This is a genomic window from Maritimimonas rapanae (genome assembly GCF_057837205.1).
Window position 1 is genome coordinate 230,687 of record NZ_JBYQFI010000002.1, and the last position, 57,671, is coordinate 288,357.

Here is a 57,671-nt window from a genome sequence, read left to right on the forward strand (position 1 = left end):
TTTTATCAATTATTCGATGATAAAGAAGTAACTATGAGCATACCTGTAAAATTAGAAGGTAATGCTCCTGGTGTTATTGCTGGTGGTGTGTTGCGTTTCCCAAACAGACATTTAAGAGTTCGTGCATTACCTGCTAACTTACCTGATTTTATTAATGTAGATATTTCTACTTTAAAAATCGGAGATAAGAAATATGTGTCTGATGTTATGAATGACGAATTTTCTATATTACATCCAGATAATATGGTTGTTTGTCAAGTAAGAATGGCACGTGCTGCTGTGGTTGAGGAAGAAGAAGAAGAGGAAGGTGAAAGTGAAGAAGGAACGGAAAGTGCGGAAGTTACTGCTGAAGGAGCTACCCCAGAAGCTACCGCTCCTCAAGAATAGATTCAAATCATATAAAACATTAAAAAAGCTTCGCTAATGCGGAGCTTTTTCATTTTTAGGAAATTGTATATTTGCGAAATGTGGATTATTTCTTTTTTTAAATCCCTTTTTGGGAAGAAAGTTGTTCAAGAAGATTACATGAAAAAATATTTAATTGTTGGTTTAGGAAATATTGGCGAAAAATACAATGAAACGCGCCATAACATAGGTTTTAAAATTTTAGATGAATTGGCTAAGGCTAAAGATGTAACATTTGAAACTCAAAAACTAGGTGATATTTCTTATTTTAAATTTAAAGGAAGAACTTTTATCTTATTGAAACCTTCTACATATATGAATTTGAGTGGCAAAGCAATTAAATACTGGTTAACAAAAGAAAAAATTCCATTGGAAAACCTTCTTATAATTTGTGATGATCTCAATATTTCTTTTGGTACTATTCGTTTAAAAACTAAAGGAAGTGCCGGAGGACATAATGGCCTTCAAAATATTCAAGACGTTTTAAATACCTCACAATATGCCCGTTTTCGCTTTGGAATAAGTGATGAGTTTTCTAAAGGAAGGCAAGTCGATTATGTACTTGGTAAATGGAATGATGATGAGCAAAAAAAATTACCTGAACGAATAGAAAAATCAATTCAGGTAATAAAATCTTTTGGCACTGCAGGTATTAAAAATACCATGAATGAATTTAACGGTAAGTAATTTTATTCTACAGTGACAGACTTTGCCAAATTTCTAGGTTGATCAACATTACAATTACGCATCACTGCGATATAATAAGACAATAATTGTAACGGTATAGTGGTCAATAATGGTGAAAATGCTTCCTCTGTATCGGGTACTTCTATTACATGATCCGCAATTTCTTTTACAGTAGTATCACCTTCTGTTACAACCGCGATAATTTTACCTTTTCTTGATTTGATTTCTTGAATATTACTTACTACTTTTTCATAATATCCTTTACTCGTTGCAATAACAATTACAGGCATCCTATCATCTATCAAAGCAATTGGTCCATGCTTCATTTCAGCAGCAGGGTAGCCTTCAGCATGTATGTATGAAATTTCCTTCAGCTTTAATGCTCCTTCTAAAGCTACTGGAAAATTATACCCTCGCCCTAAATACAAACAATTGGTTGATAATAGATACTCTTTAGCAATCTCTTTTACATGCTCATCTATCTGCAATAATTGTTCAACTTTATTAGGAATTAATTCGAGCTCTTGCAAATACATTCTATAATCTGAACTAGACATTGTGCCTTTTGCTCTGGCTAAACGCAAAGCAATTAATGATAAGACAGTTATTTGAGTTGTAAAGGCTTTTGTAGAAGCTACACCTATTTCTGGTCCTGCATGCGTATAAGCACCAGCATCTGTTTCTCTTGCAATTGAAGATCCAACCACATTACACACTCCAAATACAAAAGCCCCTTTAGATTTTGCCAATTTAATGGCTGCTAATGTATCAGCCGTCTCACCAGATTGCGAAATAGCAATTACAACATCATTTTCAGTAATTATTGGATTTCTATATCTAAATTCTGAAGCATATTCTACCTCAACTGGGATACGAGAAAATTCTTCAAATATATATTCAGCTACTAATCCAGCATGCCAAGAAGTTCCACATGCAACAATGATAATTCGATCTGCATTTAGGAATTTTTTCATATTATCTTCAACACCAGCCATCTTTATCAAACCTTCTTTTCTTAACAAGCGCCCTCTATAAGTATCAGTAATGGCTCTAGGTTGTTCATGAATTTCCTTTAACATGAAATGGTCATATCCTCCTTTTTCAATTTGTTCAAGATTCATTTGTAGTTCTTGAATATCTGGAGTTACTAAAGAATCATCCTTTATTTTTCGAATCTTTACATCTTTCCCTACACGTATAACAGCCATTTCTTCATCCTCTAGATAAATAGCATCTTTAGTATATTCTATAAAAGGTGAAGCATCTGAGGCTACAAAATATTCTTTTTTATCCTTACCAATTCCAATAGCTATAGGACTTCCTAATCGGGCTACTACAATTTCATTAGGTTTTGTTTTATCAAAAACAGCAATTGCATAAGCTCCTATTACCTGATTAAGAGCAATTTGAACAGCCTTGCCTAGCTTAACATCATTTTGTTTTTTAACCTCCTCTATAAGGTTAACCAAAACTTCTGTATCTGTATCACTTTTAAATGTATAACCTCTTTTTATCAGCTCCTTTTTAATAGTATCATAATTTTCTATGATACCATTATGTATAATTACAATTTCACCTGATTGAGACACATGTGGATGGGCATTAACATCATTAGGCACTCCATGCGTAGCCCAACGTGTATGTCCTATACCCAAATTGCCTTCGGTAGTAATTTCTTTTTCAACTCTTTCTAAAAGATCACTAACTTTTCCTTTGGTTTTAGAAAGTTTTACCTCTTTCCCATCGTATAAGGCAACCCCAGCACTATCATAACCTCTGTATTCTAATCGTTGTAACCCATTTATAATAATCGGATAAGCATCTCTATAACCTACATAACAAGTAATTCCACACATAGCAATGTTTTAGTTATTATTTTGTTCAGTATAAAATATTCTTAGTTTTAATCGAGTACTTTCTGTATTCTGAACAGATTGTTTATTACCATATAGTACCACGCCCTTTGGGTTCCAACTAAAATTATTTACAATAGTGTCATTAATATTAGCTATATTTTCAAAATCATCACTAACGTGGTAAGTTTTTATTGCTAACTTATTCAACCCTTTGGGGTTTTCTGATTTTAAAACATCAGATATGTAATCAGTAATAGAAAAACTATATTTAGTAGGGGTTCCTTGATCATCCCTGTCAATAAATCCATCTATTCCAATCACTTGATTCTCTGTAATAACATCTTGAATTATACTATTATTATCTAAATTATATAAATATAGTCTATCTGGAATATTATTAGAAGAATTTTCTCGATCAATATAAACGTCTAAAAAAGCTCCATTTATAAGCCAATTTTTCGCCCTTATTTCATTAATATCAACTTCAGGATCAGAAAATAACTCTACTACAGCTATTGTTCCTGAGGCTCCTTGAACATATAAAACATCTTCTCCTAAAATAGTTTCAGGATTGTTGATTCTATTAACAATACTCTTACCACTAATTAATGTCGATGCTCTAGTATAATCTCTACTATATGTAGCTGCTCTTACACCAAATAATGAATACGTTTTTTCTAAAGCTTGACGTTCATCTTCAGCTGACGTATTTGTATAATAAATCGTGATTGAGGCATCAGCCATAGCTAAAGTAATTAATGATCCATCATTCCCGCTTGATTCAATTAAGACGCCTCTAAAATATTCTCTAAAATTATCTAAAGAAGTAAAAGCCGCTGAATTTTGTTGATCAATAAAATTTGATTTAAAAAAACCTTCATTTAAAGGAATTTTTATTGAGGGAACTAGATTTGTTTTTTTAATAGTATCTACATCATCAACTGTATTCGTATTAGAATCTAAAGACCATCTCTTTATATATAACACCGTGTCATTCGGATTAGGTTTAAATAATCCTGAAAAGAGGTTTGTTTTACTATTATATTTTTCATTAGAAAAATATAATTTATTTCTTGCCGGATTAACTGGGTCAAGTGTATTCAAAAATTCTTTAAGTTCATGTACATTTAAATTAAACTCTACATTAGTATTTCCTATTATTGAATCTAATCTAAAATTAGGTACTGTAATTGAGTCATTAATATCAGAGTTTTCTGGGTTCTTTATCCTTTGTTTACCAAGGCTAGTTGCATAATATGGAATGTCTAGTATCACACTATCTATTGTTGCGTTGCTGCCAAAATCTGAGCTTGTAGATAAGCTCAATTGACTAACAAAAGAAGTTTCCAAAAGTCCAAAATTTGGATCTTTATGAACTCCGATTAAGTATTGTGGGAGTCGATCAACCCTTGAAGAGTCTACATTACTAGAGTATGCAACAACTTCAAAGTCTTCAAAATCAGTCTTGAATACATTATTATCCACCAAATTTACTCCAATATCTTCAAAATCTTTTTCGCAAGCAATAACACTAAGCAATGCAAAACCAAAAATAAAAACAGTCTTAATACTGTTTATAATTTTACTTGTCATAAACAAATTTTAATCTTTAATAATTTTTTATAAAACTTTGGTTAGGTAAAAATTAGAATAGGCTTCTGTGAAATCATCAAAAGGTTGATAATCTAATGCCGGTGTTCCAGATGTCAGAATATGTTCTAAAACATCTTTAGGAAGTTCTTCACTTCCTTTTATTACCGCATCAGAATTTTCTATAGCAATTTTTATAAGGTTGGTATGATTTGCTTTATTTAATGATTGTAACTTTTCTTCTGAAATTGAATCAAACTTGATCTTTTCTATCATCTCTTCTCCTAGCGAACCTTTAAAATCATTGTTATAAACAGATGTTACTATTTTACTTTCAGAAAAAAGAGGGTCGTTCTTATAATACTCTCTCAAATATAGAGGCAATAACGAAGCCATCCACCCATGCACATGAATAATGTCTGGAGCCCAATTCAACTTTTTAACTGTTTCAACAACACCTTTAGCAAAGAATATTGCTCTTTCATCATTGTCTGGAAATAGATTCCCATCCTCATCAGTATACAATGCTTTTCGCTTAAAATATTCATCATTATCTATAAAGTATACCTGCATTCTTTCTTTGGGAATTGAAGCAACTTTAATAATCAATGGCATATCCATGTCGTTGATAATCAGGTTCATTCCTGATAATCGTATTACTTCATGCAATTGATGTCTACGCTCATTTATCACACCAAATCTTGGCATAAAAATTCTAATTTGCGCACCATTATTATGCATTTTTCTCGCTACCTCAAATGACATGCTTGCTGTTTCATTCTCTGGCAAGTAGGGTATTACTTCTGATGAAACATACAGTATTCTCTTATCTTTCATAAATCCATCTATGGTTAAGGATATGCAAAATTACGAAAATTTATGTAGATTTAGACTTAAAGTGGTAAGTTTGGGCTCTTTTAACTTGTAATTAACACATCCTTGATACACGTTTTTCACTCCGTAGATGATATTCAAACATTTTTAAACAAAAAAAGAATAAATAATTCTATTGGTTTTGTTCCAACCATGGGCGCACTACACGAAGGGCATCTTTCGTTGATAAAAGAAGCTCAAAAAGAGAATGACTTGGTCGTTGTAAGTATTTTCGTAAATCCAACTCAATTTGATAAAAGTGAAGACCTCGAAAAATATCCTCGTACACTTGATGTAGATATTGATTTATTAAAAACTATTAATTGTGATGTGGTTTTTGCTCCTTCAGTTAAAGAAATGTATCACAACAATGTAAAAGCAAAAAAATTCTATTTTGATGGATTGGAGTACGAAATGGAAGGCAAACATCGTCAGGGTCATTTCGATGGTGTAGGCACTATTGTAAAACGTCTTTTTGAAATAGTGCAACCACACAATGCTTATTTTGGCGAAAAAGATTTTCAGCAACTACAGATCATTAAAAAAATGGTAGAAAAGCATAAAATCCCCGTTAAGGTTATAGGCTGTAAAATACATCGAGAAGATGATGGATTAGCTATGAGCTCACGTAATACACGTCTTACCAAAAAGCATAGAGAAGCCGCTCCTTTTATTTACAAGATGTTAAATGAAGTAAAAAAAAGATTCAATAAAGATTCTATTTCAACCATAGAAAAATGGATTCACGATCAGTATAAGAATAATCCTCATCTCAAACTAGAATACTTCGAAATTGCTAATGCAAAAAATCTAAAATCTGCTCATCGAAAAATGAAGAAAAATAAGTATCGTGCTTTTGTTGCTGCTTATGCAGGAAAGATTCGCTTAATAGATAATATCGCTTTAAATTAACTACTTTTGCTGGCGAAATTCGCATGTATTGAATCTAAATTTTAAAAAAACTTTTTTTACGTTAATTCCTATAGCCTTAGGAGTGGGAATTATATGGTATTTTTTAGCTCAACTTACGCCAAATGATAAATCTGATATACTAAATTCCTTTAAGTCTGCGAATTATTGGTGGGTTGGATTGTCACTAATCTGTGGAATTCTGAGTCATTTTTCTAGAGCCTATCGTTGGCAGTTTTTATTTGAACCTTTAGGGTACAAGCCAAAATTTGCCAATAGTTTTATGACTGTTTTATTGGCTTATCTAGTGAATTTAGCCATGCCAAGGGCAGGTGATATTGCAAGGGGAACTGCAATTTCTAAATATGAAAATATCCCATTTGAAAAAGCCATTGGAACCATTGTGGCTGAACGTATCGCAGATGTAATTTTATTATTTTTCATTATTGGAATAGCTTTTATTTCTCAAGCTGAGCTAATTAAAAGTTATTTATTTAAAGATGGAACTTCAAGCGCCATTGTTGGAATTATTCTTTTATTAATAATGGCGATATTGGCCTTAACTGGTTTTAAACTAATACAAAAAGCTAAAAGTGGTTTTTTATTAAAAGTAAAAACTTTTGTTAATGGTTTATTTGAAGGCGCCATTAGCATCATTAAAATGAAAAATAAATGGGCTTTTATTTTTCATACTTTTTTTATCTGGATAATGTATGTGCTTATGTTTTACGTAGTAACTTTTGCTTTGCCAGAAACTACTCATTTACCTTTTGAGGCAATTATTGTTAGTTTTGTAGTTGGTGGATTAAGCATGGCTCTTACTAATGGCGGTTTAGGTACCTATCCTGTTTTTGTTGCTGGAGCATTAGCTTTGTATGGAGTTGCAGAAAATCCTGCAAATGCTTTTGGTTGGATTATGTGGACAGCTCAAACCCTTATGGTGGTCGTTTTTGGTGGATTATCAATGATTCTTTTACCTATTTATAATAGAAATAAAAACTAATGTCAACTTTTTATAGCAACGGTAAATTACTACTCACCGGTGAATATTTAGTGCTTGATGGTGCTAAATCTTTGGCTTTACCTACTAAAAAAGGACAATCATTAAACGTCAAACCAATTAAAGAATCAAAATTGATTTGGGAAAGTTTTGACGAAAACAATAAGAAATGGTTACAAGTCGAATTTGATTTACCTAAGCTAAGGATAATTTCAGAAACATTTGATTCGACAATAGAAAATGGTAGTGATTCACTTGCTTTAAAACTTCAGGAAGTTTTATTAGAAGCAAGAAAAATGAATCCTCAATTTCTAAATTCAGAATCTGGGTTTTATATAAAATCAAAGCTTGATTTTCCAAGAAATTGGGGGCTAGGCTCATCATCAACACTAGTAAATAATATTGCCCAATGGGCAAATATTAATGCTTTTAAATTACAGTTTAGCACTTTTGGTGGTAGTGCTTATGATATCGCTTGTGCTCAAAATAGTACTTCTATAGTCTATCAATTGAAAGATGAGAAACCAATAGTAGAATCAATTAATTTCGATCCGTCTTTTAAAGAGGAATTATATTTTGTTCACTTAAACAAAAAACAAAATAGCAGAGAAGGCATTGCTAAGTATCAAAACTTTAAAGGAAACATTAGTGCTTATATAGAAGAAATTTCAGTTTTAACTAATGAGATTTTAAAAACAAATTCTTTAAATGATTTTGAAATAATTCTAAGGAAACACGAACGAATCATTTCTTCTATTATTGATCAAAAACCTATACAGCAAATACTGTTTTCTGATTATTTTGGACAAACAAAAAGTCTTGGTGCTTGGGGAGGCGACTTTATTTTAGCAACAGGTAATAACGGCACTCCTAATTACTTTAGAAATAAAGGATTTCATACTATAATACCATATCAACAAATGGTATTATGAGCCAACAAGTTATCATAATTGGAGGTGGTGCAGCTGGCTATTTTGCTGCCGTTACTATTGCCGAAACTAACCCTAAGCTGCAGGTTACCATCCTTGAAAAAGGAAATAAAGTTTTACAAAAAGTAAAAGTTTCGGGTGGCGGTAGATGCAATGTTACACATGCATGTTTTGATCCAAAAGAATTAGTAGAATTTTACCCAAGAGGGAAAAAAGAATTATTGGGGCCTTTTCATCAGTTTATGACTGGCGATACGATACAATGGTTTGAAGATCGTGGGGTTATTCTAAAAATTGAAGAAGACAAACGTGTGTTTCCAGTTTCTAACTCGTCGCAAACAATTGTAGATTGTTTAACTGAAAGTGTTACAAACGCTGGTGTTGAACTTCAACTTAACCAAAATGTTAAAAGTATTTCAAAAAAAGATGAGCAGTTTATCATTGAAACTGATTCGCAAGAAATAATTGCTGACAAACTTCTTGTCGCAACTGGCAGCAGTCCGAAATTTTGGAAGCTGTTAGCAGATCTAGGTCATACAATAATCCCTCCAGTGCCATCCTTGTTTACTTTTAAGATTAATGATTCACGTATTAAGGAAATACCTGGTGTATCTGTACCTAGTGCTACTGTAAAATTAGCAAATTCTTCCTTTGAAGCCAGCGGACCTTTATTAATCACTCATTGGGGTATTAGTGGACCAGCAGTTTTAAAACTCTCTGCTTTTGGAGCTTTATTTCTTGCCGAGAAAAAATATCAATACAATGTACTCGTCAATTGGGTTTCTAAATCGAAAAACGAAGCTCTAGGTATTTTAAAATCTACCAAGACGAAACAACCAAAAAAAATGGTAATACAAAGATCTATTTTTGAAGAAGTCCCAAGGCGTTTGTGGGAAAAATTGGTGTTAGCTTCAAATGTAAACCAAAATCAAAAGTGGGCCGAACTTAGTAATAAACAACTCGAAACTTTAGTCGAACAATTGACTGGTACTTTATTTAACGCTAACGGAAAAACAACGTTTAAAGAAGAATTTGTTACTTCTGGTGGTGTAGATTTAAAAGAGGTGAATTTTAAACGTTTTGAAAGTAAACTACATGAAAACCTCTTCTTTGCTGGAGAAGTGTTAAATATAGACGCTGTTACGGGCGGATTTAACTTTCAAAACGCTTGGACTGGCGGTTATATTGCTGGTAATACAATAGCCAAACAATTATTATCAGGAAATTTATTAACTTAGTACAGAGTAACTATTATTAAATTGCTAAACATGAAAAAAGCACTTTTTTTTCTCATACTAGTTATCATTTATTCTTGTAGTCAAGATGATTCTATTGATAATCTTGGGAAAGAATATACATTAATACCCGATGAAAAATTTGAACAAATTTTAATTGACCAAAATTTAGACAGTGATCAAATTATAAATGGGCAAATGTTATTCACCGATGCTAAAAAAATTACTGATTTGACATTAATCCTTGGAATAGATGAAGAATTTGATTTAAAAGGAATTGAAGACTTTATCAATTTAACATCTCTTTCTATTTGGCGTGGAAAAATCAATAATCTTGGTTTAAGCTTAAATACTCTACTTATAGATTTGAGTTTAAATAGAACTTCTATAGAAGATCGTCTAATACTTCCATTGAAATCTAAATTAAGAAATGTCAATATAGAAAACACTAGATTAGACTTTTTAGATTTACGCGAAAATGAAGAATTAGACAGTCTAATAATCATTAGTCCTAGCCTACAAAGTTTAAATATTAGTAAAAATATAAAGTTAAGGTCTTTAAAACTTGATGTATCTTTTTCAAATAATTTTTTAGAATTAGATATAAGTAATAATGTAAATTTAAAAGCTATTGACTTAAATTTTAAAGATCTTTCGACACTAGATATTAGTAATAATATAAACTTAGAATCTGTTAAATTGCAATCTGAGGAAATAACTTCGATAGACATTAGCAGTTTAACTAAATTAAATAACCTAGACATTATTGATAATCCTAAACTTGAGTGTACTAAAATTTTTGAAAATCAAGATATTTCTAATTTCAAGTATGGTTATCATACAATATTTACAACTAATTGTAGCATTTTGCCCGAAAAAGAATATACCTCAATACCTAATGAGTTTTTTGAACAAATTTTAATTAATCAAAATATTGATACTGAAGACGAATTGAATGGTAAGGTGCTTACAAAATCTTTAGAAAATGCAAAATCTTTATACATATATTTTGGAGCAAGAGATAGTGATGATAAAGGGACTTTAGATGGTTTAGAAAAATTAGTAAATCTTGAGTGGATTTTTTTTAACTATATTGAAAATCTAAAAATAGAAGAGTATGATTTTAGCCAAAATGAAAAACTTAAATATTTTAGAATCGTAGGATACAGTGGTGCAGGACCGGGTCGTCGCACCTTTGATGTAGACTTATCTCAATTAAAAAAATTAGAAACTCTTGATCTATCGTACGCCAATTTTAACACGTTAGATTTTAGTCAATGCTCAGATTTAAAGCTTGCAAGCTTCGAAGGTGTTAATTCATTGGATTACGATTTTACAAAAAATCTTAAATTAGAATTTATTAGAGCTGATAATGCAAACACTATTAATATATCACAAAATTTAGATTTAAAAAAGTTAGAAATAACTTCCCCTTCTATTTCTAGTTTAGATATAAGTAACAATCTAAATATAGAGTCTATTTCTTTAAATGAATTACCAATTACTTCTTTAGAAATTAACAACAAGATTAAGTTAAATAATCTTGTTTTAAAAGGGTTAAATAACTTAACCACTCCTGATATACAGAATAATGTTAACTTAAAAACCTATCATATTGAGAACTGTAATTTAATTCAAGAAGTAGATGTTAGTTCAAATAGCAGTTTAGAGCGATTGATAATTAAAAACAATCAAAATATAAATTCTCTTAATATTAAACAAAACCTCAATTTGACTGAACTGGCTATTTGGAATACTCGAGTTAGTGGTCTTGACTTGAAAAATAATAATCTCCTAGAGTATCTGTCAATTAGACATAATCCGATTACTGATATTGATATTTCCAATAATCTATTACTATCAGTTCTTTCGGTTCAATATTCAGACATTTCTAGTTTAGACATATCTGACCATAATAAACTAAGAAGTTTATATGTTAAAGGCACAAATATTAGTGTCCTAGATTTAGCTGACAAATCTAGTATGGAGCTCCTTATTCTTAGTGATAATAAATTATCATCGATTGATTTAATTAATATGAACAGCTTAAAAGAACTATATATAAATACTAATGATCTTTTACAATTAGATGTTAGTAATAATTTAAAGTTAAGTGAATTATGGGTTCTAGATAATCCAAAGTTACAATGCATAAAAATTGCTGAAATTCAAAAAATAACACTAGTCTCTCGAATTAGTAAAGATAATTATCAAACTGTTTCTACTAATTGTTTCTAAATTAATAGAAAAAGCAATCCATTTAATCTCTTTTAGCAATAATTACTTTATTTAGACACGAAGCTAGAACTCCCCCGATAACAGGAGATAAGATATACACTGTAAAAAAACTAAAATTTATTGCTGGAAAAGCAGCAGATTCCCACCCTCCAAAATAAGCAATAATTCTAGGTGAAAAATCACGAGCTGGATTGAATCCTCCTTGGGTAAAAGGCGCTATCAAACAAATTAAAATAGTCACTGTTAATCCTATTAAAATTGGTGTAGCATTATTAATCTGTTCAGGTTTTTCAGTCAATCTAAAGATAACAAATACCAGAATAAACGTTCCTAAACCTTCCATAATACAAGCAAGCATATGTAAAACTGAGAATTTATCCTCAAAATTAGGGTTTGGAAAATATTCACCAAACATCATAGCCGATCGATATGAATCATCAGAACCTCTCACAATTCCATTAACCTCCTCGTAACTGGAAATTGCATTATTAAAAATCAGAAATAATAAAAAAGCTCCCGCTAAAGCTCCTAAAAACTGAGCAACTAAATAAAATGGAAGTTTATTTAACGATAGTTTTTTTGAAAAAAACATACTAATACTTACAGCTGGATTTAAATGTGCCGGACAGATATTTCGAACTGCAAAAATGGCCATACTCACCCCTAATCCGAAAACAATAGCAACCCCTAATAAGTTCAGAGCATCAAATAATACAGATACTGCAACGGCTCCACAACCAAAAAAAACGAGCAAAAGCGTCCCTAAGAACTCGCCAAAATATTCTTTAAAACCATTCATTATTGAATCATCGAAAATACATAATACATTTCAGATGCTATTTGCAAGCTTCGCTCTCTGTATTTTTCTACTTGTTGAGATGTATTGTCAAATGCTTTGGGGTCTTCATAAGTAACTGAAAGACGCTTTTCTGCACTACTAATAAATGGGCAATTTTCTTCAGCTTCAGAACACACCATTACCGCTGCAAATTTCGATTTTGGATTAAATTCGTGATCATACGTTTTAGAGAAACCAACAATTGGATGCGAATTATCACTATACTTTATATTATATACCGAATTTTCTGTAGTAGAAAGTTTAGAAATATAAAATCCGCTGTTTTTTAATGTCTCTGCGACCATAGGAAACATGGCGGTAGCTTCTGTTCCTCCTGAATAACAAGTCACATTTTTAACACCAAAATATGCAGACATAGTTTGTGCCCAGATCTGTGATAAATGACTTCTACGAGAATTATGTATACAAATAAAATTTAATAAAACTGATGAATTTTGATTTGCTTTATCTTGAATAAAATCAATTAGAGATTGCAATACCTTTTTCCTTTCCTTAGATATTTTAGAAATATTTAAATCTAATATTACATTCTCTAATTGATTAAAAAGTTTATTTTTCATGTACTCATTAAATTAACAACAATTTGAATCAGAACAGCATGCAGCTTCTTCTACTTCAGCAACGACTAATTCTTTTTTAGGTGCTTCGCAAGTACTTTTAGCTTTACAGTCTGTTTGCGATACAAATAACTTAATTAGTAATTTATCTGAAGTTAACTCAACGTTATGTATTTCGAGATTAGCCTTATGGAAATCATCATTACTGTATTCAAAAAATACTTGAGACTCTCTATCAATAGCATGAATTTTATCTACTTTTTCTATAATCGATAATGCTTTACCAGCTTCCATAAAATTGCGTTTACCGATTTCTTTAGGGCTCTCCCATAATTGGATGATCGTTTCGTTCCAAGCATCGGATCTCCCGCCACAATCAACTGATTTGATTACTGTATTTTTTACTTCCGTAATGTGGTAATTTGCGCCAACAAATTCACCTTCTTTGTATTCAAAAACCAATTCTTTGCTTTGATTTTCTTTTAATAAATCTAATAAATTTTGCGTTTTCATATTTATATAATTTAATTTATTCCTATTGTTTTACTTCTTCTTTCTAGTATAATATTGTCTCGCCAAACGTCATCCATCTTCCCTATTTTTTCTCTATATCCTATTTCTCTAAATCCTAATTTCTTGTGAATTTTTATGCTGGCTTTGTTTTCAGGGAAGATACCAGATTGTAGCGTCCAAAAGCCTTCTTTTTCACTTTCATGGATTAAGTTTTCTAGTAGTTTTGAACCAATTCCTTTCCCGCCTTGAGTGATGTCTATATAAACGCTCACCTCTGCAATACCACCATAAACACATCGACTAGAAACAGGAGACAGCGCAGCCCAACCAACTATAGTATTATCTATGGTTGCAATTAGTCTACAGGATTGCACATGTGCAGCATCCCAATGTTGCCAAGTAGGCACATCGGTTTCAAAAGTAGCATTACCTGTGTCTATACCCATTTTATATATGTTTGAAACAGTCAGCCAATCTTGAGTGTTCATATTTCGTATTTTTATATTCATATCGTAATTTTACGATGGTTGTCTTCAAAAAAATAGCTTAGCAACATTGTATTGACTTAAAATCTTCTTTAAATAGTGTTTCAAATAACATGTTTGCCTTTTGCCAATTCTCTTGATTGATACAGTAACGAATCTTTGGTGGGCTTACCTCTCCATCTATTAAGCCTGCATCTTTTAATTCTTTGAGGTGCTGAGAAATTGTTGACTGTGCCAACGGCAAAACATCTACCAGATCACCGGTATAACAACAACTTTGACTACTTAAATGCTTTAATATCACTAAACGCACAGGGTGTCCCAACGATTTAGCATAGCGAGCTAATTCTTTAGACTCTTCTGAATATTCTATATGTTGCAATGTTTTACTCATAGTTCATCGCAAATATACGATAAATATTTAAACGACCAAAATTTTAGTAAATTGCTTACATAAATTCGCTAAAAATATCTTCAATAAGATATTGTATAGCATAAATCAATAACCAATGTTTACAAACGCTAACAAAAAAATCTTATTTCTTTTTTGTTTTACTTTTCTAATTACCATTCCGTTTTCAAACGCTCAAAAAAAATGGAAAAAAAAGAAAATTGAAGCCTTAAAAAAAGAAGTTTCTCAAATTGTAGAAACAAACCATAAACAATCTCAAGTAATGGTAGATAAAATATTCAGTTTTTCTGAATTGGGGTTTCAAGAATTTGAATCATCAAAATATCTGACCGGAATACTTGAAGAAAATGGATTTAGAATTACCAAATCTGTTTCTGGTATTCCAACTGCATGGTTTGCCACTTGGAAGAATGGTGATGGACCTGTAATTGCTTTAGGCAGTGACGTAGATTGTATTCCGAAAGCGTCACAATATCCAGGTGTTGCATATCATAAACCAATAATTGAAGGAGCGCCAGGACATGGAGAAGGTCACAACTCAGGAATTCCACTAAACATTACTGCTGTATTAGCAGTAAAAAAAATTATGGAGCGCGAGAATATAGGAGGAACTCTTATTCTTTGGCCTGGTATTGCTGAAGAACTAGTGGCTGCAAAAGCATGGTATACAAGAGATGGTCTTTTTGACAATATAGACATGTGTATTTTTACTCATGTTAGCAGTAATCTTGCAGTGTCATACGGAGCAACTCGAGGCACCGGATTAATCTCTGTAGAGTACACTTTTGAAGGTGAAGCGGCTCATTCTGCTGGCTCTCCTTGGCGAGGAAGAAGTGCCCTCGATGCTGCTGAATTAATGAACGTAGCATGGAATTATAAACGTGAGCATTTACATCCATTAAAACGATCGCATTCTATTTTTACTGATGCTGGTGATCAGCCTAATGTAGTACCGTCTAAAGCATCTATTTGGTATTATTTTAGAGATATAACCTATGAGGGAATTATGGAAATGTATCAAGAAGCAAATGATATTGCAAAAGGCGCTGCATTAATGACTAAAACCAAAGTTAGTTCTAAAATTTTAGGTACTGCGTGGCCAAGACATTTTAACAAAACCATAGCTGAAACCATGTACGAAAATATAAAAACTGTTGGACTACCAAATTGGTCTGAAGATGATCAAATATTAGCAAAAGCAGTACAAAAAGAGGTCAATTCTAAAAAAATAGAAGGGTTAAGCAAAGAGCTCAGTAAATTAGGTCTTCCAATAAAAATACCCGTAAGTGGAGGTTCTGATGATATTGGTGATATTTCTTGGAAAGTACCTACGGTAACACTAAGGTATCCTTCAAATATTCCCGGGCTTCAAGGACATCATTGGAGCAATGCGATAGCTATGGCAACGCCAATAGCTCATAAAGGTGTAACTGCAGGTGCCAAAGTAGAGGCTATGACTATTATTGACTTTTTAACCAAACCCGACTTAATAAAACAAGCATGGGATTACTTTAACAACGTACAAAGTAAAGAAACAAAATATGAACCAATGCTTAGCGCAGACGATTTACCTCCAATCTACCTTAATGAAGATAAACAAAAATTATTCAGAAAACAGCTGGAAAAGTTTTATTATAACGAAAATGAGTTTGATACGTACTTAGAACAGTTAGGTATTACTTACCCAACACTAAAAAAAATTAAAGAATAAATTGATTCGTTTTTTAATAATTTAACTTAAAATATTCTATGTAATTTGATCGAAACGTGAAATTAAGACATTACTTCATTATATCTTATTTGCTTGCTTCATGCTCTGTCTCACCAGAGCAAACCGAAGGGGATATACCTGTAGCCGATCAATTATCTCTTGCAAAATCGTCCAATGGAGAGTATATCTCTTGGAAAGAACATATTATAGATGACACAACTAGTAGTGGAGTTGATATTAGCGGGAGTGATGGATTGTCGATTGGTGATCTTGATAATGATGGGTTTGCAGATATTGTTTCAGTACATGAATCAGACACAGAATACGATGGTGCTCTTGAAGGTAAAATTAGGATAGCTTTCGGGTCGAAGAATCCAAATAAATGGGAATCTATAACACTAGCAAAAGGCAAAGAAGCTGCAGCTGCTGAAGATGTAGCAATCGATGATATAAATGGCGACGGACATTTAGATATTGTGGCTGCTTGTGAATTAGGTCATCTTATCTATTTTCAAAATCCAGGTAATAAAATTAGATCTTCTCTATGGAAGAGAATTATTCCTAATGTAACTTTAAACCGCGGTTCTTTTATTCGTGTTTTTACTGCAGATTTAAATAAAGATGGTAATCCTGAAATCATTGCCGCAAATAAAGGTGGGCAACTTGGCGCCGGTAATGAAGACAATATCGTTAATCAACTCAATGCAATTTCCTATTTTGAAATAAATGGTGATCCTCTGGATTCTAATTCGTGGATAGAACATGTGTTGGTTGAGGTTAAAATTCCTATCAACTCACAACCTGTAGATATTGATAATGATGGAGATTTAGATGTAATTGCAGGGTCTAGGGGTGAAAATAGAATAATTCTTTTGGAAAATATAAGTGACAATGAGATTAAATTTAGAGAACATGCAATCGATATTGTAAGATCAAACCCTAAGAAAAGTGATTCATCAAAATTCGAAAAAAAATTACCCAATGTAAATGGATTTAATATGGATTTTCTAGATATAAATAATGATAATAGACTTGACATTGTGTTGACTGAAGTCTTTGATGATTTTCCGCTAGGTCATAATATCTCTTGGTTAGAACAACCTTCTAAATGGTCTGAAAAATGGGTTTTTCACCATATTGGATCTATCAAACCAGATAGATTAGTAGGCTTAACTTTATCGGATATTAATAATAATGGTAGAAGTGATATAATGATTGGTGGTTATAGCCGTGGAAATAGAAGAAGTGATAAAGATATAACTGTTGACCATTCTTTGGGTCGATTAGCTTGGTTTGAACAAACCAAAGACCCAAATCTTCCATGGATAAGGCATGACATTTCTAGACGAAAAAGAGGTATGTTTGACAAATTTATATCTATAGATCTAGATAAAGATGGAGATGTTGATTTTCTCTCAACTCGTGGCAATAGTGTTCCTTATGATGGAGTGTTTTGGTTAGAACAAATTAGAACGGAAAAACCAATAAAATCATTTGAAAGGGCTAGAAAAAATGATAGTGAAGAAATGTCATTATCAATTGATAATTAACTTAACTTCTACTCTGCAATCACTGTAAAATCTTTAATTGCTTGGTTGGGTTCCATAATATTATAGCCTTTCCAAAATTCTGGGTTGTATTTAGGCATATAGGTCGGCAACATTTTATTATTTTCTTTAAAAGCATCAAATACTGAAGTGTTTACATTTTCAACATCAAAAACCACAACTTCGTTTTTCTCTGAACTAGTTACCGCCATATCTAATTTTACATACAGTTCATTTTGTTTACGCCTACCTCTAACATGCTTATTTTTTTCTATGATCTTTAAAGGGCGTCTAATACCAAATCTGCTAGCACTTTCCTTCTCTAGATATTGTAAGTTATAACGATTGTTTTCTCCTTTATTAAAGATTATTTTTCCTTTAGATTGGTAAATTCTAAAAGAGATTCCTAATAATTTAAAATTTTTAACTGCTTTTACATTTTCATAATCAGTACGTATAATGGCAAAGTCTTCGGTGTTTATGTAGAGTTTACCTTTATAATCTTCAGATCGTTTCGGTTTAAATTCTAGTACATAAACAGCATCATTTCCTAAAAAAGTTAAATCGAGTAAGTTGAACTCATATCTGTTAGATTTATTGATAAAGTTGAGTTTCGATTTCTCATTAAAAAATAATCCATTCATCATATTTGCTAAACTTCTTCTTCTATTCTTAGCAAAATTCTTTTTTCGGTCTTCTTTTCTCTTCTTTTCTTCTTCTAATTGTTTGTTTAAAGCATCAGTATCTGTAGAATCTACTTTTTTATCTCCTTTAAACTCATCCATATCCACTTTATCTCCAAAAATGCCTGACTTAATCTTAAAATAAGAGTTTGGCTTTACATTTTTTTCTAAGATTTTATTAAACTTATCTTCTAAGGCTGTTAAACCTACTTCATTATTTTTATCATACAATTCAGAAGCTTTAATAAGATCAATCTTTTGCTTTTCTTTAGTAAAATTACCATATAGATCTGCCAAAATTTCAGTGTAATAAGAGTTCTGCTTGGGCACACTATTTAACACACTATCTAAAAAAAATTTATTTAATTCTTTAATGGTAGATTTTTTAAGTGTATAATCCGATTTTACAAAGTTCTGATGTTGAGATTCTCTAAAAAACAAACGCTTTTTGGTATAATCGAAATTGTAATTTTTGATAATATTCTCTTTAACTTTCTCTAGAATCTCTTCGGCAGTATACTTTTTGTCCGTTAAAACCACTTCTTTTAATTCAATGGTCTTGGGCGACATATAAATCAAACTATCTTTAAATTGATTCAATGGTTTTGCAATTGTTTTATAACCAATACAAGAAATGGTTAGTGTGTCTGTAGGCTGCGCGCCATTTTTATATAAAAAACTAAACCTACCTTCTTCATTACTTATCATTCCTTTTTTCTTAAAAAGAATCGTCGCATATGGTATTGGTTCTTTAGAGATAGAATCTACAATCTTAGAACTAACAACTTGGGCTTGTGTTGCAACAGAATGAAAAAAAATAAAGAGGATAGTTCTTTTGAGTAGTAATTTATTCATGTATCAAAATTTGGTTGGCAGCGAAATAAAGAATTCTTATGCTCATTGCCATACTTTTTAGTTTTTCTTAAGACAGTTTTATACTATTTTTAACGCTTTCGCGGAAGTATTTATTTGCTGAAAAGACGAATGAGTCTCTAAAAAGTAACATCAATTTTCATTATTTTGCAAAGCAATGTTTAATAAATGATAAAAAAGGTAACAAGTTCAGAAGACATAGAAATCACAGCAGATCTTGCTTATAAGATTTGGAATCACCATTATGTGCCGATTATAGGTCAGGATCAAGTTGATTATATGTTGGAAAAAATACAGAGTGAAAATGCAATAACCGACCAGATCAATTCTGATTATGAGTACTACTTACTTTATGATGAGAATAAAGCTATTGGATACTTAGGGTTACGTCCAAATCATCCTAAGGGAAAACTAATGATCAGTAAAATTTATGTAGATCATACAATTCGAGGTAAAGGATTTGGCTACAAACTACTTGAATTTACAAAGCAATTGAGTTTAAAAAAAGGAATTGAGACCATTTGGCTGACTGTTAATCGACATAACACAAATACAATAAATTGGTATAGAAAAAGAGAATTTAAAATTATCGAAGAAAAACAATTCGATATTGGAAAAGGATATATAATGGATGATTATGTGCTAGAGGTAGATACAGAAAAACTACTCACTTAATTAGCAACCTCTGCTCTATGCGGTTTAAGCGCATCCCTAACCGTGATCATATCTTTTTCAGCAATAATCATAAATACTATTGAAATAAAATCTGAAAAATTTTCAGTAGCTATACCATATGTCTGAATATTTTCAGCCTGAGCATACTCTTTTAAATGAACTACATGATGTTCAGCTGTTTTTTGAGCTTCTGGACCTCTAAAATCCCAGATCAATTTTATTTTTCTGTTCATCTTTTTCTTTTGATGTGCAAAACTAATAATTCTATATTTGCACAAAACCAATAACTTGAACATAAACGAATTCATTTATAAGAAAGGTGATTCAAAAATATTACCTGATGGTAGCTTTACGTGGAAAGCACCTAGCAATATAGCACTGGTAAAATATTGGGGTAAGTATGGTGAACAATTACCAAAAAATACATCTATAAGTTTTACACTAGATGCTTGTTATACCCTAACAACTCTTGAGTTCAAAAAAAGTAATGTATCAAGTTTTGAGATTTATTTTGATGGTAAAAAGAAAAATGACTTTAAACCTAAAATTGCAACTTTTTTAAAAAGGATTAAAGAGTATGTTCCATTCATCCCTGCTTTTAAATTTATTATAAAATCAAGAAATTCTTTTCCTCATAGCAGCGGTATCGCTTCTTCAGCTAGCGGTATGGCAGCCTTAGCACTCTGCATCATGAGTATGGAAAAAGCATTGAATCCTGACATGTCTGATGAATTATTTTACGCTAAAGCATCCTTTTTAGCTCGTTTAGGTTCTGGTAGTGCAGCAAGAAGTGTTAAAGGTAACTTGGTTGTTTGGGGTGAACACCCTAAAATTGAAAAAAGTTCAGATTTTTTTGGTGTAGAATTTCCACATAAAATACATGATAATTTTAAAAACTTTCACGACACTATCTTATTAGTCGATAAAGGTAAAAAACAAGTTTCTAGTACAGTTGGGCATGATTTAATGCATGATCATCCTTTTGCTGAACAGCGTTTTATTCAGGCTAATGAAAACATAGAAAAACTTAGTGAAGTACTTCAAAGTGGTGATTTAAATACTTTTATAGAAATTGTAGAAAGCGAGGCATTAACACTACATGCTATGATGATGACAAGTAATCCATACTTTATTTTAATGAAACCAAATACATTATCTATCATTAATAAGATCTGGGAATTTAGAAAAAAAACAAATTTGCATATTTGCTTTACATTAGACGCTGGAGCCAATGTTCATGTGCTGTTTCCTGAAAAAGAAATAGAACCCATTAACAAATTTATAACTACCGAATTGCTTCAATTTTGCCAAAATAATCACTATATTTGTGATAGAGTGGGCTTAGGAGCGAAGCAAATGTAATTAGATAACCCACTACTAAATTTAATGTACCCTACCATTAAATTTTGAAGATTTAGAGAACAAAAACTCTATATATGTAAAAACGGCTCATGTTGCCGTATGAAGAGTTTTTGTGTTAATAGTAACCTTAAAATCTTCAAAAACTATGAAAACATATATTTCAATTTTACTTGTTGGATTTTTTGCTTTCGCAAATACAAATCTTAATGCTCAGGCTGTTCAAGACACAATTTGGTATGATGCTAATTGGAACCCTGCTGAAAAGAAAATTGCAGCTTATTATCGCCCCGCTCCAGAGAAAAAAGATAATGGTTATTGGTTAATCGATTATTATTTGTCTGGTGCTAAACAAATGGAGGCATATTCTAATGCTCCCGATTCAGAATTTTTTAATGGTACTGTCTCCTGGTTTTATGAAAATGGTAATATAATGCAGACCGTTAATTATAAAAGTAATGTTTTAAACGGAGAGCGTAAAAATTATCACGAAACTGGGCCATTGAAAAGTCAATACTCTTACAATAATGAAGGCAAGATACATGGTGCTTGGGTAAGTTTTTATGAGAATGCTAAGCCTGATGAAGAAGGACAATATGAAAATGACGTCCGTACTGGTGTTTGGAAAGAATATCATAAAAATGGCAAACTTAAAGCAGAAGGAAAATACAAGGAAGGTAAAAAAGTAGGTGTCTGGAAAGTGTATTATTACGACGGTATTGATGAAGATGAATGAAAGCTCGTTTAATTAATTAAAAGTTTGATTTACAAAGAATCCATTATATTTGCGTTATACTATGAAAAAACGCTAATCAAATTTATGAAGGGCCCTCTATTTTATGCAAAAATTTTATTGTTTGGTGAATATGGAATCATTAAAGATTCTAAAGGATTGGCTATTCCGTATAACTCATATCAAGGAGCATTAAAAAAAGAAGAAAATCTTAGTGAGCAAGCTAAAAAGTCTAACAAGAATTTAAGTAAATTTCATAATTATCTTAACAAATTAGATCAAGATTTAGTTCAATTTAGACTAGATGAATTGAAACGTGATATTGATAGCGGAATGTATTTTGATTCTAGTATTCCTCAAGGATACGGTGTAGGTAGTTCTGGAGCTTTGGTTGCTGCTATTTATGATAAGTATGCAAATGATAAAATCACTGTTTTAGAAAATTTAACCCGAGAGAAATTGCTTAAACTTAAGGATATATTCTCTACTATGGAATCTTTTTTTCATGGTAAAAGTTCAGGTTTAGATCCATTAAATAGTTACTTAAGCCTACCAATACTTATTAATTCTAAAGACAATTTAGAACCTACGGGAATTCCCTCACAAAAAGAAGGGAAAGGAGCTGTTTTCTTATTAGATTCTCAACAAGTTGGCGAAACAGAACCTATGGTAAGCATCTTTATGAATAAAATGAAGAATGAAGGTTTTAGAAAAATGCTCAACGAAGATTTTGCTAAATACACCGATGCTTGTATCGACGATTTTCTACATGGCAATATAAAATCGCTATTAGGTAATGTTAAGCAGCTTTCTAAAGTTGTATTAACTAATTTTAAACCTATGATTCCGAAAGCGTTTCATAAGTTATGGCAACAAGGGATCGATACCAATGCCTATTATCTCAAACTTTGTGGTTCTGGTGGAGGTGGTTACATTTTAGGATTTACGCAAGACTATAAAAAAGCAAAAGAACTTCTTAAAGATTACAAATTAGAACTGGTATATAGATTTTAATCCGTAAAATTTATGGATGATCAAAAGTCTAACAGCAATAAGAAAAACCATTCCATATTCTATAAGTTTTTTAGTTTACTATCAGTAGTTAGAGGTTATAATATTCTAATTATAGCTGCAGCGCAATATTTAGCTGCTATTTTTATTTTTTCTCCTAACAAATCTCTAAAAGAAGTCCTCCTAAATTTTGATTTGTTTTTTATAGTTTTTGCAACGGCTTGTGTTATAGCTGCAGGATATATTATTAATAATTTTTATGATTCAGAAAAAGACAAAATAAATCGCCCAGTAAAAGCTAAAATAGATAGTATTGTAAACCAAAAAACAAAACTTAATATCTATTTTTTTCTTAACTTTTTAGGATGTATTCTAGGGCTATTAGTCTCTTGGAAAGCCGCTCTGTTTTTCGCTGTTTACATTTTTTTGATTTGGTTTTATTCCCATAAACTAACTAAATATCCTTTAACAGGATTGATTTCTTCTACTATTCTATCATTATTACCCTTTTTTGTGATTTTTGTGTATTATCGAAATTTTTCAAAAATCATTTTTGTTCATGCCTTATTTCTTGGAATAATTCTTCTCATTAAAGAACTTGTTAAAGAATTAGAAAACATAAAAGGTGATTTATTACAAAACTATAAGACTGTTCCTGTTACTTATGGCGAACGGTTCTCCAAAATAGTAATTACTTTTTGCGCCATTTTGATTATTCTACCTGCATACATTTTATGGAATTATCCTGAAATAGGGTATATGAAATATTACTTTTATTTAACTGGAATTATCTTAACAGGTTTCACAATTCTTTTATGGTCAAGATCTTCTAAGAAAAACTATGTTTTTTTACATAACGTTATAAAGCTTATTCTCATTTTAGGTGTTTTTAGCTTAGTTTTGATAGATACTTCGGTGTTAATAAAACGTATTATTTAGTTATATGGATCATCTTTTAAAAGTAGCATTGGCTCAGATTTCACCAGTTTGGTTAAATAAAATTGAAACTTTAAAAAAGGTTGAAAATTCAATATTAGAAGCTATAGAGAATGATTGCAAACTAATTGTTTTTGGAGAAGGACTGGTGCCTGGCTATCCTTTTTGGTTGGCTTTAACAGGAGGTGCAGAATGGGATACTAAAATAAATAAAGAGTTGCATGCACATTATGTTAGAAATGCTATTACTGTAGAAAAAGGTGATCTAGATTCTGTTTGTAAGCTTGCCAAAACACATAATATTGCTATTTATTTAGGTATTATAGAAAGACCTCTAGACCGCGGCGGCCATAGTATTTATGCATCATTAGTTTATATAAACGAAGCCGGAGAAATTAAATCAGTTCATAGAAAACTACAACCAACATACGATGAGCGTTTAACCTGGTCTCCTGGTGATGGCAATGGTTTACGAACTCATCCGTTAAAACAATTTACAGTTGGTGGACTCAATTGTTGGGAAAATTGGATGCCATTACCCAGAGCTTCTCTATATGGGCAAGGAGAAAATTTACATATCGCTGTTTGGCCTGGTAGTGATCATAACACAAAAGATATTACTCGTTTTATTGCTAGAGAATCTAGGTCTTATGTGATTTCGGTTTCGAGTTTAATGACTAAAGAGCGTTTTCCAAAAGACACTCCTCATTTAGATGAGATACTAAAAAAAGCACCTGATATTTTAGCTAATGGTGGCAGCTGTATTGCCGGGCCTAATGGCGAATGGGTTGTTAAACCTCAACTTCATACAGAAGGTTTAATTATCGAAACATTAGATTTTAATCGTGTGCTTGAGGAACGCCAAAATTTTGATCCCGTTGGGCATTATTCAAGACCAGATGTTACCCAGTTAAATGTAAACAGAGAACGCCAATCAACAATTTTTCTAAAAGATTAATGGTCAACTAGTTTAAAGAAGTATCTTTGCCAAAATTTAATAATAATGGCAACTAGAAAAAACTCGTCGAGAGGACGACACGCCAGCGGTACTTCTCGAAATTCGAAATCACAAAACTATAAAGGTAATTTTCGTAAAAAGGATGAGCGTAAGAATACTTCTAAAAAGGAAGAAGAAGTGTCTGATGGCTCTATTCGTTTAAACAAATACATTGCCAATGCTGGCATTTGCTCACGTAGAGAAGCAGATGTTTATATAAAAGCTGGAAGTGCTACCGTAAACGGAAAAGTAGTAACCGAAATGGGCTACAAAGTACAACCAACGGATGAAGTTCGTTTTGATGGCTCGTTAATAAACCCCGAAACCAAGCGTTATGTTTTATTAAATAAGCCTAAAAATTATCTTACATCAATAGAAGATGAACGCGGTAGAAAAACCGTGATGGAACTAATTGCTGGAGCTGCTAAAGAACGTTTATATCCTGTTGGTCGTCTAGATAGAAATACTACAGGGCTATTACTTTTCACTAACGATGGAGATATTGCTAAAAAATTAACTCAGCCAAAAGTTCCGTTTAAAAAACTATATCAAGTTTCTTTAGACAAAAAATTAGCAATGAAAGATCTTCAGAAAATAGAAGAGAATTTTATGTTAGAAGGGAAAATGGTCTTTGTAGATGCTATTTCATATATAGAAAACCAACCTAAAACAGAAGTAGGTCTAGAAATACATTCTGGCAGAAATAGAATTGTCCATAAAATATTTGAACATTTTGGTTATAAAGTAGCTAAATTAGATAGGGTGTTATTTGCAGAATTAACTAAGAAAAATTTGCCTCGCGGCCATTGGCGACACCTTACCCAACAGGAAGTGAATAATTTGAAAATGATATAAACCAAAAAAGCCGATCAAATTGATCGGCTTTTTAGTGGTGGTGCCTCCAGGAATCGAACCAGGGACACAAGGATTTTCAGTCCTTTGCTCTACCAACTGAGCTAAGGCACCAGTTGCATAAATGCGGATGCAAATATATATTCATTTTTAAAATTGACAAAAAGAAACTTTATAAAAATTGCTTTTGTAAATTTACGCTCTTTGTTTTTATTATGAATCTAATTATAGATGTTGGTAATACCAGAACTAAGCTTGCTCTTTATCAAGAAGATAAACTTGTGCAACTTATTATTTCTACACATAAGCAAACCAATAAGAAGATCAAATTTTTACTTAAAAAGGAAAGTTTATCAAACGTAATTGTTTCTTCTGTTGGACATCCTGATATAGTAGATGAAGACCTTTTTAAAACTATTATTCCTTTAGATCATAATACCGAGGTTCCGTTTAAAAACAAATACAAATCACCTAAAACGTTGGGTGTAGATAGAATTGCGTTGGTTTCTGCTGCTGCTGTTCAATATCCTAAAGAAAATGTATTAATTATTGATGCAGGAACTTGTATAACATATGATATTCTTAATAAAAGAAATGAATATTTAGGCGGTGCAATATCGCCAGGTATTAACATTAGATATAAATCTCTTAATGACTATACAGCCAATCTTCCTCATCTAAAAATTGATAAATTTTTCCTTATCGGGAAGACCACCAATGAGTCAATCCAATCTGGAGTTTTAAATGGTGTCGTTCAAGAAATTGAAGGGATTATTGAGCAATATCGCCATAAATATTCAACTTTAACAGTAGTTTTAACAGGAGGTAACGCAAATTTCTTGGCTAAAAAGTTAAAAAGTAGCATATTTGCCAATCCAAATTTTTTGTTGGAAGGATTGAATAGTATTTTGATACATAATTTAGACGAATGATTAAACAAATAATCGGGTTACTTTTTCTACTGATTTCCCTTAATATTTTTGCTCAAAGAAATAATACCTCACCGTATTCTTTTTTCGGAATTGGTGATCAAGCGGGTGATAAAACAGTAGAAGAATTAAGTATGGGTGAAATTGGTGGTGCCTTTAATAGTACTTTTCAACTAAGTTTTACGAATCCAGCTTCCCTTGCTCATTTAAGATTTACTAACTACGCGTTAGCAGGTGAAAATAGAGCGTTACAATTAAACGATGGCACTAATAAAGACTCAGGATCTAATGCTGCTTTATCTTATCTAGCATTAGCCTTTCCCATAGGAGAAAATGCGGGTTTAGCTTTTGGGTTAAAACCAAACACTTCAGTTGGATATTCTTTATTGCAACAAACATTTGATGGTGACAATCTTGTTGAAGTTAACGAATTTAGTGGCGAAGGTGGTACAAATAGAGTATTCTTAGGATTTGGTCATAAAATTGGCAAAAATTTTAGCTTAGGTATTGAGGGGTCTTATGTTTTTGGAAGTATAGAAAATAATTTATTTAATAGAAGAGACGGTGTTCCATTAGCCACCTTGTACAAATCTGATTCTGATGTTAGTGGATTTACAGCAAAAGGTGGTTTTCAATATCAAACTAAGATCAATGAAAAAATAAATTTAAAAACTGGAGCTGTTATTGAATTTAATAATGATTTATCAAATGAAGGAGCAGAATATCTTATTTCAACTTTAAACCTTCCTAACCCAACTACTTTACAATATAGAGATACTACTTTAAATAACCGTTTTGATAGAACGTTTAACATCCCTGCAAAGGCTATATTAAGTGCTGGCATAGGAGAAGAAAACAAATGGTATACTGGTATCGAATATGCTTTTCGGGATGCGTTAACTGTTGATGATACTTTTGCTCAAAGTACAGTAATATTAGACTATAAAAAATCTAATAGAGTTTCTATTGGAGGTTATTATACCCCAAAATTCAATTCAGTTACAAGTTATTGGCAAAGAGCCACTTATAGAGCGGGGGTTAAATTTGAACAAACAGGTTTAATCATTAATAATACCGATATTAATAATTTTGGCATATCTTTTGGAGTAGGCTTACCGATGGGTAATCAATTATCTAGAATTAATATAGGTTTTGAACTAGGGCAGCGAGGTGAAGCAAGCAACGGGTTAGTTCGCGAAAATTATCTTAACTTTAGAGTTGGTTTATCACTTAGTGATAAGTGGTTTAGAAAACGAAATATAGATTAACATAAATATAACCGAAATGAGAAGAAATGTTACAAATTTGATGTTGAGTTTATTCCTTTTAGCAGGAATCAGCACAGCTTATGCACAAGACAAGTATGGTGCAGAACCAGAAAAATGTAAAACTAATTTGTCTATCTTTTATGAATACGCAAAAGCTAAAAACTTTGGCCCTGCTTATGAGCCGTGGACTTGGGTTTTAGAAAACTGTCCAAAAGGATCAAAAAATATATATAGCCGAGGATTACAGATTGCTGAACATAGATATAAAAATGCGTCAGGTGCTCAAAAAGAAACTGAAAGTGCTTTAATCGATAAAGTATATTCTATGCGTGTTGAGCATTTCCCAGATAATTTAGGTAAAGTATATAGTGATTGGGCTACTTCTTTAGAAGAAAGAGGTAAATCTAATGGTGATGTTTTTGAAAAATTAGAAAAAGCATTTAATACTGATCCTGCTAAGATGAGTATTAAAAACTTAGCTAAGTATTTTCAAGAAATGACTGATAGAAATAAAGACTCAAATGCGCAAAAAGTATTTGATACTTATGATGATGCATTAGAAGCTGTGAATAAAAAGATTGACGTTCACTCGAAATCTGCTGATGTTTTAAATGCTAAAAAAGAAAAAGGACAAACATTATCTAAAAGGGAAACAACAAAACTTAAAAATGACGGAATCAATTTAAGAGGCTTAGGTCAGGTTGAGGATATTTTAGATAAGATAGTAAGTGATGTTGCAACATGTGAGCGTTTAATTCCTCTATATAATAAAGGTTTCGAAGCGAATAAAACAAATGCCACTTGGTTGCGTAGAGCTGCTTCAAGATTAAATTCTAAAGAATGTACAGAAGATCCTATATACCCAAAAATGGTTGAAGCTTATGTAAATGCTGAACCATCAGCTGATGCATATATATTCTATGCAGGTATTTTAGAAGATAGAGGCAAAACTAATGAAGCATTAGAATATAGAAACAAAGCAGTTGATCTTGAAACTGATTCATATAAAAAAGCAGATTACTTATATAGAATTGCTTTAACAATGCGTAATAGAAGTAAAGGGCAAGCTAGAGTTTATGCCAATAGAGCTTTAAAAGCAAGACCTAGTATGGGTAAAGCCTATATTTTAATAGCAAACTTATACGCAAGTAGTGCAAATAGCTGTGGTACTGATGAAGTTAGTAAGAGAATGGTATTTGTTGCTGCTGCTAATAAAGCAAGGCAAGCAAAAAAAGTTGACCCAAGTTTAACATCAAGAGCTAATAGGTATATTAAAAGTTATATGGCAAACGCCCCATCAAAAAAGTTAATCTTTACCAAAGGGTTAACATCTGGCGCCACGCATAAAGTTGGATGTTGGATTGGGGAAACTGTAAGGATTCCGTAAAGAATAAATTGTAATAATATATTATCTTAAAATTATGAAAAAGCATTTTCAAAAAATCGTTCTTATTATCACTATACTATTTTTTGGAGATGCTTTTTCGCAAGATAAATACGGCGATAACCCTGATATGTGTAGAGAGAAACTATCTGAGTTCTTCGAATATGCAAAAACAAAGGATTATGAATATGCTTATCAACCATGGTTATGGACGTTTGAAAACTGCCCTAAAGCTTCAAAAAATATATACAAATATGGCTTAAGCATTGCTGAAGATCGTTATGAAAAAGCTACAGGTAACCAAAAAATTGCCGAAGCTCAATTAATCGATAAAATTTACGAACAACGTATTAAACATTTTCCTGATAATTTAGGTAAAGTTTATAGCGATTGGGCATTGTCTTTAGAAGGTAGAGGTGCAACAAAAGATCAAGTATTTGAGAAAGTGGAGATAGCGTTTAAAACTGATCCGACTCAAATGAGCATAAAAAACCTAGCAAAATATTTTCAAGAAATTACTGATAGAAATAAAGAAACAAATCCACAAATTGTTTTTGACACCTATGATGATGCTTTAGATGCTGTAAATGAAAAAATTGAAAGCCATGCTAGGTCTAAAGATCAATTAGATAAAATAGTTGCTGATGGTGGTGCTTTAAATAAAAAGCAAGCACTTAAATTAAAAAATGACGAAATTAATTTAAAAGGTCTTGGTCAGGTTGAAGGTATTTTAGATCAAATTTTAGGTGAGGTGGCTACCTGTGATCGATTGATTCCTTTATATACTAAAAACTTTGAAGCGCATAAGGCAGATGCTAAATGGCTGCGTAGAGCTGCTTCAAGATTAAATTCTAAAGAATGTACTGAAGATGCTATCTATCCTAAACTTGTAGAAGCCTATGTAGCTGTTGAGCCTTCACCTCAAGGCTATGTTTTAATTTCTACAATTCTTGATGAAAGAGGGGAGAAAACAAAAGCTGATGAATACAGAAAAAAAGCTGTTGACCTAGAAACCGACCCTTATAAAAAAGCAAAATATCTTTATAAAATTGGAAGAACCTATACTAGAAGAAGTCCTGCTACTGCCGCCTCTTATGCAAAACAAGCATTATCTCATCAGCCAAGTATGGGTAGAGCATATCTTTTAATTGCAAGTGCATACGCGGCTAGTGCTAATAGTTGTGGAACCGACGAGCTTTCTAAAAGAATGGTATTTGTAGCTGCCATGAATAAGGCCGCTATGGCAAAGAAAGTAGATCCTAGTTTAACATCAACTGCTAATAAATATATTAATAGTTACAAAGCGCAATCACCTGACAAGAAATTAGTGTTCGGAAGTGATTACAAATCCGGTCAAAACTACAAAATAGGGTGCTGGATTGGCGAAACAATAAGGATTCCTTAATTTTGTGGCATGCGTAAATGCTGTTTACATATTTTTAGAATAATTGCTATCATTTTTATGGTAGCATTCTTTTTTTCGTGTGAAAACAACATTAAAGAGGTTCAAGATTTTTTAGCAGATAAAAACTTACCTATTGGTGTAGCTAAGAACATTGATTTAATACATACTGATTCTGGTAGAATTAAAACACGGTTAATAACTCCACTCCTACATGACTTTGCAAATCGTGAAGCGCATCCTTATCAAGAATTTCCTGAGGGGATTCAAATTACTAACTTTGAAAAGAATGGCGATTCTACTACTTTAATTGCAGATTATGCAAGAACTTTTAGTAAAACAGCTATTTCAGAAGTAAAAGGAAATGTGGTGGTAATTAATCATGCCGATAATTCTAAACTCTTTACTGAACAGTTGTATTGGGATCAAAATACTCATTATATTTATACAGAAGAAGCCTTTACATTAATTACCAAAACCGATACTATTAATGGGCGAGGATTTGAATCTAACGAAGATCTTTCTAAAGTAACCATGAAGGATATTAGCGGTGCTGTCTATGTAAACGAAAACAACTAACTCATTATGATAAAATATTTAAAATTTGCCGAAATCTTATACATAGGATTAATCTTTTTTTCTTTTTACATGTCTTATAAAAGATGGGATATAGATAGAAATAATGCCTATCTCTTTTTGTTTTTTTCTGTTCTTTTAATAATTATGTTATATTTTAAAAGAAGATTTAGAATACGTTATGAAGAACGCAGAAAAAATGAAGACAAAAAAGAATAAATATTATTACATGAAACAAATAACTTTCATTGTTTTATTCTTAATAACCCTTACTTCTTATTCTCAAATCTTATCGCTTAAAGAACGTTCTAAGATAGAAGATGAAATTCTAAAGGATAGATTTGATAATCTATTGCCACGGTTAATGGATAGAACTAACATTGATATGTGGATTTTAATTTCGCGAGAATATAACGAAGATCCTGTATTAAGAACCATGTTACCTTCAACTTGGTTAAATGCACGCAGACGAACAATTCTTGTTTTTTATAGAAATAAAGAAGCAAATACTATCGAAAAATTAGCGGTTGCAAGATATAATGTTGGTGAAAATATAAAATCTGCTTGGAACAAAGAACAACAACCTGATCAATGGAAAGCTTTGTTCAATATAATTAAAGAACGTAATCCTAAAAAAATAGGATTAAACATGTCTGAGTTTTTCGGCATAGCGGATGGATTAGTAAAAACTGATTATGATTGGTTCACAAATAACCTTCCAAAAGAATATAACGACAAAATTATATCAGCAGAAAAATTGGCAATCGCTTGGATAGAAACACGAACGGAAAAGGAAATGAAATTGTTCGAAGAACTAACTAAGCTAACACATGATATTATCGCAGAAGCATTTTCTAATAAAGTAATAACTCCTAGTAAAACATCTACAGAAGATGTTGTTTGGTTTTTACGTCAAAAACTAAATGATCTAGGTCTAAAAACATGGTTTCATCCTACTATAGATATTCAACGCAATAATGAAAAGTTAGGTAGTCATATTACATCATTTTCTAAGAGACCAGATAAAAACGTCATTCAAAAAGGTGATTTACTCCATTGCGACTTTGGCATTACCTATTTAAGATTAAATACAGATTGTCAGCAACACGCGTATGTATTAAACGATAATGAAACTGAAATTCCTTCTTTTTTAGAAAAAGCATTTAAAAAAGGCAATAGATTGCAAGATATTTTAACTTCCAATTTTATAGAAAGTAAAACTGGTAACGACATATTATTAAAATCTTTGAATGAAGCTAAAGCTGAAGGCTTACGCCCTTCGATCTATACGCATCCTCTTGGTCTATATGGACATTCATCTGGTTCCACTATCGGTATGTGGGATTCTCAACAAGGTGTTCCTGTAAACGGAGATTATCCTTTGTATAAAAATACTGCTTATGCTATTGAATTAAATACTACTGTGTACATTAAAGAATGGAATCGAGATATTCGTATTATGCTAGAAGAACCAGGATTTTTTGGAGTAAACGGCTTTCGATATATCAATAAAAGGCAAGAACGAATTATTTCAATCAATACAAAATAAATGGCTCTACATATTAGTATAATTGTAGTTTCTATTTTACTTTCTGCTTTCTTTTCAGGTATGGAAATCGCTTTCGTATCAGCTAATAAAATGCATATTGAAATTGAAAAAAGAGCTGATAGTTTTTTTGCTAAAGTACTAGCAATTTTAACAAAAAACCCTTCAAGATTTATTACTACCATGTTAGTAGGTAATAACATTGCGTTAGTTGTTTATGGCTATTTTATGGGTGAATTTTTAATGCCATACGTTGCGCCATACTTACCAAATAGTTTTTTAATCTTACTAGTGCAAACTATTATTTCTACTTTGGTAATTTTAGTGGCAGCTGAATTTATCCCTAAAGCAATTTATAGAATTTATGCAAATGAAGCTTTAAGAATATTTGCTTTCCCTGCATATTTTTTCTTCTTATTATTTTATATTATTTCGGAATTTATAATAGCTATTTCTGATTTTGTTTTGCGTGTTTTTTTCAATACAAAAAAGGATGAAACACAATTGGCGTTTAGTAAAGTAGAGTTGGGTGATTATATCACAGAACAATTAGAAACAACTGATGATGAAACCATTGATTCTGAAATACAAATATTTCAAAATGCGCTCGATTTTCACAATGTAAAAGCTCGTGAGGCGATGATTCCAAGAACTGAAATTGTTGCAATTGAAGTTCATGAATCTGTAGAAAATCTTAAAAAACTATTTATAGAAACTGGGCTTTCTAAAATAATGGTCTACAAAGAGTCTTTAGATGATATAATCGGTTATGCTCATGTATTTGAATTGTTTAAAAAGCCTAAAAATATTCGCTCTATGTTGGTTCCCATTAATATAGTTCCAGAAACAATGATGATCAATGATATCTTAAACGGGCTAACTAAAAAGCGAAAAAGTGTCGCTATCGTTTTAGATGAATATGGCGGTACTTCAGGTTTAATAACTATTGAAGATATTGTTGAAGAATTATTTGGTGAAATAGAAGATGAACATGATACTGTTGAGCTTCTGGAACAAAAAATAAATGATAGAGAGTTTGAGTTTTCTGCTCGTTTAGAGGTTGATTATATAAACGAAACATATAGCTTGAAACTTCCTGAAGATGATGCTTATGAAACCCTTGGCGGATTAATTGTACATCACACTGAAAATATTCCTTTGCAAGACGAAATTGTTGAAATTAACAGTTATCAATTTACTATTAAAGAAGTTTCATCCTCTAAAATTGAAAACATCTACTTAAAAGTTTTATTTAAAGAGGAATAGCTCTTGTATTACTTAGTTAATTTCATTGTATTTATCCTTTTTTTATTTAAAGGTAAATTGTATTTTCGCACACTAAATTTAAAATAACAGTAGAATGGCAATTTTAGGAAAGATTAGAGAACGCTCTTTATTTTTAATTATCATTATTGCAATGGCGCTATTTGCCTTTGTTTTAACTGGCTTGTTTGATGCTAACAGCCCTTTATTTAATAAAACCACTAATAATATAGGTGAAATTAATGGTGAAACCATATCTCGTGAAGATTTTGCTCAATTAGTAGATCAACAACGTGCTCGTTCTGGCAACAGAACTTCTCAATTACAAAATGTAAAAACTGCTTGGGATAACCTAGTTCGTGAAAAGGTATATAAAACTCAACTAGAAAAATCTGGTATTGTTGTTGGCGAAAAAGATGTTTGGGATGAAATATTAAAACAGCCTTTTATTCAAAATAGCCCCTTGTTTAAAAACGAAGCAGGACTTTTTGATGAAGAAAAACTAAAAGAATACATCGCTACATTAAAAGATAATGCTGGCGAAGATGAGCAAAGTAACGCTCAATGGTTAGGTTGGTTAGAATATGAGCGTAATATTAAATCTAACTTAGAATTAAGCACCTATTCCAATCTAATTAAAGTTGGTTTAGGAGCTACTTTAAAAGAAGGTGAAAGAGATTATATTGATAAAAACACGAAGTTAGATATAGAATATGTACATATTCCATTTTCTTCAATTGCTGATAGTTTAGTTACTGTAACTGATGATGAAATTAAAGATTATGTGAAGTCTCATAAAGAAGATTATAAATCTGAAGCTTCTAGAAATATTAGTTTCGTAAAATTTGATATTAAAGCAACTCCAGAGGATGAAGCTGTAATTGAAGCTGAATTAAAAAAGTTAATTAATGATCGGGAAGAATATAGTTCAGCAGCAAAAACTAATGTGAAAATTACTGGGTTTATTAATACTGTTGATGATGCTCAATTTTTTAGAGACAATAACTCAGACACTCCATTAGATGAAGCATTCTACACTAAAGTGAGAATTTCGCCTTCTATAAAAGATACTATCTTCTCTTTTAACAAAGGAGAAGTTTATGGCCCTTATAAAGATGGCGAATATTTCAAGTTAACTAAGGTTTCTGATATTAAACAGCTACCTGATTCTGTTAAATCAAGACATATTTTAATTCCTTTTTTAGGTTCGAGAAGTGCTGACGCAACTATCACTCAAACAGAAGATCAAGCTAAAGCAACAGCTGATAGTTTATTGACCGTTTTAAAAAGTGATAAATCTAAATTTGAAACATTTGTAAATGATTTCTCTTCCGATAAAGCTAGTATTAGTAAAGGTGGCAAGTACGATTGGTATCCATATACTCAAATGGTTCCAGAATTTAGAGATTTTACTTTTGAAGGAAAAGTTGGGGATTTAGGAGTTGTAAAAACAGCATTTGGATTTCATATTATCGAAATTGAAGGGCAGAAAAATCTTCAACCTGCTCTAAAATTATCCACCTTTTCAAGAAAGATAGAAGCTTCTGAAGAAACTGAAAATACAATTTTTGAAAAAGCTGAAACTTTTGCTTCAGAATTAACAAGTGGAAAAGATATTATTGAATTAGCTAAAGAAAATTCATATACTGTTCAGCCAGTAAATGGACTTAAAGAATTAGATGAGCAAGTTTCTACCTTAGGCGATCAAAGACAAATTATTAAGTGGCTTTTCGAAAAACCTACTAGTGAAAATGATAGTAAAAGGTTTGATACTGATAATGGTTACGCTGTTGTAAAACTGATTAAAAAAAATAAAAAAGGATTAGCAATTGGTAATTCTAAAGCTTCAATAAGAAATATTCTTTTAAATGAAAAGAAAGCTCAAATAATTAAAGACAAAATTAAAACAGCCGGGGCTGACTTACTAAATATAGCCAATGCTTTTAATTCTAAGGTAAATACAAGTAGAACTATTTCGGTATCGAGCCCAGTTTTACCTAATGTTGGCAGAGTTCCAGAGCTTATAAATGTACTAGCCTCTCTTGATGTCGATAAAACTTATCTTGGTGTAGAATCTAAGAATGCTATATATGCTGTAAAGATTCTTAAAAAAGAAGATCCTGTTAGTATAGATAATTTTAAAAGTTTTGCTAGTTCTATAGAAGGAAAATTACAAGGTAGAGGAAACAAAGCATATGATGTGTTAAAAAATTCTTCTGAGATAGAAGATAATAGAGCAGTTTTTTATTAATAGAAAATTTCATTCATATTAAAAAAAAAGAAGCGTATCATTATATAAAGTAAGATTTTATATATTTGCACTTATAATAACAGAATTTGTAATAAATTTAAAACAGAAACTATAAATTAAAAATTAATTAAAATGAAACATTTGAAAAAAGTAATTTTCGTTTTGGCTCTTTTTGCTGGTTTAAGCATGAATGCACAAGATGAGAACAATCCTTGGTCTATTGACTTTGGTATTAATGCTGTCGATACATATCCGACAAATCAAACAAGTTTTGGGCAAGGTAAATGGTTTGACGAGTTCTTCAATTTAACTGACCATTATAACATTATTCCTTCAATTTCTAGAGTAAGAGTTGGTAGATATTTAGGTGATGGGTTTTCTGCTGGAGTAGCTTTATCGCTTAATAGAATAAAAGATTTAGGTGATACTAGAGTTGGTGATTGGTCATATTATGGTGGTGATTTAGATATTAGATATAATCTTCAAAATGTTTTTGGAAAATCTAAATGGTTTGATCCATATTTAGCCGTAGGTGGTGGTTATACTTTTATGAATGATTTAGGTGTTGGTACTTTTAATGGAGGTGCAGGTTTTAATATTATGTTTACTGATCATTTAGGTTTAAACATTCAATCAACTTATAAACATTCTTTTGACGAAGCTAGAGTTCTACCTCACTTCCAACATGCATTAGGTGTTATTGTTAAGTTTGGTGGAAAAGATACTGACAAAGATGGTATTTATGATAAAGATGATGAATGTCCAGAAGTATTTGGTTTAGAAGCATTCAATGGTTGTCCTGATACAGATGGTGACGGTATTAAAGATGGTGACGATGCGTGTCCAAATGAAGCTGGTTTAGCTGCATTAAATGGCTGTCCTGATGCTGATGGTGATGGTGTTGCTGATAAAGATGATCAATGTCCAAATGAAGCTGGTACTGCTGCAAATAATGGTTGTCCTGATGCTGATGGTGATGGCGTATATGACAAGGATGACGAGTGTAAAGATGTTGCTGGTCCTAAAGAAAATAAAGGTTGCCCATGGCCAGATACAGACGGTGATGGCGTATTAGATAAAGATGATAATTGTGTTAATGAAGTAGGTCCTGCTTCTAATCAAGGTTGTCCATTAATCATCATTACTGAAGAGGCTAAAGCTAAATTAGATGAGTTTGCTAAAGCTATTTATTTCAATACTGGTAAATCTTCTTTCAGACCAGGTGTTTCTGAAAAATTAGATTTAATTGCTGATATCATGAAAGAATACAAAGATTCTAAGTTCAGCATTGAAGGTCATACAGATAGCGTTGGTTCTAAAGAATTAAATCAGAAGCTTTCTGAAGAAAGAGCTAAATCTGTATTAGATTATTTAGTATCTAAAGGTGTTAATTCTTTAAGATTATCTTCTAAAGGATTTGGTGAAGACAACCCAATTGCTTCTAATAGAACAAGAAGAGGTAGAGCTCAAAACAGAAGAACTGAAATTAATCTTAACGACTAATTAAAGTTTTAAAAATAATTGAAAGCCGCACAATGTGCGGCTTTTTTATTTTCCGCAACATTTGTACATTCGTTTTATGCCTAATTTTTTATCAAATGTTATAGATGACGTTCTTAAAAAGCCATTTTCTATTTCTAATATTACTTTTATTCTTCCAAATAAACGAGCTGGAACTTTTTTAAAGCAGGAAATAAAAAGTAAGGTAAATGAGCCTATTCTTTTTCCTGAAATAGTAAGCATAGAAGATTTCATTTATGAATTATCTTCTGTAGCCCAAATAGATCAAACGACTCTTCTTTTTAAGTTTTATTCAATTTATTTAAATAATACCAATAAAGAAATAATCGAAACTTTTGATTCTTTCTCAAAATGGGCTTTGGTGGCTTTACAAGATTTTAACGAAATAGACAGGCATAAAATTGATACTCACTATATTTTTAGTTATTTAAAAAGTATTGATAGATTAGAAAAATGGGGCACACAAAAAGGTGCTGAAACCAAATTAATAGAAAATTATCTCACTTTTTTTGATCGCCTAGAAATCTATTATTACAAACTCTATGATGAGCTTATTTCTAAAAAACAAGGCTATCAAGGAATTCAATATCGAGAAGCTGTCGAGAACCTTCAAAATTATATTGAGAACAACTCACATAAAAAGCTTGTTTTTGTAGGATTCAACGCTCTAAATAAATCTGAAGAGCTAATCATTCAAGAATTATTAGAAAATGAATTAGCAACCATTTATTGGGATGTCGACTCATATTATTATAAAGATCATCCGGCATCTATTTTTTTGAGAAAATATAAGAATGATTGGAAATACTTTAAAGACAATTCTTTTAATTGGATAGAGAGTAATCTAGAAAAATCAAAAAATATTAAGATAATTGGAGCTCCAAAAAATAATTCTCAAATAAAATATGTAGCAGAAATCCTCTCTAAATTAAATAGCAAAGAAAATAATTATCAAAATACAGCTTTAGTATTAGCTGATGAATCTTTACTTCCTCTAACTCTAAGTTCTTTACCTAATAGTGTTGAGCGTGTAAATATAACTATGGGTTATGATCTAAAAAACATGTCTATTACATCATTAATAGAGGTAATCTTTAAATTACATATTAATACTAAAAACCAGGGTAAATCATATTATTATAAAAACATTATTTTGGTACTGAGTCACCCTTTAATAAACAAAATATTAAATAGTACTTCGCTAGTTGATGAAATATTAAAGAACAATTATATCTACATAAATAAGGACATTTTTAGAGTTATTTCGGAAAAAATATCAATCGCAACTGATTCAATTCACTTTTTAATTGATAACTGGTATAATGATGCAAATATCGCGCTCAAAAACTGTATTCACTTAATAGAAATTTTAAAGGAAAAAACTAGCGATACAATTGAACGTGAATTCTTATTTAAGAATCTTACAGTATTAAATCAAATACTGCAACTAAATATTGATTCAGGGTATGTAAAAAATATTAAAACTCTTTCACAGCTATTTAAACAAATAATTAAAAACGAAAAACTATCCTTTCAAGGCGAACCTTTATCCGGACTCCAATTAATGGGCATGTTAGAAACACGTGTTCTGGATTTTGAAAATGTAATACTAACTTCTGTTAACGAAGGAATATTACCTGCGGCTAAATCAGATAATTCTTTTATTCCATTCGATGTAAAAAAAGAAGTTGGTTTACCTACATATCAAGAACGAGATGCAATCTTTTCGTATCACTTTTATCGTTTAATTCAAAGAGCGAAAAATATTTATTTACTCTACAACACAGAAAATGATCAATATGGTTCAGGTGAGCAAAGCCGATTTATTACTGAGTTAGAAATTAATAAACCCTCAGCTATAGAGAAATATGTTGTTAGTCCTAAAGTAAATTCTGACAAATCAGAACTTAAACAAATTAATAAAACGGCATCCATTATTAATCGATTAGAAGAACTGGCAAAAAAAGGATTTTCACCAACATCTTTGACTAATTATATAAACAACCCTATTAAATTTTATGAGCATAAGATACTAGGAGTTAAAGAAATCGAAGAAGCAGAAGAAACTATAGCTGTCAATACTTTAGGAACAATTATACATAAAACTTTAGAGTCATTTTATCTCCCTTTTAAAGGAACAATACTTCAATCTGAAGATATCCTCGTAATGAAAAAGAAAGTTGCCTCCGAGGTTAAAAAATGGTTTACTAAAGAATATAGGAATGGTGATATTTCTTCAGGAAAAAACTTATTGATCTACAACGTTGCACAACAGTTTATTACTAATTTTTTGAATTATGAATTAAAATTATTGAAAGAGGGAAAGCAACTTAAAATTTTAGAACTTGAATATGATCTAGAAACAGAAATATTAGTTGAAGATTTAAATTTCCCTATAAAATTAATTGGCCAAGCAGATAGAATAGACGAACTAGATGGCGTGTTAAGAATTATAGATTATAAAACAGGGAAGGTTGAACAAAAAGATTTAACAGTAAAAGACTGGTCTGTAATTACCTCGGATTATAAGTTCAGCAAAAGTTTTCAGGTGCTACTATATGCTTTTATCTATAACAGAATGAACACCAGAAATAATTCGAAAATAATTGAAAGTGGTGTTGTTTCATTTAAGAATCTGAAATCAGGGTTTTTAAAATTTAATAAAGCCCCTATTTCTCAAGAAGACATGGATCATTTTATAGTAGAATTAAAAGAGCTCATAGAAGAAATTTTCAACCAAGCTGTTCCTTTTACTGAAAATGAGAATAAATATTTTTAAAATATGAAAATCATTAAAAATCATATAATCGACGGGCAACATCAAAAACCTATTTTAATTGACTTTTTATATAGTAACAATCATCAATTAAAACCCATTGTCATTTTTGCTCATGGTTATAAGGGTTTTAAAGATTGGGGTTGTTGGAATTTAGTTGCAGAACAATTTGCTAACAATAATTTTTTCTTTGTGAAGTTCAATTTTTCACATAACGGAGGTACTGTAGACCAACCTATAGATTTTCCAGATCTAGAAGCTTTTGCAGAAAATAATTACACCAAAGAGCTTGACGATCTACAATCTGTTATAGATTTTATTTTGTCTAATGATGATTTTAAAGATCAAATTGATCCGAACAGCATCACGTTAATTGGTCATTCAAGAGGTGGTGGAATTGTAACGATAAAAGCTTCTGAAGATAGTAGAGTTACAAAATTAATTACTTGGGCAAGTATTTGTGATTTTGGAAAACGAACTGCAACGGTTGGTAATCTTGAACAATGGAAAAAAGATGGAGTTAAATATGTGTTGAATGGTAGAACAAAACAAATGATGCCTCATAACTATCAATTTTATAAAGATTTTAAAGCGAATGAAGATAGATTGAAAATTAAATCTGCAACAGAAAAATTGAAAATACCACATTTAATTATTCATGGTAAAAACGACCCTTCTGTTCTTTTTAATGAAGCTGAATCTTTACATAAATGGAACGCTAAAAGTGTCTTACTATCTATTGAAAATGCAAATCATGTATTTGGCGCAAAACATCCTTGGGAAGAAAAAAGCATGCCTTCTCAATTAATAGAAGTTGTTGATAGATCAATTGAGTTTCACAGTTAAAACAATAAAAAAACCGCATCAAGTGCGGTTTGAAATTTAAGTGTGGAGAAGATGGGAGTCGAACCCACGACCTCTTGACTGCCAGTCAAGCGCTCTAGCCAGCTGAGCTACATCCCCAAATTATTTATGCAATTCCCTTTAGAACTAAAAGCGGAATTCTACTTTCAAAATAAGATTTTTTAACAGTATCTTTTTCCCAAAGTTTAGCAAAAAATCCACGCTTACGTCGCATCACACATAGCATATCAGGTTCTGTTATATGTAAGTGTTCTAAAACTCCCTGAAAAATAGTGGCATTTTCTGTCGTTTTAAAAGTTGTAGCTAGATTTTTCAAATCTTCACTAACTTCTTTATCATCATCAGTTGCTTTAGGTGTAATAATTTGAATTAGGTCTACGGTAGCGTTAAACTTGTTTAAAATCTTTATAAAAGGATCTAATACAGTTCCCGGTTTTATTTTACCAGATTTAATAGCCATTAAAATTTTTGAAACTGGTTTAAATCTATATTGAGCAGGAACAATTAATACCGGCACGTCAATATCTTTTACCAGGCTCCCCGGTATCTTACCTAAATATAGGGTTTCATCTGTCGAAACACTTTTAGCTGATGATACAATTAGATCAATTTCTAAATGTTTTGCTAATGCTTCAATACTATCAAATACGTTTCCTCTAATCGAGGCCGCAGCTATCTCTACATTTTTTGTGTCTACTTGGTCTAATATATTTTGAAGTTCTTGTTTACTATCTTCTTCTAAAACAGCATCGATATTTTTTAAAGATCCTGCAACACGAGTGCTTTCATATATTTGAGTAACATACACTTTTGCGCCAATTGCGTTAGCAAAGTCTATTGCATATTGTAAAGTGTTTACTGCGTTACCACTTGAACCTATTGGAACTAATAAATTTTTCATTAGCTTAAAATTTTTGCAAAGATAATTCAATTAAAATTAAAAACCCTTACTAACGAAAGTAAGGGTTATATAGTATCTATAATAATGAAACTCTTTTTAGTATCTATAATATTCAGGTTTATATGGTCCTTCAACCGTAACACCAATATATTCAGCTTGATCTTCACGTAAAGTCTCTAACTCTACACCTATTTTTTCTAAGTGTAAACGCGCTACTTTCTCATCAAGATGCTTAGGCAACATATATACTTTGTTTTCGTATTTATCAGAATTATTCCAAAGTTCAATTTGTGCTAAAGTCTGATTTGTGAATGAATTACTCATTACAAAACTAGGGTGTCCCGTAGCACAACCTAAATTTACTAAGCGTCCTTCTGCCAGCACAATAATATCTTTCCCGTTAAGGGTATATTTATCAACTTGAGGCTTAATTTCTACTTTAGTATTACCATGATTATCATTTAACCATGCCATATCAATCTCATTATCAAAGTGACCAATATTACAAACGATGGTCTTGTCTTTCATTGCTTCAAAATGACGAGATTGAACAATATCTTTATTACCAGTTGTAGTAATAACAATATCTGATTTAGCCACAACAGTATCTAATTTCTTCACCTCGTAACCATCCATAGCTGCTTGCAGAGCACAAATTGGGTCAATTTCTGTAACGGTAACAATCGCACCAGCACCTCTAAATGAAGCTGCAGTACCTTTTCCAACATCGCCATAACCACACACTGTTACACGTTTACCCGCTATCATTAGATCTGTAGCGCGTTTAATTGCATCTACGGCAGATTCTCTACAACCATATTTGTTATCAAATTTCGACTTAGTAACAGAGTCATTCACATTAATTGCAGGCATTGGCAATGTGCCTTCTTTTACTCTATCGTACAATCTGTGAACACCTGTTGTAGTTTCTTCTGATAATCCTTTAATACCGTCAACAAGTTCAGGATACTTATCTAATACCATATTTGTTAGATCTCCTCCATCGTCTAAGATCATATTCAATGGTTTTTTATCTTCACCAAAGAATAGTGTTTGCTCAATACACCAATCGAATTCTTCTTCACTCATGCCTTTCCAAGCATATACTGGAAATCCAGCAGCTGCAATAGCAGCGGCAGCTTGATCTTGTGTAGAGAATATATTACAAGAACTCCAAGTAACTTCAGCTCCAAGAGCTTGTAATGTTTCAATTAGTACAGCTGTTTGAATTGTCATATGCAAACATCCTGCAATTCGAGCTCCTTTTAAAGGCTGCTCGTTTTTATATTCTTCGCGTAAAGACATTAAGCCTGGCATTTCAGCTTCAGCTAATTCAATCTCTTTTCTTCCCCAATCAGCCAAAGAAATATCTTTCACTTTATAAGGAACATACGTAGCGGTTTTTGTACTCATATTCGTATCTTTGTTTATCTCTAAATTAGCTTGCAAAGTTACGGAATAACTTTTTAATATGCCTATTTACAAGACAATTGACGTAAACAATACAACTAAAGTCTACATCTGGAAGATCGAAGAATCTTATGTCGAACTTTCGAAAGGAATTGAATTAACAGCTACTTGTCAAAAAAGAGTTGACGGTATGAAATCTGAATTACATCGTCGAGGATTTATGAGTGTCCGTCATTTATTAGCTAAAGCAGGATATGTAGATGCTGATCTATTTTATGATAATTTAGGAAAGCCTCATTTAAAAGACGGTAATTATATTTCAATTACACATTCGTTTCATTTTTCAGCAATTATTGTGAGTGAAGACACTTCAGTGGGAATTGATATTGAGAAGCAACGCGATAAAATCGTTCGAATAGCAAATAAATTTACTCCTTTAAGAGAATATAAAATAATAGCCAATCATGATGCCTTGGTTAGTAAATTAACTATTGTTTGGGGAGCTAAAGAATCGTTATTTAAAATACATCCTGCTGAAGGATTGAGCTTTTTAAATAATATATATATAGAAGATTTCTCTTTTGACGATGCACAAACAACAGGAAAAGTGAAATTTAACGGTAAAGCCACAAATTATTCTATCACATTTTTAGAGTTTGAAGGATTTACCTGCGTTTACGCTCTACAATAATTATGGATAGAATTTATAAAGGCATTATAGATGCGACTCTATCCAATAAAAAACTATTGGCAATTCTAATTGATCCCGACAAGGTAGTTTTAGAAAAACTGCCTGATCTTTTTGATAAAATACACAATTCTGTAGCCACACATATTTTTATAGGTGGCAGTACAGATAAAAATCAAAAATCAAAATCTGTTGTTCAAAAAGTTAAACAATTAACTCAGTTACCTGTTTTACTGTTTCCAGGAGATTATTCTCAAATCACGCAAAAAGCAGACGGTATTCTTTTTTTATCATTGATGTCTGGTAGAAATCCTGAATACTTAATTGAGCAACAAATTAAATCTGTGCCCTCTTTAATGGGGTCTGATCTAGAAATAATCCCAACTGGGTATTTATTGATAGATGGAGGTATTGAAACTGCGGTGCAGAGAGTTAGCAACACAATACCTATTTCACAAAATAATGTGCAAGAAATAGTTCATACAGCCGTAGCAGGTCAATATTCTGGTAAACAACTCATCTACCTCGAAGCCGGTTCAGGAGCAACGGTGCCCGTTGAGGCAAGTATTATAAAAGCAGTGAAGGGAGAACTGACTATCCCGTTAATTATAGGTGGTGGCATAAGAAACAAAGAACAGTTAGGAAACGCTTATTTAGCTGGTGCAGATATGGTAGTAATAGGTACGGCTTTTGAGGAAAATCAAAATTTCTTTAACGAATTGAGTAAATGAATGAATTAATAGATTTTTTTATTGAGCCTTATAAGAATGCCGAAGTAATTAATATTGTTCTAGAATTTATAGCAGCTTTTTTTGGGGTTGTTAGTGTTTTTTATGCTAAAAAAGAAAATATTTTAGTCTACCCTACTGGCATTATTAGTACAGGTTTATATGTGTATTTATTATCTCAATGGAACCTCTATGGTGATTTAATCATTAACATTTACTACACTGCTATGAGTATTTATGGCTGGTATATGTGGAGTAAAATTATTGATGACGATAAACACCACATTCCAATTACAAGAACGGATAAAAACGACAAATTAAAAACTACTGGTATTTTTATTTTTACTTCGCTATTTGTAATTGCTGTTTATCGATATTACAATGTGATGCCTAATAATTTAGGGCTTTCAGAGAGTATTAATTATGCTATTACAAATATGTTTTCGGGTAGTCTAGAAAATTTTAGAAAGATCACTCCTTTTCTAGACACGTTTACCACGGGAATTTTCTTTGCGGCTATGTGGTTAATGGCCAATAAAAAAATAGAGCATTGGATATTCTGGATTGCAGGAAACATTGTTTCTATTCCGCTTTATTTTGTAAAAGGTTACGGTTTTACCGGAATTCAATACACAATTTTCTTAATTTTAGCTATTCAAGGATACATCTTATGGAAGAAAAGCTTAAACAGCAACCTGCAAACATCATAAAAGTTGTATTGTTTGGTCCCGAATCTACAGGAAAAACGACGCTTTCTATCCAACTTTCACGCCATTACAATACTGTTTGGGCGCCAGAATATGCTCGTGAATATTTACAAGATAAGTGGAATAATGAACGTAAGACTTGCGAAAATTCAGACCTTTTACCGATTGCCATCGGGCAAATGAAATTAGAAAATGAGCTTGCTAAAAAAGCTGATAAAATCTTAATCTGTGATACTGACCTCTTAGAAACTAAAGTCTATTCAGAAGAATATTATGGCGGGTTTGTAGATCCAAAATTAGATGAAGCTGCCAAGCAAAATCAATACGATTTATACCTTCTAACTTATATAGATACTCCTTGGGAAGCTGATGATCTACGTGATAGACCTGAACAACGTTTAGAAATGTTTAATGCTTTTGAGAATGCTTTAAAAAAATACAATCGCCCATATATTTTATTAAAAGGAGATAAAGAAACACGATTAAAAATAGCTACTAAAGCTATTGATAAATTACTTGAGAAAAGTGAAGGTTTAGATAATTTCTCTGAAACATTGATTGATCTCGATCTACATTTTTTACATCAAAGCACCGATCAGCAAAATTTTAACATGGGTGATGGATTTTGAAGGTATTAGAAAAGAACTTCAATTTAAGGCCGTTAGAAGTTCTGGTGCAGGCGGGCAACATGTAAATAAGGTATCCTCTAAAATTGAATTAACGTTTGATGTTGCAAATACTTCCCATTTACCTGAAGAGGAAAAAGAATTACTTTATAAAAACCTTTCAACTAAGCTTACCAAAGATAAGCTGCTGATTCTTTTTTGTGACGAAAGTCGCAGTCAGCATAAAAATAAAGAGCTAGCTATTGAACGCTTTTACGAACTTCTTAAGAAAGGATTAAAAAAACCTAAACGGAGAAAAGCGACTAAACCAACCAAAGCATCTGTAAAAAACCGATTAGATAAAAAGAAGAAGCAATCAGAAAAGAAAAGTGGTCGAAAAAAACCTAACCTTAACTAATTCTGTTTCAGCTTCAATTGTATTATATTTATACCTCAGAACTAACTCCTTATGAAAACTACTATTTCTACCCTATTTATTTGCCTTTCTGTTTTTTCATTTTCCCAGAAAAAAGTTTTAAATCATTCTGATAAAGAAATTTGGAATGCTATAAAAGATCAAGCCATATCACCTAACGGCGACTATATTATGTATTCTCTCGAAAAAGGTGAACGAGATAATTTTCTAAACATAAAAAATAAGGATGCTTCAACTTTATTTGAATATGCAAGAGGTCTGAAAGGACAATTTTCATATGATTCTAAATTTGCTTTTTTTACTATCAAGCCTTGGAAGGATAGTATAGCAGAATTGAAACGAAAAAAGGTGAAAAAAGATAAATTACCGAAAGATTCTATAGGTGTTTTTAATTTGATCGATAAATCATTGACTAAAATAGCCAATGTGAAATCCTACAAAATCCCAGAAAAGTGGTCTGGTTATATTGCTTATACTTTTGAAGAAATGAAATCAAAAAAGAAAGAAAAAAAGGATTCAACTCAAGCAAAAGACAAAAAGAAAAAGAAGTCTAAAAAAGTAGGTAAAGAAAACGGATATCATTTAGTGCTCAAAAACCTCACAACAAAAAAGCAAGATACATTTAAGTATGTCACTCATTTTACATTTGCCAAAGAAGGAAAACGATTTGCTTATTCAACTACTGGTGAAAAGGACAAAATCAATGCTGGTGTTTATGTGTTAAACCTAGAAAATGAAGAGGTAAAACCAATATATCAAACTGAAAAAGCAAAATTCTATCAACTAAATTTTAGCGATTCGGGGAAGAATCTCGCATTTGTAGTTGATAATGATACTACAAAAGTTCAGGTGCGTCCAAACGAATTATATCATTGGAAAGAAAATAACACTTCAGCCAAAAAATTACTTGATAGCAATTCTTCACCGAAAGGATATTTAGTGTCTTCCGATGGGGAAACTCATTTTTCAAAGGATGAATCTAAATTGTATTTTGGGTTGGCTGCTCCTCCAATAGTAAAAGACACTACACTTATAGACGATGAAATTGTAAATGTAGAAGTATGGACTTATAATGAGCCTAGACTATATACAGTTCAAGAATTAGATGTAAAAAATGATAAAAAGAAATCTTACAAAACGGCAATTCATCTTAATAGCAATAATAAACTAGTGCAACTAGGCACAAAAGAGCATCCAAATACGAAGCTCGCAAATGAAGGCAATGGGTCTTTTGCATTAGTTGATAATCCTGAACCGCATCAACTCGAAAGTCAATGGGATGGTTTATGGGCAAGAGAATATGCTATTGTAGTTATAGAAAATGGTAATCGAAAGAAAATACTTGCTAAAGTCGCTGGTAATGTAAACTTAAGCCCGAAAGGTATGTATGCCTTTGGCTACAATCGCATTGATAGCACTTGGTTTGCCTATAACATCAAAAATTCTAAATACCAACCTTTAACTAAGGGCAAAGTTTTTTATAACGAATTACACGACAGTCCAACACCACCCTATCCTTATGGTAGTGCTGGTTGGACTAAAGATGATAAACACCTAATTCTTTATGATCGTTATGACCTATTTAAGTATAATCCTACTACTGGTGAAAACTCAAGATTAACAAAAGGTAGAGAAACCAAAACAGTTTACAGGTATTTTAAACTTGATGATGAAGAGCGATTTCTAGATGCTAATAAAAAATGGTTGCTATCTACTTTTAATGAAAACACTAAAGATGGTGGGTTTTATGAATTCAACCCAAAAAATAATAAAGGAAAACAGCTTGTTGTAAGTCCACATAGATATTCAAGAACCAAAAAGGCTAAATTGAATGATGGATTTATTTTTACCAGAGAATCATTTCAAGAATTTCCAGATATTCGATATGCTGACCTTAACTTTAAAAATCAAGTTAAGATTAGTAATGCTAATCCTCAACAAAAGGATTACAATTGGGGCACTATTGAGCAGATAAAATGGACATCCCTTGACGGAAAAGAATTAACAGGAATGTTGGTTAAACCAGAAAATTTTGACCCCGATAAGAAGTATCCCATGATCGTTAATTTTTATGAGAAAAGTTCTAATGGTTTACACAGACATCGTGCTCCAACCTTTGGGCGTTCAACAATTAATTATCCATATTATGCTAGTAACGGATATGTAATCTTTAATCCAGATGTTTATTATCGTGAAGGTTATCCTGGTGAAAGTGCTTATAATTGTGTGATTCCAGGAGTTACTTCTTTAATTGAAAAAGGATTCATTGATAAGGATAATATCGGAGTACAAGGTCATAGCTGGGGTGGTTATCAAATTGCTTATTTAGTTACCAAAACAGATATTTTTAAAGCCGCTGAAGCTGGTGCACCAGTACCCAATATGATTAGTGCATATGGTGGAATTCGATGGTGGACTGGTCTAAGTAGACAGTTTCAATATGAACATACGCAAAGTAGAATTGGTGGTACACCATGGGAATATCCTGCTCGTTATATAGAGAATTCACCTATTTTTAATCTTGATAAAGTAAATACTCCCTTACTAATTATGCACAATGATGCTGATGGTCATGTACCATGGTATCAAGGCATAGAGCTCTTTGTAAGTTTAAGACGTTTAGGTAAACCTTCGTGGTTTTTAAATTATAATGATGAACCACATTGGCCATTAAAATTTCAGAATAGAAAAGATTTTAATATAAGACTCTCACAATTTTTTGATTACTATTTAAAAGGAGCAGCAAAACCTGTATGGATGAAACGAGGTGTGCCGGCAATAGAAAAAGGGATTAATCAAGGGTTAGAATTATTAAACGGTAAAGGGTAATTATTGATTCATCTTTTCTAAAAATTCGCCCATTTTCTGATGGACAATGTTCATAGCTTTTAAAGGACGTACCATAACTTTTAACGATTTTAACTGCCCTTGATCATTGAATGTAATTATATCTACACCCTCAACGGTAACTCCATCAATTTCTGTTTTAAATTCTAAGACTGAATAATTGTCTTCTGAGATTTCGTTAACATATTCAAAAGTTTTATTTGCTATAATTTGCTCAGCAGCTAGTAAGTACATTTTTACAAAAAACTTGCCTTCAATAGGCGTAAAAACCACTGGTGAATAAAGTACTGCATCATTTGCTAGAAACTTGTCCAATAACGATACATCTCTATTTTCTATAAACTGATGCCATGTTTTTAATCCTTTTGTTTGACTCATATTTTTCTATTTTGGAAGCCCTAAAATATAATATCCTAGCTTTTTACCATTCTTTTTTGTTGCTGTTTCCATTGTCCAAGAATAAGAATCATCTCGTATGCCTTCCAACAATTCATTCACATCATTAAAGGTATACATTCTTGGTAAAGACGCTTGTCCGTCCCAGGCATAAAAAATGGGGATAATCGGTATCAAATAGGTGAAAATAATTTGTTTTAAAGACAATGGCTTGCAAAATGGTGTCATAAACAACACCATTACAAAGAGAATTACCAGTGAAATCGGCAATAACAACCACCATAATAGCAGTGGCATCTTGTTTTCAGCTATCTCATAGATTAGTAAAGGTTGTCTATTTTCTTGAGCTGATTTTAATATTTGCTTAGCCTTATCGGGAGGCATATGATGAAAACTATTCACCATAGTTTTTAATCCTGCTTGTGCTTGGCTCAAATTAGTGGCATCAAGTGATTCTTCTTGATATGTAATATGATTGAGCTGTTGATTGTTAATATAATCTATAAACTCTTTGTTAGGATACAAGTCTGTCAATACTAAAGAGAAAGGGCTGTCATTATTTTTATTCAAATGCTGAATTACCTGTGGCATAATACCTCCAGAGCCTGAACCCATATCTACTACCCTATCAAAAGAATACTTTTCTTTGATTTTAAGTAGTAAAACTGCCAATACTTCTTTAGTACCCATTATTTTATGGAGTACAGCAATCAAGTTGGTCATGCTAGAACGTATCCAACTTGGAAACCAAGAAAAATCTTCAAATTCAAATAGTTGGATTCGTTTCATCAGTAACTCTTATTAAAGTGGTATATTCCCATGCTTACGTTTTGGATGATCTACTTTTTTACCTTCGAGCATTGCAAAAGCTTTGATCAATTTTCTACGTGTTTCTTTTGGTAAAATAACCTCATCGATAAATCCGCGTTGTGCAGCTCGATATGGATTTGCAAATTTTTTGGCATATTCAGCTTCTTTTTCAGCTAATTTAGCTTCATGATCTTCCGCTTCAGCGATTTCTTTTTTAAAGATAATTTCACTGGCTCCCTTCGCTCCCATTACAGCAATTTCAGCTGATGGCCATGCAAAATTCATGTCAGACCCTATATGTTTTGAATTCATTACATCGTAAGCACCACCATAAGCTTTACGCGTAATTACACTCACTCTAGGTACCGTAGCTTCACTTAAAGCATATAATAATTTAGCTCCATTGGTGATGATAGCGTTCCATTCTTGATCTGTTCCTGGTAAAAATCCTGGTACGTCTACTAATACCAATAATGGAATATTAAAACAGTCGCAAAAACGGGTAAATCGCGCTGCTTTTTTAGAACTATTCACATCTAAGCATCCTGCTAAACTCATTGGTTGATTGGCAACTATACCAACACTTCTTCCCGCCAGTCTCGCAAAACCAACTACAATATTTTCGGCGTAGTCCTTATGAATTTCGAAGAAAGAATCAGTATCACTAATGCCACTTATTACCGCACGCATATCGTAAGGCTTATTGGCATTCTCTGGAACAACAGCAGACAACTCCTCACGATACTCATCACCCAATTTATAAGGTATTTGTTTAGTGGTTTCCTGATTGTTTTGAGGCATAAAACTTAATAATGTTTTAACATCCTCAAGACATTGTACATCGTTTTCTGATGTTAAATGCGTTACACCAGATTTAGTAGCGTGCGTAGAAGCACCACCTAATTCTTCTGAAGTAACTTCTTCATTCGTAACTGTTTTAACCACGTTCGGCCCAGTAACAAACATATAACTAGAATTCTCTACCATAACGGTAAAGTCGGTCATCGCTGGAGAATACACAGCGCCACCGGCACAAGGCCCCATAATAGCTGAAATCTGCGGAATCACTCCTGATGCTTGTACATTTCTATAAAAAATATCGGCATAGCCTCCTAAAGAGCGAACACCTTCTTGAATACGTGCTCCGCCTGAATCATTTAAACCAATTAATGGAGCACCCACTTTTACGGCCAAGTCCATAATCTTACATATCTTTTCGGCGTGTGTTTCTGATAATGAACCTCCAAAAACAGTAAAGTCTTGAGCAAAAATATAGATCAGTCGCCCGCCTATAGTTCCATAACCCGTGACTACACCATCACCATAGAACTGTTGTTTATCCATACCGAAATCGGTAGTTCGATGCGTTACTAAAATACCAACCTCCTCGAAAGAACCTTCATCTAATAAATAGTCGATACGTTCACGAGCCGTTAATTTTCCTTTTTGATGTTGACGCTCGATTCGCTTTTCTCCTCCACCTAATTTCGCCTTAGCAATTTTATCTTGTAGTTTATCTATTTTAGATTTCACGAGTTGGTACTTTTAAGGTTTGTTGTTCTTCCAGATACATTTTCAAAGCTATTTTAGCGGCTATTTCAGCTTCTGTTTTATAGGTCTCTTCTAATAATTCTTTTGAATAGTATTTCTTTACAAAATGTGTGTCAAAATTTCCTGAAATAAAGGCTTCATGTTCACATACGAACTTTCCAAAAGGTAATGTTGTTTGAATTCCTTTTACTTTATAATTTGCAATAGCATCTTTCATTAATTCAATCGCTTCAGTACGTGTTTTACCATAGGTTATGAGCTTAGAGATCATTGGGTCGTAATAAATAGGTATCTCCATACCTTCTTCAAAACCATCATCAACACGAATATTTTCACCTTTCGGTGGATTATATACTTCTAGAGTTCCAATACTTGGCAGAAAATCATTCAATGGATCTTCTGCGTACACACGTAGTTCTAAAGCGTGACCATTAATTGTTAAATCTTGTTGTGAAAAGGATAATTGCTCACCACGAGCAATCTTTATTTGCTGTTCAACTAAATCAACACCAGTTATCAATTCTGTTACAGGATGCTCTACCTGCAAGCGAGTATTCATTTCGAGAAAATAGAAATTCTTGTTCTCATCTAATAAGAATTCAACAGTACCAGCTCCTAAATAATCACAAGCTTTAGCAACTTTTACGGCAGCTTCACCCATCTTTTGGCGAATTTCTGGTGTTAACACACTCGATGGTGCTTCCTCTACCACTTTTTGATGACGGCGTTGTACGCTACATTCACGTTCAAATAAATGCACAACATTACCATAATTATCAGCCAATACTTGAATTTCAATATGGCGAGGTGAGCCCACATACTTTTCTATAAATACAGAGCCATCACCAAAAGCGGATTCTGCCTCAGAAATGGCACGTTGCATTTGTTCGGTGATGTCTTCTTCTTTTTCTACAATACGCATTCCTTTTCCACCACCACCAGCAGAAGCTTTTATTAAGATAGGGTAGCCTATTTCTTTGGCAACCTTTTCTGCATACCCAACATTTGTAACCGCTTCATCAATTCCTGGCACCATTGGGATATCATAATCTTTAACGGCATCTTTAGCTGCTAATTTGCTTCCCATTACCTTAATGGCTTTTGATTTTGGTCCTATAAAGGTAATATCAGCTTTTTCAACCGCTTCAGCAAAATTTGCATTCTCACTTAAGAATCCATAGCCCGGATGTATACCATCAACATCTAACGACTTGGCCACTTTAATAATCTTATCACCTAATAAGTAGGATTGATTTGACGGAGCTGGACCAATACAAACGGCTTCATTTGCAAAACGCACATGTGGGGCATTTCTATCTGCTTCAGAAAAAACAGCAACTGTTTTAATACCCATTTTTTTTGCAGAACGCATTACACGCAATGCAATCTCTCCTCTATTTGCTACTAAAATCTTCTTCATGTTATTCCATTTCAATTAATAGTTCATTTTTTTCAACCTTATCTCCGGCTTTAATTGTAATTGATTTTACAATACCATCCTTTGGGGCTACTAAAGTATTTTCCATTTTCATTGCTTCTAGCACCAAAACACCATCACCTTCCTTAACCTCTTGGCCATTTTTTACGTCGATAGAAACAATTAATCCTGGCATGGGTGCTTTAACATCATTTGCCTTTTTTACCGATGAAGCTTCTAATCCTAATTCAGTAATCAACATATCCAATTCATTGGAAATAGCTATTTCGTAACTATTACCATTTACCTGAACAGTGTATTTTTTTTGATTAAAATCAGATTCAAGAACAATAGCATCAAAGGACTGATTCCCTTTCAAAATATGATAATTGTTTTTGATTTTTTCAATCAGGTCTAGGCTTTTAATTTCTTCTTCAGAAAAATCAAAATTATAAGATTCATTGACCTTTACTTTAAATGATCGACTCATAAAGAATTTTGTAATTAGAAAGGCTAAAATAATAATTTAAACTAGGCATTGCTAATTAAAAAATAGCTAGTAATTTTGCAACGTTCTCATAAAGGGGTGCCTATTATCGGCTGAGATCATACCCATTGAACCTAGAACAGGTAATGCTGTTTAGGAAAGTGAATAAAAATGAAGCTTAGCTTCATTCAACAAAACAAATTATTAATTAAGAATAATTACCTCTTTTTATTCGGTTAAAAATTTTAATCGATGAAAAATTTATCATTATTCTTGACATTACTGACACTTTCGGTCAGTATTTTTGCTCAAGAGAAAAAACAGGACACCACCAAAGTTGAAAAATTAGACGAGGTTCTAGTTAAAGCTGTGCGTGTAAAAGCAACAGCTCCAGTAACACACTCAAACCTAAGTAAAAAAGAAATAGCTAAGCGTAATTTAGGACAAGACATTCCGGTTCTACTTAATTATTTGCCTTCTGTAATTAGTTCTTCTGACGCTGGTGCTGGTGTTGGTTATACCTATTTGCGAGTTCGTGGTTCTGACGCAACCCGAGTGAACATTACCATTAACGGTATACCTTATAACGATGCTGAAAGCCAAGGAACTTTTTGGGTAAACCTTGGTGATTTTGCTTCATCTACCCAAAGCTTACAATTACAACGAGGCGTAGGTACATCTACCAATGGTTCTGGAGCCTTTGGTGCAAGTTTAAATTTATTGACCGATGCTATTTCTGATAAAGCCTACGGAGAGGTCTCAAATTCCTATGGATCTTATGCAACAAGAAAGCATACCGTAAAGCTGAGTTCTGGATTGATAAATGATAATATTGAAATTATTGGGCGCCTTTCAAATATTTATTCTGATGGTTATGTAGATCGTGCCTTTACAGATCTAAAATCGTATTTTTTACAAGCTTCATATATCGGTGATAATACCTTAATTAAGGCCTTAACCTTTGGTGGTAAAGAGAAAACCTACCAGGCTTGGTTTGGATTAACTGCAGAACAGTTAGAAGAAGACAGGCGTCAGAACCCGTATACTTATGAAAATGAAACTGACAATTATGATCAAAATCATTATCAGCTACACTGGAATCAAAAATTAAACGAGAATTGGTCTACAAATCTTGGTTTAAATTATACAAAGGGTGAAGGTTATTTTGAACAATTTAAAGAAGGTGAATCAGCAGTTGATTTTGTGAATTTAATTGAAGATGATAGCGATGTTATTGTGAGAAGATGGTTAGACAATGATTTTTATGTTACCAACTTTAACGTAAATTATAAAAATGAAAAAATTGATATAATTACGGGTTTATCATATAGTAATTATATTGGAGATCATTTTGGTGAAGTGATTTGGGGCAGTAACTTGGCAGCAAATGCTAATATTCGTGATCGCTACTATTTTAGTGATACCAAAAAAACTGATTTTAGCATCTTTTCTAAGACGACTTTCCGCATGAGTGAGAAAATTGATGCTTATATTGATTTTCAAGGACGTTTTGTAAATTATGAAACCGAAGGATTAACTTCAGATAGACTACCTATTGATATTGATACAGATTTTAGTTTTTTTAACCCAAAAATTGGACTTACTTACGCTGTTAACAAAAATAATAGTTTGTACGCTTCTTATGCGCGAGGAAATAGAGAGCCTAACCGTAATGATTTTGAAAGTAATAAAGACAATGTTACTCATGAAACTCTAAATGATTTTGAATTGGGGTGGAGATTAAACACTAAAAACATAAAATTAAACACCAATATTTTCTTTATGGATTATGAAAATCAGTTGGTGTTGACTGGCGCTATTGATGATGTTGGAGCTTACTTAAGAGAAAATGTAAAAGATAGTTATCGCTTAGGTTTAGAATTAGATGCCAACATTCTAATTTCTGATAACATTAGATTGAACTCAAATCTTTCAATAAGTGAAAATAAGATCAATGATTTAATGATAGAAAGAGATGGCGAATTAAATAATTTTGGCAAAACAAATATTGCCTTTTCGCCTAATTTTATTTCAGGAAACTCCTTGACTTTTTTACCTGTTAAGAATCTACAACTTTCTCTAATGGGTAAATATGTAAGCTCTCAATACTTAAGTAATACTGATACCGAAGCATCTAAAATTGATGACTATTTTATTAGTGATTTTAATATTATTTACGAAATTAAACCAAATAAAATATTTAAGTCTATAGTATTCTCTGGTCTTGTAAATAACCTTTTTAATAAAGAATATGTAGATAGAGGTTATACCTATTTAGATTTTTGGAGCGGACCTAATTCTGTGGAAGTTCAAGGATATTATCCACAGGCTACCAGAAATTTTTTAGTGGGTGCAACTTTGAAATTTTAGTTAAAATATTATGTTGCTTTGAGCGGAGCGAAAATCTATTCTAAGATTCTTCACTTCGCTCAAAATGACATTTTACTTATATGCAGAGATGATCTGGCCTTCTTTTTGCCATGCAGTAAACCCACCAAGAAGGTTATACACTTTTGTAAAACCTTCTTCTTCTAAAAGTTTAGCAGCTCTAGCACTTCTACCTCCTGACTTGCAATACACCAAAATGGGTTTCGATTTATCTAACTTATTTGAAGTCTCAGTAAGAAAATTTTCTTGTTTCACATCAATAAGTTGGGCATTAGAAATGAAGCCTTGCTCATACTCCTCAAGGGTTCTTACATCAATTAATTGCACATCTTTATTGTCTAATAATTTTTTAAAATCGGTAACCGAGAGGTCTTCTATAACCTTAACAGGAGTGTCACTTTTCTCTTTCTCTTTACACGAAAATGTTATTGTTAACAACAAAAGAAAAACTATTTTTTTCATTTTTTATAATTGAATTTTAATTCTATGCGACTTCCATCTTTTTGTTTCATCAACACATACACATTCATTTCATTTTCATCGATCTTTTCAAAGGTCATACCATCGAAATAAACAGCATTGTCTGTAATCTTTA

General features: G+C 32.0%; 54 protein-coding genes and 2 tRNA genes (2 of these 56 running past the window's edge). 35 read left to right on the forward strand and 21 right to left on the reverse strand.

Annotated elements, in window-relative coordinates; genetic code table 11:
* Both AC3IF2_RS11065 and pth read left to right on the forward strand, forming a co-directional pair.
* A protein-coding gene (locus AC3IF2_RS11065) for a 50S ribosomal protein L25/general stress protein Ctc (protein ID WP_489167279.1) crosses the window boundary here: on the forward strand, positions 1-387 show its 3' portion. The gene continues 267 nt to the left of window position 1, outside the view; only the last 387 of its 654 coding nucleotides appear in the window; its start codon lies off the left edge, out of view; the stop codon is at positions 385-387.
* Between the two features lie 138 nt (positions 388-525).
* Entirely contained in the window at positions 526-1,092 is a 567-nt protein-coding gene (pth, locus tag AC3IF2_RS11070) for an aminoacyl-tRNA hydrolase (RefSeq protein WP_489167281.1), read from the forward strand.
* Between the two features lie 2 nt (positions 1,093-1,094).
* Here pth and glmS read toward each other — a convergent pair whose 3' ends face one another.
* From glmS to AC3IF2_RS11085, 3 genes are read right to left on the reverse strand one after another with little or no spacing between them, the layout of a single operon-like run.
* Complete coding sequence (glmS, locus tag AC3IF2_RS11075; protein WP_489167283.1) at positions 1,095-2,948, reverse strand: glutamine--fructose-6-phosphate transaminase (isomerizing); 1,854 nt, start codon at positions 2,946-2,948, stop codon at positions 1,095-1,097.
* 9 nt (positions 2,949-2,957) lie between these two features.
* Positions 2,958-4,541 (reverse strand): DUF4270 domain-containing protein, encoded by a 1,584-nt coding sequence (locus tag AC3IF2_RS11080; RefSeq protein ID WP_489167284.1) that lies wholly within the window; start codon positions 4,539-4,541, stop codon positions 2,958-2,960.
* Positions 4,542-4,568: 27 nt separating this feature from the next.
* Positions 4,569-5,375 (reverse strand): glycogen/starch synthase, encoded by an 807-nt coding sequence (locus AC3IF2_RS11085; RefSeq protein ID WP_489167286.1) that lies wholly within the window; start codon positions 5,373-5,375, stop codon positions 4,569-4,571.
* A gap of 105 nt (positions 5,376-5,480) precedes the next feature.
* On the opposite strand from AC3IF2_RS11085, the gene panC reads away from it, so the two are divergent.
* Genes panC through AC3IF2_RS11110 form a run of 5 tightly spaced genes read left to right on the forward strand, consistent with a single transcriptional unit; the run spans position 5,481 to position 11,722 of the window.
* A complete protein-coding gene (gene panC / locus AC3IF2_RS11090; RefSeq protein ID WP_489168007.1) occupies positions 5,481-6,323 on the forward strand; it encodes a pantoate--beta-alanine ligase in 843 nt (280 codons plus the stop codon).
* Positions 6,324-6,351: 28 nt separating this feature from the next.
* Positions 6,352-7,323 (forward strand): lysylphosphatidylglycerol synthase transmembrane domain-containing protein, encoded by a 972-nt coding sequence (locus AC3IF2_RS11095; RefSeq protein ID WP_489167288.1) that lies wholly within the window; start codon positions 6,352-6,354, stop codon positions 7,321-7,323.
* Positions 7,323-8,252 carry a GYDIA family GHMP kinase gene (locus AC3IF2_RS11100; RefSeq protein WP_489167289.1) on the forward strand — a complete coding sequence of 310 codons (930 nt, stop codon included), beginning with the start codon at positions 7,323-7,325 and terminating at the stop codon, positions 8,250-8,252. The genes AC3IF2_RS11095 and AC3IF2_RS11100 overlap by 1 nt, the downstream gene beginning before the upstream one ends.
* Positions 8,249-9,487, forward strand: coding sequence for a BaiN/RdsA family NAD(P)/FAD-dependent oxidoreductase (locus AC3IF2_RS11105; RefSeq protein WP_489167291.1), 1,239 nt, complete (start codon positions 8,249-8,251; stop codon positions 9,485-9,487). The genes AC3IF2_RS11100 and AC3IF2_RS11105 overlap by 4 nt, the downstream gene beginning before the upstream one ends.
* A gap of 30 nt (positions 9,488-9,517) precedes the next feature.
* Complete coding sequence (locus AC3IF2_RS11110) at positions 9,518-11,722, forward strand: leucine-rich repeat domain-containing protein (protein WP_489167293.1); 2,205 nt, start codon at positions 9,518-9,520, stop codon at positions 11,720-11,722.
* A 22-nt stretch (positions 11,723-11,744) separates the two neighbouring features.
* On the opposite strand, the gene AC3IF2_RS11115 is transcribed toward AC3IF2_RS11110, so the two are convergent.
* The 5 genes from AC3IF2_RS11115 to AC3IF2_RS11135 are packed head-to-tail and all read right to left on the reverse strand — an operon-like array spanning position 11,745 to position 14,530.
* The gene (locus tag AC3IF2_RS11115) at positions 11,745-12,521 is read right to left on the reverse strand and encodes an MIP/aquaporin family protein (protein WP_489167295.1); all 777 of its coding nucleotides are present in this window, start codon (positions 12,519-12,521) and stop codon (positions 11,745-11,747) included.
* On the reverse strand, positions 12,521-13,141 hold the full coding sequence (locus AC3IF2_RS11120) for a low molecular weight phosphatase family protein (protein WP_489167297.1): 621 nt from the start codon (positions 13,139-13,141) through the stop codon (positions 12,521-12,523). Before AC3IF2_RS11120 ends, AC3IF2_RS11115 begins: the two co-directional genes overlap by 1 nt.
* 12 nt (positions 13,142-13,153) lie before the next feature.
* Positions 13,154-13,651: a DUF6428 family protein gene (locus tag AC3IF2_RS11125; RefSeq protein WP_489167298.1), complete on the reverse strand. Its 498-nt coding sequence runs from the start codon at positions 13,649-13,651 to the stop codon at positions 13,154-13,156.
* An 11-nt stretch (positions 13,652-13,662) separates the two neighbouring features.
* Positions 13,663-14,160, reverse strand: a complete 498-nt coding sequence (locus tag AC3IF2_RS11130; protein ID WP_489167300.1) for a GNAT family N-acetyltransferase — start codon at positions 14,158-14,160, stop codon at positions 13,663-13,665.
* Positions 14,161-14,197: 37 nt separating this feature from the next.
* Positions 14,198-14,530 carry an ArsR/SmtB family transcription factor gene (locus tag AC3IF2_RS11135; protein ID WP_489167302.1) on the reverse strand — a complete coding sequence of 111 codons (333 nt, stop codon included), beginning with the start codon at positions 14,528-14,530 and terminating at the stop codon, positions 14,198-14,200.
* Between the two features lie 115 nt (positions 14,531-14,645).
* Between AC3IF2_RS11135 and AC3IF2_RS11140 the strand changes: the two genes are divergently transcribed.
* Entirely contained in the window at positions 14,646-16,259 is a 1,614-nt protein-coding gene (locus tag AC3IF2_RS11140; protein ID WP_489167304.1) for an amidohydrolase, read from the forward strand.
* A 56-nt stretch (positions 16,260-16,315) separates the two neighbouring features.
* The gene (locus tag AC3IF2_RS11145; protein WP_489167305.1) at positions 16,316-17,809 is read left to right on the forward strand and encodes an FG-GAP repeat domain-containing protein; all 1,494 of its coding nucleotides are present in this window, start codon (positions 16,316-16,318) and stop codon (positions 17,807-17,809) included.
* Positions 17,810-17,817: 8 nt separating this feature from the next.
* Here AC3IF2_RS11145 and AC3IF2_RS11150 read toward each other — a convergent pair whose 3' ends face one another.
* Positions 17,818-19,344: a carboxypeptidase-like regulatory domain-containing protein gene (locus AC3IF2_RS11150; RefSeq protein ID WP_489167306.1), complete on the reverse strand. Its 1,527-nt coding sequence runs from the start codon at positions 19,342-19,344 to the stop codon at positions 17,818-17,820.
* A 186-nt stretch (positions 19,345-19,530) separates the two neighbouring features.
* Here AC3IF2_RS11150 and AC3IF2_RS11155 point away from each other — a divergent pair, with 186 nt between their 5' ends.
* A complete protein-coding gene (locus AC3IF2_RS11155) occupies positions 19,531-20,037 on the forward strand; it encodes a GNAT family N-acetyltransferase (protein WP_489167308.1) in 507 nt (168 codons plus the stop codon).
* Here AC3IF2_RS11155 and AC3IF2_RS11160 read toward each other — a convergent pair.
* Positions 20,034-20,270, reverse strand: coding sequence for a hypothetical protein (locus tag AC3IF2_RS11160; RefSeq protein ID WP_489167310.1), 237 nt, complete (start codon positions 20,268-20,270; stop codon positions 20,034-20,036). The two genes, AC3IF2_RS11155 and AC3IF2_RS11160, sit on opposite strands and share 4 nt — an antisense overlap.
* Before the next feature lie 55 nt (positions 20,271-20,325).
* On the opposite strand from AC3IF2_RS11160, the gene AC3IF2_RS11165 reads away from it, so the two are divergent.
* The 6 genes from AC3IF2_RS11165 to AC3IF2_RS11190 all read left to right on the forward strand — a co-directional run bounded on the left by AC3IF2_RS11165 (position 20,326) and on the right by AC3IF2_RS11190 (position 25,928).
* The gene (locus AC3IF2_RS11165) at positions 20,326-21,399 is read left to right on the forward strand and encodes a diphosphomevalonate decarboxylase (RefSeq protein ID WP_489167311.1); all 1,074 of its coding nucleotides are present in this window, start codon (positions 20,326-20,328) and stop codon (positions 21,397-21,399) included.
* A 145-nt stretch (positions 21,400-21,544) separates the two neighbouring features.
* On the forward strand, positions 21,545-22,132 hold the full coding sequence (locus tag AC3IF2_RS11170) for a toxin-antitoxin system YwqK family antitoxin (protein WP_489167313.1): 588 nt from the start codon (positions 21,545-21,547) through the stop codon (positions 22,130-22,132).
* 84 nt (positions 22,133-22,216) lie between these two features.
* Positions 22,217-23,143, forward strand: a complete 927-nt coding sequence (locus AC3IF2_RS11175) for a mevalonate kinase family protein (RefSeq protein ID WP_489167315.1) — start codon at positions 22,217-22,219, stop codon at positions 23,141-23,143.
* A gap of 12 nt (positions 23,144-23,155) precedes the next feature.
* Entirely contained in the window at positions 23,156-24,079 is a 924-nt protein-coding gene (locus AC3IF2_RS11180; RefSeq protein ID WP_489167317.1) for a geranylgeranylglycerol-phosphate geranylgeranyltransferase, read from the forward strand.
* Positions 24,080-24,083: 4 nt separating this feature from the next.
* Entirely contained in the window at positions 24,084-25,034 is a 951-nt protein-coding gene (locus tag AC3IF2_RS11185; protein WP_489167319.1) for a carbon-nitrogen hydrolase family protein, read from the forward strand.
* Between the two features lie 45 nt (positions 25,035-25,079).
* The gene (locus AC3IF2_RS11190; RefSeq protein ID WP_489167320.1) at positions 25,080-25,928 is read left to right on the forward strand and encodes a pseudouridine synthase; all 849 of its coding nucleotides are present in this window, start codon (positions 25,080-25,082) and stop codon (positions 25,926-25,928) included.
* A 35-nt stretch (positions 25,929-25,963) separates the two neighbouring features.
* Here AC3IF2_RS11190 and AC3IF2_RS11195 read toward each other — a convergent pair.
* Positions 25,964-26,039, reverse strand: a tRNA-Phe gene (locus tag AC3IF2_RS11195).
* Positions 26,040-26,140: 101 nt separating this feature from the next.
* Here AC3IF2_RS11195 and AC3IF2_RS11200 point away from each other — a divergent pair.
* The 12 genes from AC3IF2_RS11200 (at position 26,141) to AC3IF2_RS11255 (ending at position 41,687) form a co-directional block, all read left to right on the forward strand.
* The gene (locus tag AC3IF2_RS11200; protein WP_489167322.1) at positions 26,141-26,857 is read left to right on the forward strand and encodes a type III pantothenate kinase; all 717 of its coding nucleotides are present in this window, start codon (positions 26,141-26,143) and stop codon (positions 26,855-26,857) included.
* Positions 26,854-28,122 carry a BamG family beta-barrel-assembly machinery protein gene (gene bamG, locus AC3IF2_RS11205; protein WP_489167323.1) on the forward strand — a complete coding sequence of 423 codons (1,269 nt, stop codon included), beginning with the start codon at positions 26,854-26,856 and terminating at the stop codon, positions 28,120-28,122. Before AC3IF2_RS11200 ends, bamG begins: the two co-directional genes overlap by 4 nt.
* Before the next feature lie 16 nt (positions 28,123-28,138).
* On the forward strand, positions 28,139-29,509 hold the full coding sequence (locus AC3IF2_RS11210; RefSeq protein ID WP_489167325.1) for a tetratricopeptide repeat protein: 1,371 nt from the start codon (positions 28,139-28,141) through the stop codon (positions 29,507-29,509).
* Between the two features lie 34 nt (positions 29,510-29,543).
* Positions 29,544-30,911, forward strand: a complete 1,368-nt coding sequence (locus AC3IF2_RS11215) for a hypothetical protein (RefSeq protein ID WP_489167326.1) — start codon at positions 29,544-29,546, stop codon at positions 30,909-30,911.
* A 9-nt stretch (positions 30,912-30,920) separates the two neighbouring features.
* Positions 30,921-31,487, forward strand: a complete 567-nt coding sequence (lptC, locus tag AC3IF2_RS11220; RefSeq protein ID WP_489167327.1) for an LPS export ABC transporter periplasmic protein LptC — start codon at positions 30,921-30,923, stop codon at positions 31,485-31,487.
* Positions 31,488-31,493: 6 nt separating this feature from the next.
* On the forward strand, positions 31,494-31,703 hold the full coding sequence (locus tag AC3IF2_RS11225; RefSeq protein WP_489167328.1) for a hypothetical protein: 210 nt from the start codon (positions 31,494-31,496) through the stop codon (positions 31,701-31,703).
* Positions 31,704-31,713: 10 nt separating this feature from the next.
* The gene (locus AC3IF2_RS11230) at positions 31,714-33,033 is read left to right on the forward strand and encodes a M24 family metallopeptidase (RefSeq protein ID WP_489167330.1); all 1,320 of its coding nucleotides are present in this window, start codon (positions 31,714-31,716) and stop codon (positions 33,031-33,033) included.
* The gene (locus AC3IF2_RS11235; protein ID WP_489167331.1) at positions 33,034-34,296 is read left to right on the forward strand and encodes a hemolysin family protein; all 1,263 of its coding nucleotides are present in this window, start codon (positions 33,034-33,036) and stop codon (positions 34,294-34,296) included.
* A 94-nt stretch (positions 34,297-34,390) separates the two neighbouring features.
* A complete protein-coding gene (locus AC3IF2_RS11240) occupies positions 34,391-36,544 on the forward strand; it encodes a peptidylprolyl isomerase (protein ID WP_489167333.1) in 2,154 nt (717 codons plus the stop codon).
* A gap of 132 nt (positions 36,545-36,676) precedes the next feature.
* Positions 36,677-38,047, forward strand: coding sequence for an OmpA family protein (locus AC3IF2_RS11245; protein WP_489167335.1), 1,371 nt, complete (start codon positions 36,677-36,679; stop codon positions 38,045-38,047).
* A gap of 76 nt (positions 38,048-38,123) precedes the next feature.
* Positions 38,124-40,844, forward strand: a complete 2,721-nt coding sequence (locus tag AC3IF2_RS11250; RefSeq protein ID WP_489167337.1) for a PD-(D/E)XK nuclease family protein — start codon at positions 38,124-38,126, stop codon at positions 40,842-40,844.
* A 3-nt stretch (positions 40,845-40,847) separates the two neighbouring features.
* Positions 40,848-41,687: an alpha/beta hydrolase family protein gene (locus AC3IF2_RS11255; RefSeq protein WP_489167339.1), complete on the forward strand. Its 840-nt coding sequence runs from the start codon at positions 40,848-40,850 to the stop codon at positions 41,685-41,687.
* Between the two features lie 43 nt (positions 41,688-41,730).
* On the opposite strand, the gene AC3IF2_RS11260 is transcribed toward AC3IF2_RS11255, so the two are convergent.
* The 3 genes from AC3IF2_RS11260 to ahcY form a co-directional block, all read right to left on the reverse strand.
* Positions 41,731-41,804, reverse strand: a tRNA-Ala gene (locus AC3IF2_RS11260).
* A 7-nt stretch (positions 41,805-41,811) separates the two neighbouring features.
* On the reverse strand, positions 41,812-42,606 hold the full coding sequence (locus tag AC3IF2_RS11265; RefSeq protein WP_489167341.1) for a universal stress protein: 795 nt from the start codon (positions 42,604-42,606) through the stop codon (positions 41,812-41,814).
* A gap of 96 nt (positions 42,607-42,702) precedes the next feature.
* The gene (gene ahcY, locus AC3IF2_RS11270) at positions 42,703-44,019 is read right to left on the reverse strand and encodes an adenosylhomocysteinase (RefSeq protein ID WP_489167343.1); all 1,317 of its coding nucleotides are present in this window, start codon (positions 44,017-44,019) and stop codon (positions 42,703-42,705) included.
* Between the two features lie 58 nt (positions 44,020-44,077).
* Between ahcY and AC3IF2_RS11275 the strand changes: the two genes are divergently transcribed.
* Genes AC3IF2_RS11275 through AC3IF2_RS11300 form a run of 6 tightly spaced genes read left to right on the forward strand, consistent with a single transcriptional unit; the run spans position 44,078 to position 50,009 of the window.
* Positions 44,078-44,707: a 4'-phosphopantetheinyl transferase family protein gene (locus tag AC3IF2_RS11275; protein ID WP_489167344.1), complete on the forward strand. Its 630-nt coding sequence runs from the start codon at positions 44,078-44,080 to the stop codon at positions 44,705-44,707.
* Between the two features lie 2 nt (positions 44,708-44,709).
* Positions 44,710-45,435 carry a phosphoglycerol geranylgeranyltransferase gene (locus AC3IF2_RS11280; protein WP_489167345.1) on the forward strand — a complete coding sequence of 242 codons (726 nt, stop codon included), beginning with the start codon at positions 44,710-44,712 and terminating at the stop codon, positions 45,433-45,435.
* Positions 45,432-46,142 (forward strand): nicotinamide riboside transporter PnuC, encoded by a 711-nt coding sequence (gene pnuC, locus AC3IF2_RS11285; RefSeq protein WP_489167347.1) that lies wholly within the window; start codon positions 45,432-45,434, stop codon positions 46,140-46,142. The genes AC3IF2_RS11280 and pnuC overlap by 4 nt, the downstream gene beginning before the upstream one ends.
* A complete protein-coding gene (locus tag AC3IF2_RS11290) occupies positions 46,103-46,768 on the forward strand; it encodes an AAA family ATPase (protein ID WP_489167349.1) in 666 nt (221 codons plus the stop codon). The genes pnuC and AC3IF2_RS11290 overlap by 40 nt, the downstream gene beginning before the upstream one ends.
* Positions 46,758-47,162, forward strand: coding sequence for an alternative ribosome rescue aminoacyl-tRNA hydrolase ArfB (gene arfB / locus AC3IF2_RS11295; protein WP_489167351.1), 405 nt, complete (start codon positions 46,758-46,760; stop codon positions 47,160-47,162). The genes AC3IF2_RS11290 and arfB overlap by 11 nt, the downstream gene beginning before the upstream one ends.
* Positions 47,163-47,213: 51 nt before the next feature.
* Positions 47,214-50,009 carry an alpha/beta hydrolase family protein gene (locus AC3IF2_RS11300; protein WP_489167352.1) on the forward strand — a complete coding sequence of 932 codons (2,796 nt, stop codon included), beginning with the start codon at positions 47,214-47,216 and terminating at the stop codon, positions 50,007-50,009.
* On the opposite strand, the gene AC3IF2_RS11305 is transcribed toward AC3IF2_RS11300, so the two are convergent.
* Genes AC3IF2_RS11305 through AC3IF2_RS11325 form a run of 5 tightly spaced genes read right to left on the reverse strand, consistent with a single transcriptional unit; the run spans position 50,010 to position 54,691 of the window.
* The gene (locus AC3IF2_RS11305; RefSeq protein WP_489167354.1) at positions 50,010-50,405 is read right to left on the reverse strand and encodes a nuclear transport factor 2 family protein; all 396 of its coding nucleotides are present in this window, start codon (positions 50,403-50,405) and stop codon (positions 50,010-50,012) included.
* Positions 50,406-50,411: 6 nt separating this feature from the next.
* Positions 50,412-51,212, reverse strand: a complete 801-nt coding sequence (locus AC3IF2_RS11310) for a hypothetical protein (RefSeq protein ID WP_489167356.1) — start codon at positions 51,210-51,212, stop codon at positions 50,412-50,414.
* 12 nt (positions 51,213-51,224) lie between these two features.
* A complete protein-coding gene (locus AC3IF2_RS11315) occupies positions 51,225-52,766 on the reverse strand; it encodes an acyl-CoA carboxylase subunit beta (RefSeq protein WP_489167357.1) in 1,542 nt (513 codons plus the stop codon).
* The gene (accC, locus tag AC3IF2_RS11320) at positions 52,756-54,204 is read right to left on the reverse strand and encodes an acetyl-CoA carboxylase biotin carboxylase subunit (protein WP_489167359.1); all 1,449 of its coding nucleotides are present in this window, start codon (positions 54,202-54,204) and stop codon (positions 52,756-52,758) included. Before accC ends, AC3IF2_RS11315 begins: the two co-directional genes overlap by 11 nt.
* A gap of 1 nt (position 54,205) precedes the next feature.
* Entirely contained in the window at positions 54,206-54,691 is a 486-nt protein-coding gene (locus tag AC3IF2_RS11325; RefSeq protein ID WP_489167361.1) for a biotin/lipoyl-containing protein, read from the reverse strand.
* 249 nt (positions 54,692-54,940) lie between these two features.
* On the opposite strand from AC3IF2_RS11325, the gene AC3IF2_RS11330 reads away from it, so the two are divergent.
* On the forward strand, positions 54,941-57,058 hold the full coding sequence (locus tag AC3IF2_RS11330) for a TonB-dependent receptor (RefSeq protein ID WP_489167362.1): 2,118 nt from the start codon (positions 54,941-54,943) through the stop codon (positions 57,056-57,058).
* A 72-nt stretch (positions 57,059-57,130) separates the two neighbouring features.
* Here the strand turns inward: AC3IF2_RS11330 and AC3IF2_RS11335 are convergent, their stop codons facing one another.
* Positions 57,131-57,538 carry a rhodanese-like domain-containing protein gene (locus tag AC3IF2_RS11335; RefSeq protein ID WP_489167364.1) on the reverse strand — a complete coding sequence of 136 codons (408 nt, stop codon included), beginning with the start codon at positions 57,536-57,538 and terminating at the stop codon, positions 57,131-57,133.
* Positions 57,535-57,671, reverse strand: the 3' portion of a protein-coding gene (locus AC3IF2_RS11340) for a DUF6265 family protein (protein ID WP_489167365.1). 370 nt of this gene lie beyond the right edge of the window; the window shows 137 of its 507 coding nt (coding positions 371-507); its start codon lies beyond the right edge, outside the window; it ends in the stop codon at positions 57,535-57,537. Before AC3IF2_RS11340 ends, AC3IF2_RS11335 begins: the two co-directional genes overlap by 4 nt.

What these genes read in the sequence shown, in the direction of transcription:
- pth (WP_489167281.1), top strand. Translation starts at nt 526, where the DNA reads ATGAAAAAATATTTAATTGTTGGTTTAGGAAATATTGGCGAAAAATAC.
- glmS (WP_489167283.1), bottom strand. Translation starts at nt 2,948, where the DNA reads ATGTGTGGAATTACTTGTTATGTAGGTTATAGAGATGCTTATCCGATT.
- AC3IF2_RS11080 (WP_489167284.1), bottom strand. Translation starts at nt 4,541, where the DNA reads ATGACAAGTAAAATTATAAACAGTATTAAGACTGTTTTTATTTTTGGT.
- AC3IF2_RS11085 (WP_489167286.1), bottom strand. Translation starts at nt 5,375, where the DNA reads ATGAAAGATAAGAGAATACTGTATGTTTCATCAGAAGTAATACCCTAC.
- AC3IF2_RS11100 (WP_489167289.1), top strand. Translation starts at nt 7,323, where the DNA reads ATGTCAACTTTTTATAGCAACGGTAAATTACTACTCACCGGTGAATAT.
- AC3IF2_RS11105 (WP_489167291.1), top strand. Translation starts at nt 8,249, where the DNA reads ATGAGCCAACAAGTTATCATAATTGGAGGTGGTGCAGCTGGCTATTTT.
- AC3IF2_RS11110 (WP_489167293.1), top strand. Translation starts at nt 9,518, where the DNA reads ATGAAAAAAGCACTTTTTTTTCTCATACTAGTTATCATTTATTCTTGT.
- AC3IF2_RS11115 (WP_489167295.1), bottom strand. Translation starts at nt 12,521, where the DNA reads ATGAATGGTTTTAAAGAATATTTTGGCGAGTTCTTAGGGACGCTTTTG.
- AC3IF2_RS11120 (WP_489167297.1), bottom strand. Translation starts at nt 13,141, where the DNA reads ATGAAAAATAAACTTTTTAATCAATTAGAGAATGTAATATTAGATTTA.
- AC3IF2_RS11125 (WP_489167298.1), bottom strand. Translation starts at nt 13,651, where the DNA reads ATGAAAACGCAAAATTTATTAGATTTATTAAAAGAAAATCAAAGCAAA.
- AC3IF2_RS11130 (WP_489167300.1), bottom strand. Translation starts at nt 14,160, where the DNA reads ATGAATATAAAAATACGAAATATGAACACTCAAGATTGGCTGACTGTT.
- AC3IF2_RS11135 (WP_489167302.1), bottom strand. Translation starts at nt 14,530, where the DNA reads ATGAGTAAAACATTGCAACATATAGAATATTCAGAAGAGTCTAAAGAA.
- AC3IF2_RS11140 (WP_489167304.1), top strand. Translation starts at nt 14,646, where the DNA reads ATGTTTACAAACGCTAACAAAAAAATCTTATTTCTTTTTTGTTTTACT.
- AC3IF2_RS11150 (WP_489167306.1), bottom strand. Translation starts at nt 19,344, where the DNA reads ATGAATAAATTACTACTCAAAAGAACTATCCTCTTTATTTTTTTTCAT.
- AC3IF2_RS11155 (WP_489167308.1), top strand. Translation starts at nt 19,531, where the DNA reads ATGATAAAAAAGGTAACAAGTTCAGAAGACATAGAAATCACAGCAGAT.
- AC3IF2_RS11160 (WP_489167310.1), bottom strand. Translation starts at nt 20,270, where the DNA reads ATGAACAGAAAAATAAAATTGATCTGGGATTTTAGAGGTCCAGAAGCT.
- AC3IF2_RS11170 (WP_489167313.1), top strand. Translation starts at nt 21,545, where the DNA reads ATGAAAACATATATTTCAATTTTACTTGTTGGATTTTTTGCTTTCGCA.
- AC3IF2_RS11175 (WP_489167315.1), top strand. Translation starts at nt 22,217, where the DNA reads ATGAAGGGCCCTCTATTTTATGCAAAAATTTTATTGTTTGGTGAATAT.
- AC3IF2_RS11180 (WP_489167317.1), top strand. Translation starts at nt 23,156, where the DNA reads ATGGATGATCAAAAGTCTAACAGCAATAAGAAAAACCATTCCATATTC.
- AC3IF2_RS11185 (WP_489167319.1), top strand. Translation starts at nt 24,084, where the DNA reads ATGGATCATCTTTTAAAAGTAGCATTGGCTCAGATTTCACCAGTTTGG.
- AC3IF2_RS11190 (WP_489167320.1), top strand. Translation starts at nt 25,080, where the DNA reads ATGGCAACTAGAAAAAACTCGTCGAGAGGACGACACGCCAGCGGTACT.
- AC3IF2_RS11200 (WP_489167322.1), top strand. Translation starts at nt 26,141, where the DNA reads ATGAATCTAATTATAGATGTTGGTAATACCAGAACTAAGCTTGCTCTT.
- bamG (WP_489167323.1), top strand. Translation starts at nt 26,854, where the DNA reads ATGATTAAACAAATAATCGGGTTACTTTTTCTACTGATTTCCCTTAAT.
- AC3IF2_RS11210 (WP_489167325.1), top strand. Translation starts at nt 28,139, where the DNA reads ATGAGAAGAAATGTTACAAATTTGATGTTGAGTTTATTCCTTTTAGCA.
- AC3IF2_RS11215 (WP_489167326.1), top strand. Translation starts at nt 29,544, where the DNA reads ATGAAAAAGCATTTTCAAAAAATCGTTCTTATTATCACTATACTATTT.
- lptC (WP_489167327.1), top strand. Translation starts at nt 30,921, where the DNA reads ATGCGTAAATGCTGTTTACATATTTTTAGAATAATTGCTATCATTTTT.
- AC3IF2_RS11225 (WP_489167328.1), top strand. Translation starts at nt 31,494, where the DNA reads ATGATAAAATATTTAAAATTTGCCGAAATCTTATACATAGGATTAATC.
- AC3IF2_RS11230 (WP_489167330.1), top strand. Translation starts at nt 31,714, where the DNA reads ATGAAACAAATAACTTTCATTGTTTTATTCTTAATAACCCTTACTTCT.
- AC3IF2_RS11235 (WP_489167331.1), top strand. Translation starts at nt 33,034, where the DNA reads ATGGCTCTACATATTAGTATAATTGTAGTTTCTATTTTACTTTCTGCT.
- AC3IF2_RS11240 (WP_489167333.1), top strand. Translation starts at nt 34,391, where the DNA reads ATGGCAATTTTAGGAAAGATTAGAGAACGCTCTTTATTTTTAATTATC.
- AC3IF2_RS11245 (WP_489167335.1), top strand. Translation starts at nt 36,677, where the DNA reads ATGAAACATTTGAAAAAAGTAATTTTCGTTTTGGCTCTTTTTGCTGGT.
- AC3IF2_RS11250 (WP_489167337.1), top strand. Translation starts at nt 38,124, where the DNA reads ATGCCTAATTTTTTATCAAATGTTATAGATGACGTTCTTAAAAAGCCA.
- AC3IF2_RS11255 (WP_489167339.1), top strand. Translation starts at nt 40,848, where the DNA reads ATGAAAATCATTAAAAATCATATAATCGACGGGCAACATCAAAAACCT.
- AC3IF2_RS11265 (WP_489167341.1), bottom strand. Translation starts at nt 42,606, where the DNA reads ATGAAAAATTTATTAGTTCCAATAGGTTCAAGTGGTAACGCAGTAAAC.
- ahcY (WP_489167343.1), bottom strand. Translation starts at nt 44,019, where the DNA reads ATGAGTACAAAAACCGCTACGTATGTTCCTTATAAAGTGAAAGATATT.
- AC3IF2_RS11275 (WP_489167344.1), top strand. Translation starts at nt 44,078, where the DNA reads ATGCCTATTTACAAGACAATTGACGTAAACAATACAACTAAAGTCTAC.
- AC3IF2_RS11280 (WP_489167345.1), top strand. Translation starts at nt 44,710, where the DNA reads ATGGATAGAATTTATAAAGGCATTATAGATGCGACTCTATCCAATAAA.
- pnuC (WP_489167347.1), top strand. Translation starts at nt 45,432, where the DNA reads ATGAATGAATTAATAGATTTTTTTATTGAGCCTTATAAGAATGCCGAA.
- AC3IF2_RS11290 (WP_489167349.1), top strand. Translation starts at nt 46,103, where the DNA reads ATGGAAGAAAAGCTTAAACAGCAACCTGCAAACATCATAAAAGTTGTA.
- arfB (WP_489167351.1), top strand. Translation starts at nt 46,758, where the DNA reads ATGGATTTTGAAGGTATTAGAAAAGAACTTCAATTTAAGGCCGTTAGA.
- AC3IF2_RS11300 (WP_489167352.1), top strand. Translation starts at nt 47,214, where the DNA reads ATGAAAACTACTATTTCTACCCTATTTATTTGCCTTTCTGTTTTTTCA.
- AC3IF2_RS11305 (WP_489167354.1), bottom strand. Translation starts at nt 50,405, where the DNA reads ATGAGTCAAACAAAAGGATTAAAAACATGGCATCAGTTTATAGAAAAT.
- AC3IF2_RS11310 (WP_489167356.1), bottom strand. Translation starts at nt 51,212, where the DNA reads ATGAAACGAATCCAACTATTTGAATTTGAAGATTTTTCTTGGTTTCCA.
- accC (WP_489167359.1), bottom strand. Translation starts at nt 54,204, where the DNA reads ATGAAGAAGATTTTAGTAGCAAATAGAGGAGAGATTGCATTGCGTGTA.
- AC3IF2_RS11325 (WP_489167361.1), bottom strand. Translation starts at nt 54,691, where the DNA reads ATGAGTCGATCATTTAAAGTAAAGGTCAATGAATCTTATAATTTTGAT.
- AC3IF2_RS11330 (WP_489167362.1), top strand. Translation starts at nt 54,941, where the DNA reads ATGAAAAATTTATCATTATTCTTGACATTACTGACACTTTCGGTCAGT.
- AC3IF2_RS11335 (WP_489167364.1), bottom strand. Translation starts at nt 57,538, where the DNA reads ATGAAAAAAATAGTTTTTCTTTTGTTGTTAACAATAACATTTTCGTGT.